The sequence below is a fragment of the Mesorhizobium sp. BE184 genome (genome assembly GCF_031457045.1).
GTDB lineage: Bacteria > Pseudomonadota > Alphaproteobacteria > Rhizobiales > Rhizobiaceae > Mesorhizobium.
The window spans coordinates 1,519,218-1,575,760 of the sequence record NZ_JAVDVU010000001.1 but is presented as its reverse complement, the minus strand read 5'-3'; the positions used below and the strand labels follow the sequence as shown (position 1 = coordinate 1,575,760).

The window sequence follows — 56,543 nt, the reverse complement described above, 5'->3', positions numbered from 1 at the left end:
GTGTTGGACTAAGATTGCTTTCTTTTGCCTGCGGGCAGTGGAACGGCAGGCGACACAATGTCGAATGGCAAACTCGACGAATGGGACATAGCGCACCGAGGGCTGCGCTCCATCTCTTCGCCGGAGATCAAGGCGTTCTGGAACGGCTACATCACTCATCGCCATCCGGTTCCGATCGAGCGCGGCAGCCTTTATTCGCGCTGGCGGCATGTGTCGGACGATCTGGTGATTTCGCTTTACCTGACGAACCGAAGCGTCGGCCTGTTCGTCCGGGGGCAGCGCGGGGAACGCTATCGCACGACCCTCAATCGCCTGGCCGCTCACGAACCTCAACTCGGCCAAGCGCTCGGCGCCAGCCTCGGCGGCTATGAGGGCTGTTGCTATCTCACCAACCATCCGCTGCCGGTGACCGATCCGAAAAGTTGGCCGCGGGCCTATGCCTGGCTGGAGAAGCAGGATGAACGTTACTACCGCGTCCTGAGCAAGCTTGGCTGAACCAGAAAGCCTGACCGCCTTCAGCCCCGCGAGCGTCTCCGCTCGCGGCGGCCGTCGCCGCTTTCCGAAGGGGTGGCGGTCGCCACCTTGTTGCGCAGCGGCCCGATGCGCTCGACGATGGTCTCGACCGTGGGCCGAGACGCCTTGTGATGGGTGTCCAGCGCCTTGCGCATCGCGGCCAGATGCTCGAACGACGTGCCGCAGCAGCCGCCGATGATCGTGGCGCCGGCATCGACGGCAAGCCGCACATAGTCGCCCATCAGTTCGGGCGTGCCTGAATAGTGGATTTCCGAGCCGCGGAATTCAGGAATGCCGCAATTGCCCTTGACGATCACGGTGGCCTCCGGCCTGGCCTCGGTCATGTCGAGCAGCGAGGCCAGGATATCGGACGCGCCCACGCCGCAATTGGCGCCGACGCCAAGCGGCGCTTCGGCCAGGCCATCCGCCACGGCGTGGATGTCCTTGGGCAGCAGGCCCATCATTGTGCGCCCGGCAGTGTCGAACGAGCCGGTGTAGGTGTAGGGCAGGCCGACCTTGATGGCGGCTTCGGCGGCGGCGCGGATTTCATCCGGAGCCGACATCGTTTCGATCCAGGCGACTTCGGCCCCGCCAGCCTTCAGGCCTTCGATCTGTTCGGCAAAGGCTTCGACAGCGCCTTCGTAGGTCAGCGCGCCGAGCGGAACCAGCAGTTCCCCTGTCGGGCCGACGGAGCCGGCGACGATGACCTTGCGGCCGGCCTTGTCGGCCACTGCGCGGGCGATTTCGGCGGCGCGCTTGTTCAGGGCAAAGACGCGGTCCTGCGCGTCGTGAAGCTTCAGCCGGTGGCGGGTGCCGCCGAAGGAATTGGTGAGGATGATGTCGGCGCCGGCATCGACGAAATTCTGGTGCAGCGCGGTTATCGTATCCGGCGCCGTCTCGTTCAGCAGTTCCGGCGCTTCGCCTGCCTGGAGACCCATGGCGAAAAGGTTCGTGCCGGTGGCGCCATCGGCCAGAAGCACGCCTTTTTCGGCGATCAGCGCATCGATCGGATTGGTCATGAGAAGCGGCCCTGTTTGGGTGTCGAGAGTAGGATATAAAGATTCCTTTATATGACGTCAATGTCGTGCGGCGCGTCAGACGTCGAATCCGATGTGCGCGAGCTTGAGCGCGAAGGCAGCCGATTCATGAGCATTTATGTCGGCGGCGCGGATGAGATTGTCGAAATGTCCCGTCAGCGTGCGGATCGGCGCGGTGGCGTTCAACACCAGATACATGTCGCCGACATAGATGGCGGCGCGATAGGGCCCGAAGATCGTGTAGGGGATCGAGTAGCGCAGCCGCCCGTCATAGAGAAACAGGCGGAATGTCGGGTAGAGGTCGTCCAGCAGTTCGGCCATGTGCAGCAGCTGCCTGCGCCGGTCCTCGGCGGGGAAGTTGCTCCAGACGCCGAGCCCGCGGGCGAATATCTCCAGCGTGTGGCGCGGCATACAGACCTCCATGTCGGTCTCCGGCCGCCGGTTGTAGTCGATGCGGTACTGCGTCTCGACCGCCTGCGCCTGGGCGCTTTTGTTGGAGATGCCGGCCTCGTAGTCGACCAGCGCTTCGGTACGCAGAAGATCGGGAATGCCGGCCGGCACGTAGCGTATCTTGGTGCCAAGCGCCTCGGCATGCCACCTGGCCAGCAGGGTTCGGTCGAAACCGCCCGCAGCCTCCTCGATTTCCAGGCTTTCGCGGATTTCGCCGGTGACGCCTTCATCCTGGCTGAGGCCCAGCAGCCAGTCGAGCGACACCTTGAACTGTGCCGCGATGTTGAGCAGCGTTTCGGCGCGAGGCAGGCGGGTCGATGCGCCCGACAGCAGTTGCGACAGGGCGGAACGATCGATGCCGACCGCCGCGGCGAAACTCGACTGATTGAGATCGGATCGTGTCAGGAGCAGCTTGAGCCGATCCCGGAAGACGGCCGACAGGTCTCGTTTGTCCATTTCAGAATCACCTCTTTGAGAGGATAGATTTGCGTGAGGCAGGTCTGGTGGCGACTTTCACCACAAATGAATCTTCCTCTTGTTTACTAAAGATAACATTTGAGGCTTAACATGCGCAATCACAACATTTTGTGCGCATTATCGCGTTGCTGGTGAGGCAACCCTGCTGACACAATGCTGTCAGGAACTCGAATCGGTTCCGCAGGCAGAACAGCAGTCGACAAATGGCACAGCTACAAGACAGGCATGGACGGCAGGGCACGGTCGAATGGCCGACGGTGATGCTCGCCCTTGCTTGTTACGGCATCTGGTTTGCCGCTGGCCTGTATCTGTGGCCGTCCCATCCTCTGATGGCGCTCGTTGTCATGACGCTGACGGTGGCGCTGCAATCCTCGCTGGTTCATGAGGTGCTGCATGGCCATCCGACCCGCAACGCGCTGGTCAACGAGGCGTTCGTCTTCCTGCCGCTCGGTGTCGTGTGGCCGTTCCGCCGCTTCAAGACGCTGCATCTGCGCCATCACGCCGACGAACGGCTGACCGATCCGCTGGACGATCCGGAGAGCTACTACCAGGCGCTGTGGCATCACAACGACATGCCGCGCTGGATGAAGGCACTGCTGCGCGCCAACAATACGATGGTCGGCCGTTTCTTCCTCGGGCCGTGGCTGTCGGCGACCGGCTTCTATATGGACGATGCGAAGCAGATCGCCGCCGGCGACGCTGTGATCCGCCGCGCCTGGCTTCTTCATCTCGTGGGCCTGGCCGTGGCGTTGTTGGTTGTTCGGTTCGGCTTCGGCATTCCGCTCTGGCTTTATCTGCTTGTGCCGGTGTGGTTCGGGCAATCGCTCATCGCCATCCGCACCTTTGCCGAGCATCAGTGGTCGGAGAACCCGGAGGGCCGGACGGTGATCGTCGAGCGCTCGGCGCTGTCGTTGCTGTTCCTCAACAACAATCTGCATTTCGTCCACCACAAGAAACCGGCCGTCGCCTGGTACAGGCTGCCGCGTCTTTTCCACGCCGATCGTGAAGGCTGGCTGCGGGCCAACAACGGCTATGTCTATCCGAATTATCTGGCGCTACTCAAAGCCTACGCCTTCAACGCGAAAGAGCCGGTGGTCCACCCTGTGCTGCGCCGCGTCGCCGAGCGGGGCAGGGCATTCAAGCCGCGCGTGCGCGCCCGCAACGTTCATGGTCTCGGCACGGTGCCGGTTCCGGCCGAGCCGCCGAAAGAATAGGCTCGGCTTTCGCCGAAGCACGGCCTTGCGCGCTCCCTTCCAACATTGTCAGATCGCGGCATGAGTGAATTCATCGCCGCGCTGCCCATGTATGACTGGCCGGAGGTGCGGGCCGAGATCGACGCCGAATGGGCGCGGCTGCGCGACAGTCTGCGCCAGGCCGGCATCGATGCGCCGGAGCAGCTCGTCCGCCGCAATGCCGACATGCCGCCGGTGCCGGGCGGTATCCGCGATGCGTCCGGCGAGGTCATCGCGCCAGACCCGGCGACGCTGCCGCCTGATGAACTCGACTATCCGACGCTCTGGCGCCATCCAGTGCTGCTGTTCGCCCAGACCTGCTGGGGGCCGATGGAGCTTGGCCTCGCCCGGCATGTTCAGCTGTTGGGCCAGCCGGACTATTCGGCCTTTGAAGGCGGGCAGGGGGTGTTTTATTCGAGCGCGATCGTGATGCGGCGCACTTTACTCTCCCCCTTGTGGGGAGGGTCGGACAACGAAGCCGAACGGGGTGCGGGTGCGTCACTGCCGTCACCCCCACCCCGTCTCAAGACCTTTGCTGCGCAAAGCACCCTCGCCGACTTTCCGGGGCGAGCCACGGGTCTCGCCCGTCCTTCGGACCCCCACAAGGGGGAGGGTGTCGGGGCGCCTGCCGACGGTGCCCGATTCATCCCAATTCACCTGCTGCGCAGCCAACGCTTCATCTACAACAGCGTGGACTCCATGTCCGGCATCCTGGCGCTGACGCGCGACCTTGACGCCCTGGGCGAAAGCCTCGACCTGTTCGCCAGCCGATCGGAAAGCGGCGGCCATCGGGCGTCCATCCGCGCGGTGGCGCAGGGCGACGCCGATGTCGCCGCCATCGATTGCCGTAGCTGGGCGATGGCGCAACGTTTCGAGCCGGCGGCAAAGGCGCTTGCGGTTGTGGGCTGGACGGCGCGGCGCAAGGGCCTGCCCTATATCGCGGCGGCAGCGATACCTGCTGAGGTCGTCGCGGTCTCGCGGGAGGTGCTGGCGGCGCTCGAGTGACCCAACGGCTGTTGTGGGGAGATAACTAGGACGCCGGAGCCGCTGTTGGCGAAGCTGCTGGCGCCGATCCGGCCGGCGCCGCAACCGATTTCTTGATGTCGGCAACGAAAACGCGGCGTTCCTTCTTCTCCTGGTCCCAGGTGAACAGCATCGGAACAGTGAGCTCACGCGGCGGGCCAGCCAGTTCGTAGCCAGCCCGGCGGATGCGGTCGACGATGTCGCCGCGCGGCTCCGGCCGGTCGAGCGACAGCAGACGTGCCGGCTCCCGCAGCCGTTCGGCAAAGCCCGGGACCTCGGTCGACATGATGACCAGGTCCGGATCGGCCAGCCGCAGATTGCCGATCCAGTGCCAGTCCGCGATGACCGTGTTGATCGGGCCGCCGGCCGTCAGGTCGCGGTAGAGCGTGGAATAATCCACGCGGGCGATGCTGCTTCGGTCCGAGCCGCCGTGAAGATGGATGTACCAGGTGAAGGGCATGACCAGCAGGGCCGCGCCCGCCGCCAGGCAGATGACCGCGATCTGCGCGGTGCGGCCCTTTTCGCCGAGACGCTCCATGCGCATGGCCATGGCGAGCGGAAGAAACAGCAGGATCGGCAGCATCCAGCGGTCACGGAAAGCGGTTGCGCCGCTGGCCAGCACGAGTATCAGGACGACGCCCACGCCGACTGCCAAGGTTCGCCACAGAAGTTTTTCCATATCCCGCGCCGGACCGGTGACGCGAAAACCGGAAATGCCACAAGCCAGGCTGACCAGTCCGAACACGGCGACCGGCAGCAGCGAGAAGTTGATGATGGCTTCGGCATATTCGCCGATGCCGGCCAGTGCGACGGTCAATGGTCCGCCGCTGGCGCCAATGCCGAACTTGTAGCCGCGCGACAGGAATTCCTCGGGATGGCTGAGATTCCAATAGAGCGTCGGCGCGCAGGCCAGCAGGGCGATCGCGACGCTGAGCAGGATTCGCCGGTCCATGATCGCGGGCCGGATGGACGGCAGCGACAGCGCTGCCGCGAGCAGGGCGCCGATCAGGAAGATATCGTTGTATTTGGCCAGGATTGCCGCCGCCAAGGCCAGCCCGAAGGCCACATAGGCGGGTGTCGTGCGCCGCTGCACCAGTTCGACGAAGGCCAGGAGAAGCAGCGAGCAGAAGCAGAACACCGCCACCGAGTGCGACAGCGTGTGCTGCATTTCCCACAAAATCTGCGGGAACAGCGCGACGCCGAACATGGCCGTCAGGGCGGTGTGCCGCGAATATCCCATGCGCAGGGCAACCAGCACGATCGATGCCAGGCCGGTGAAGACCATCGCATATTTGACGATCTTCAACGTCAGCACGGTCGGGCCGAATATCTGCGCCACCGTCCAGGCAAACCAACTGTATAGAGGCGGCTGCGAACCGCCATAGCCGGCGCGCAGCTCGCCCATATACATGAGCTGTTCGGCATCATCGACGCCGACGCCGGTGCCGACGATGTGCGAGAGCGCCGTCATGACGACGATCTGGATCAGGAAATAGGCCGCGAGCGCGACGAACACCGCACTGATAGATCCGACGCGGCCCTCAGCCAGCCAGTTTGCCCGCGCCACATGTGCGGGAAGATATTTTTGCGCCCAAGCCGCCTGCATGACGGCTCTATAAGCACGACCGGCGAGGCCACACAATCGCCCTTACATCCAGATACTCTGTCAGGCGCGCATCTTGTCCCCGGCAGGATCGAAAAACGGCTCGACGTTGATGCGGGCCGGGCGGCGATGACCGAGGATTTCGATCTCGAACCGGCCGGCGCTTCCGTCGTCCGCCAACGCCGCGGGGATGTAGCCCTGGGCCATGGATTTCTGCACGAAATGCGCATAGCCGCCGGACGTTACCCATCCGACCACGCGCCAGTCCCCATCGACGATGCCGCGCACCGCGGAGGCGCCTTCGGCCGCCTTCGAGGTGCGCACCTCCTTGCCTGCCGCGTCGAAACGCGGGGCGCCATAGCCGTGCGGCTGGTCGATCGTGCCGTAGTCGGTGGAAACCTTGGCCCAGATGGGCTCGTCACCCATGACATCGGCGTCAGCGGCATCGACGACGAAGGAAACCCGGCGCAGCTTCGGGCCGTCCGTCTGTTCCTTTGCCGCCGCCTCGCGGCCGATGAAGTCGTTCTTGTCCAGCTTGATGAAGCGGTCCATGCCACCTTCGAACGGTCCGTAGATCGGCCGAAGCTCGCGGAACCAGGTGGGGAAATTCTTCTCCAGGCGCATGGAAAGCAGGGCGCGCATACCGAAATCGACGATGCCGAACTCTTCGCCGGCCAGCTTGATCGCCTGATAGACCAGCCGCTGATAAGCAGGCTGCATCCATATCTCGTAGCCGAGATCGCCGGTATAGGTGATCCGGTTGACCATGCAGGGCGCGCCGCCGACCGCCATTTCGCGGAAATCCATGAAGCGGAAGGCCTCGGTCGAGACGTCGACATCGGCCAGCTTCCGAAGCAGGTCGCGGGATTTCGGCCCGGCGATGGAAAGGCCGACCAGCGTCTGGTCGAAACGGTGGATGCGAACCGACCCATCCTTCGGCAGGTGCTTTTCGAACCAGCGCATATGATATTTCGCCGCCGCCGACGATCCCCAGATCATGAAGCGATCCTCGCCTGCCTTGGCGATGGTGAAATCGCCGATCAGCCTGCCGAACTCGTTCAGCATCGGCGTCAGCACGATGCGGCCGGCCTTCGGCATCCTGTTGGTCATCAAGCGATTCAGGAAATCCTCCGAACCCGTTCCGCTGACTTCATATTTTGCGAAATTGGCGATCTCGGTAACGCCGACCCGCTCGCGCGTGGCGCGCACCTCGTTGCCGACATGCTCGAAATCGTTGGAGCGGTGGAAGGAGACGATATCCTTCGGCTCAGTGCCTTTCGGCGCGAACCACAATGGCGTTTCGAGGCCCCAGCTGTCGCCCATGACGGCGTTCTGCGCCACCATCGTGTCGTAGAGCGGGGTGGTTTGCGCCGGCCGGGCCGCCGGCAGCTCCTCATTGGGAAAGCGGATCGAGAATCGCCGTGAATAATTTTCGCGCACCTTGGCGTTGGTGTAGCGCAGCGTCGCCCATTCGCCCCAGCGCGCCACATCCATGCCCCAGACATCGAAGCCCGGATCGCCATGGACCATCCAGTTGGACAGCGCCAGCCCGACGCCGCCGCCTTGCGAGAAGCCGGCCATGACGGCGCAGGCGCACCAGAAATTGGTCAGGCCCTGCACCGGGCCGACCAGCGGGTTGCCGTCCGGCGCGAAGGTGAAGGGGCCGTTGATGATCTGCTTGATGCCGGCTTTCTCGATGCCGGGGAAATGCTTGAAGCCGATTTCCAGCGACGGTGCGATGCGGTCGATGTCCGGCTGCAGCAGCTCGTGGCCGAAATCCCATGGCGTGTTGACCGGCGACCACGGTTTGCAGGCCTTCTCATAAGTGCCGAGCAGTACGCCATTGCGTTCCTGACGCGTGTAGATCTCGCCCTTGAAGTCGAGCACGCCGACCATTTCGCGGCCGGTTTCCTTGTTGAAGGCCTCGACTTCCGGCATCCGCTCGGTCAGCAGATACATGTGCTCCATGGCAAGCAGCGGCAGTTCCAGCCCGACCATGCGGCCGACCTCGCGCGCCCACAGGCCACCGCAATTGACGACATGCTCGGCCTTGATCGTTCCCTGTTCGGTGACGACATTCCAGGTGCCGTCCGGCTCCTGGGTCAACTCGATGACGCGGTTGCGCAGCACGATTTCCGCGCCCAGCTTTTTCGCCGCCTTGGCGTAGGCGTGGGTCGTGCCGGACGGATCGAGATGGCCCTCGACCGGGTCCCACATGGCGCCGACGAAGTTGGTCTCGTCCATCAGCGGGAACATCGCCTTGGCTTCCGATGGCGTGATAAGCTCGGTGTCCATGCCGAGATAGCGGCCCTTGGCGTGGGCGAGCCGAAGAAAATCCATGCGCTCCGGCGTATCGGCCATCATCACGCCGCCGGTCAGGTGCAGCGAGCAGGACTGGCCGGAAAGCTCCTCGATCTCCTTGTAGAGCTGGACGGTGTAGGCCTGCAGCTTGGCGACGTTGGGGTCGCCGTTCAGCGTATGGAAACCGCCGGCGGCGTGCCAGGACGAGCCGGAGGTCAGTTCCGAGCGCTCGATGAGCACGACATCGGTCCAGCCGGCCTTGGCGAGATGATAAAGAACCGAGCAGCCGACGATGCCGCCGCCGATGACAACCGCTTTTGCGTGGGATTTCATGGGGATGGGTCCGTATGTGGAGACAATGATTCCGGAATTGCGCTGATTGTGATCCGAGTTTTAGAAATCCGTCGGAGCGCCGCCTTCGGCTTTTCGCTTCTCCACGAAGGCGTCGAGTTCCTCGCGGATCGCCGGGTCGAGATAGGGTTCCTCATACATGGCCAGCCGCTCCTTCCAGATGCGGTTGGCCTTCTCGAAGGCGGTTGGCGCGCCGTGCTCGCTCCAGGTTTCAAAGTTCCGCCAGTCGGACAGGATCGGTGCATAGAAGGCATTCTTGTAGCGCGACTGCGTGTGCGGCGTGCCGAAGAAATGGCCTCCGGGGCCGACGTCGCGGATGGCGTCGATGGCGAGCGCGTCTTCCGACAGGTCCAGCGGCGTCAGGAATTCCGTCACCATCTGCAAAAGATCGATGTCAAGAATGGTCTTTTCGTAGGAGCAGGTCAGCCCGCCCTCAAGCCAGCCGGCGGCGTGCTTGATGAAATTGCCGCCGCCCTGGATGCAGCCCCACAGCGAGAAAACGCTTTCATAGGCAGCCTGCGCATCCACTGCGTTGGCGGCGCAGACATTCGAAGTGCGGTAAGGTAGTCGATAGCGGCGGGCGAGCTGGCCGCCGACGAGCTGCGCCTTCATGTATTCGGGCGTGCCGAAGGCCGGCGCGCCGGATTTCATGTCGACATTGGAGGTGAAGCCGCCATAGCCGACCGGCGCGCCCTTGCGCACCATCTGCGTGAAGGCGATGCCGGCGAGCGCCTCGGCGTTCTGCTGCACCAGCGCGCCGGCGATGGTGACGGGCGCCATGGCGCCCGACAGGGTGAAGGGGGTGACGACCACCACCTGTCCGGCTGACGACATCTGGATGATGCCTTCCATCATCGGGACGTCGAGCTTGAGCGGCGAATTGGTGTTGATGATGGTGATGAGCGACGGCTCTTCCAGCAACTGCTCACGCGAGATGCCGCGGCCGATGCGGGCGATCTCGATGCCGTCGAGATTGCGCTCCAGCCCGAGCGAATAAGCGTGAAAGGCCTTGTCGGTCAGCACCACGAAATCGCGCAGGCATTCGAGATGGCGGATCGACGGGTGGATATCGACAGGCTCGACCGGGTAGCCGCCGGTCACATGCAGGATGTTGTGCATCTGCCCGAGCTTCACCAGGTTGCGGAAGTCCGGCTGGTTGCCGGCACGGCGGCCGCCCTCCTTGTCAGAACAGTTGGGTGCCGAAGCCATCTGCGAGAAGATGACGTTGTCGCCGCCCATGCGGACATTGTGGGCGGGGTTGCGCGCGTGCAGCGTGAATTCCGCCGGGCAATGCGCGATCAGTTCGAGGATCATGCCGCTGTCGAAACGCACGCGGTCGGAGCCGTCGCGCACGTCTGCGCCATGCGCCTTCATGATGCGACGGGCCTCGTCGTGCAGCACGTCGACGCCGATTTCCCGCAGGACGCGCAGGGAGGCGAGGTGGATCGACTCCAGTTCGTCGTCGGAGACGAATTTCGTCGGCGTCAAAGGGTTCCTGAGCTGCCGGAAAGGCGGCTGTTCGAAGGCGCCGGCGCCGCTGGAGCGCTTGCCAGCGCGGCCGCCGCGCCGGTTGCGGTCGGCAGCAAGTGCCGGTTCGACAGAATGCAATTCGGCGCTCATGAACACCTCGGAAACCGGACGCTTCGCGGCTGATAATGGACTGCGCCCGGCGCGCCCAGTGCGGAAGCGGCGACCAGAAGGACGAGCAAAACGACATGATGTTTACTGCTGGATGCCGTCCATTGCTTGTGCGGCCACGCAACGGGCCGTGACAAGTGCGTGCGCTGCAACCCCGGCGGAACGTTCCTCCTTACGACGCGTTTAAAGGCGCGCCCGATAGCGGTCGCCAGGGGAATTTCCATGACAGTACGAAAAATCCGCAAGGCGGACCGCGCAGCCATTGCCGGGAGCTTGATGCTGACGCCCATGGTGATGGCCATGCGCATACCGCTGATGGCGGCGGAGAGCGGGGGTGTTCATGGCATGGGCAAGGAAGCCCGGCGCGCCATCCTGGAGAAGAATGCGGCTTTCGCGCAGGGCGTGGTCGCAGCACAACTGTCGCTGGTCCAATCCGCCGCGGATTTCTGGACGGATGTTTTCGCCGGCAAGACACCGGCGCTGATCAGCGGTGTCGCAGCTGAGCGCTCCATCCTGGCCGCACTTGGCCCTGCCAGCCGGGCCGTCAACGCGAATTATCGTCGCCTGTCACCGAAGTGACGACAACTCAAATGCAAAAGCCGCGCTCCGTTAGGAACGCGGCTTTGCCAAATACGCATGGCACTTTTTACTCAAGTACTAAAACCTGGCTCCGGGACGCGAGACCTGATCCGGAGCGCCGGGCGGAAATCCGCCTCGCGTTCCGTTCTACAGGCACATCGTTACCGTGGGGTTATCGAGAGCTTAAGCAAACCTAAATATAGGCTTTTTGTGGTCGAAGCGGTGGCGAGCGTTTCTGCCTGTCGGCGTCACCTGTCGCCGCGCAGGAAATTGATGATGCCGGAGAAATCTTCGCCGCCCAGTCCTTGCGCTGCGAAGAGCGCATAAAGCTGCGTGGCTTCGGCGCCGAGCGGCGTCACCGCGCCAGCGCCCTGGGCGGCCTCCTGGCTGAGCTTCAAATCCTTGAGCATCAGCGCCGCGGCAAAACCCGGCCTGTAATCCCTGTTGGCGGGCGAAGCCGGCACCGGCCCCGGGACCGGGCAGTTGGTGGTGAGCGCCCAACACTGGCCGGAAGAGGTGGAGGCGACATCGAAAAGCGCCTGATGCGACAGGCCGAGCTTTTCGGCCAGCACAAAGGCCTCGGCGACGCCAATCATCGAAATGCCGAGGATCATGTTGTTGCAAATCTTGGCTGCCTGGCCGGCGCCGTCGTCTCCGCAATGGACGATCCGCCGGGCCATCGGCTTCAGAACCGGCTCCGCAACCGCGAAGGCCTCCGCAGCACCGCCAGCCATGAAGGTGAGGGTGGCGGCGGATGCGCCGACCGTGCCGCCTGAAACCGGCGCGTCGATCGAAAGCAGGCCGTGCCTTTTGGCGATTGCATGAGCCCTGCGGGCGGATTCGACATCGATGGTCGAGGAATCGATGAACAGCGCGCCTTTTTCCGCTTTCGACGCGATGTCTTCGTAGACCGACAGCACATGTTTACCGGCAGGCAACATGGTGATGACGACCTCCGCGCCCTTCACCGCGGCCGTCGCATTGGCCATGACGGTGATGCCGTGCTCGCGCGCCACGGTCAGGTTTTCCGGCATCAGGTCGAAGCCCTGCACCGCGTGTCCGGCCTTGACCAGATTTGCGGCCATGGGATTGCCCATATTGCCGAGGCCGATGAAGGCGATGGTGGTCATTGGTTCCTCCAGTAGGGGCAGTCGGCAGTTGGCAGTCGGAATTTCCCGATTGCTTACTGCCGCCCAATCAATTGCCGCGCGATGATGACGCGCATGATCTCGTTGGTGCCTTCGAGGATCTGATGGACGCGCAGGTCGCGCACCAGTTTCTCGATGCCGTAGTCATGCAGATAGCCGTAGCCGCCAAGAAGCTGCAAAGCCTGGTTGGCGATTTCGAAGCCGGTGTCGGTGACGAAGCGCTTGGCCATGGCCGACCATTTCGAGGCATCGTGGGCCTTGGCGTCGAGCTTCGAGGCCGCCGCGTAGAGGAAGATGCGCGCAGCCTGGAGTTCTGTCTCCATGTCGGCGAGCCTGAACTGCAGCGCCTGGAACTGGTTCAACGCGGAGCCGAATGCCTTGCGCTCGGCCGTATAGGCAAGCGCCTTGTCGAGGGCCGACTGCGCGCCGCCGAGCGAACAGGCGGCAATGTTGAGCCTGCCGCCATCGAGGCCCGCCATGGCAATGCCGAAGCCAGCGCCCTCGGTCGAGAGCAGGTTTTCCGCCGGCACCTTGCAGTCCTCGAAGATGACCTGGCGGGTCGACTGCATGTGCCAGCCCATCTTGTGCTCATTGGCGCCGAAGGAGAGGCCGGGCGCATCCTTCGGGACGACCACGGTGGAGATGCCTTTCGGGCCTTCCGCGCCGGTGCGGACCATGGCGATGTAGACGTCGCTGTCTCCGGCGCCGGAAATGAACTGCTTGGCGCCGTTCAGCACATAGTCCGAACCGTTGCCGCCCGAGCGCACCGCCCTGGTCTTCAGCGCCGCCGCGTCGGAACCGGAGCCGGGCTCGGTCAGGCAGTAGCTGGCCAGCCATTCCATCGAGGTCAGCTTCGGCAGGAAGCGCTGGCGCTGCTCCTCATTGCCGAAGCGGTCGATCATCGATGCCGCCATGTTGTGGATGGAGATGAAGGAGGAGAACGCCGGGCAGGCATGTGCGAGCGCTTCGAAGATCAGCACCGCGTCGAGGCGGCCGAGGCCGGAGCCGCCGACATCGTCGCGCACATAGATGCCGCCCAGCCCGAGCGGGCCTGTTTCGCGGATGACGTCGGTCGGAAAGTGCTTGTCGCGGTCCCATTCGAGCGCATGGGGGGCAACGCGCTCGGCGGCGAAATCCTGCGCCATTGTCTGGATGGCCCGCTGGTCCTCGTTGAGCTCGAACTGGCCGCCGGCCGCTTGAACCGCGCTATCCATGACGTCCTCCCGAAATGTCGTTTTGGGCTATGCGCATTCCGCAATCTAGACCAATGATGCCACCGCGCAATCCGACCATCTGCGAAGCGGCTGTGCAAAAATGAAGACCCGGAGCCTTTCAGTGACGACAATTTTCAACATTGGACCATCGCTTGGGGCCACCGTCAGGGCAGGGATCTAGCGATGGCGCGGGCGGTCATGCTGCAGGGCACGGGATCGGATGTCGGCAAAAGCGTGCTGGTGGCCGGCCTGTGCCGGGCTGCCAGAAAGCGCGGTCTGGCGGTCAGGCCGTTCAAGCCGCAGAACATGTCCAACAATGCCGCCGTGGCTGCCATACCGGGGCAGGCCGGGGCGGGGGAAATCGGTAGGGCGCAATGGCTGCAGGCACTCGCCTGCGGGGTCGAGCCCACCGTCCACATGAACCCGGTGCTGCTGAAGCCGCAGACCGATATCGGCTCGCAGGTCGTCGTGCAGGGAAAAATGGCCGGCGAGGCGCGGGCGCGCGACTATCAGGCGCTGAAGCCGAAGCTGATGGAAGCGGTGCTGGATTCATGGTCGAGGGTTGGCGAAGGGGCCGATCTGGTGATCGTCGAAGGCGCGGGCTCGCCGGCCGAGATCAATTTGCGCAGCCGCGACATCGCCAATATGGGCTTCGCCACGCGGGCCGACGTGCCGGTCGTCCTGGTCGGCGACATCGACCGCGGCGGCGTCATCGCCTCGCTGGCCGGCACCCATCTCATCCTGCCGGACGAGGACCGGCGCATGGTGGCGGGCTACATCATCAACAAGTTTCGCGGCGACGTCTCGCTGTTCGATGAAGGCATCAAAGCCATCGATGGTTTCACCGGCTGGCGGTGTTTCGGCGTGGTGCCGTGGCTGGATGCGGCGGCCCGATTGCCGTCGGAAGATTCCGTCGTGCTGGAGCGCTTGGCCAAGGGCGAGAAGCGCGCGCTCAAGGTGGCTGTGCCGATGCTGTCGCGCATCGCGAATTTCGACGACCTCGATCCGCTGCGCGCCGAACCGCAGGTGGAGGTGGTGTTCGTCCCGCCCGGCGACCCGTTGCCCACGGATGCGGGACTGGTGGTCATTCCTGGCTCCAAGTCGACGATCGGCGATCTGTTGCGGTTTCGCGAGAATGGCTGGGACCGGGACCTTGCCGCCCATGTGAAGCGCGGCGGTCATGTCGTCGGCCTTTGCGGCGGGTTCCAGATGTTGGGCCGCACGGTGCATGATCCGCATGGCATCGAAGGCGGGGCTGCTGAAGCGCCGGGTCTGGGATTGCTCGATGTCGAAACGGCGATGGAGCCGGAAAAGACCGTGCGGCAGGTCACGGCAAGCTCGGTACCGTTCGGCCTGCCATTGGCAGGCTATGAAATTCACCTCGGCCGCACCTTCGGGCCGGATTGCGCCAGACCGGCGACGCTGATCAACGGGGTGGAGGACGGCGCGGTTTCGGCCGACGGCAAGGTGTTCGGCACCTATCTGCACGGATTGTTCGGCGCCGATGCCTTCCGCGCCAAGTTTCTCGAAAGCCTTGGGGTCAAGGGCGGCGGCATCGACTACCGTCAAGGGGTGGAGGATGCGCTGGACCGCATCGCGGCGCAGCTCGAGGAACATCTCGACTGCGAGGCGATTTTTTCGCTGGCCCGCTAAGTTCGGATCGAAGCGCCGGCCACATACAGCCGCGCCGGCGCTTCGGCTCCGAGGTGAAGATTTAGACGCCGCGGATCAGGCAGGCGACCGCCAGCACGACATAGGCGATGGTCATGACCCAGAAGGCGGACAACGCGCCGAGACTGAAAATACCGAACGCCATCAGCAACGCGATGACCGCGATGATGACGGTTATGATGAAAACGATCTGCTTAGGTGCACTGAGATTCATCATTGCCTCCTCCGCATCGTGATTCGATGCGGCACCATGATACCAGCCTACCGGATCACACACCAATGGCGGTGCGCAGCGGGTTTTGCGGATCGGAAAGCAGCTTGATCGCCAGCGCCACGCAGACCAGCACCAGCAGCGGCTTGATCAGCCGGGCGCCGATACGCACGGCCAGCAGGGCCCCGACGCGGGCACCGAGGAACTGGCAGACGCCCATCATCAGGCCGATCTTCCAATGAATGACGCCGACAGCGGCGAACACGGCGAAACCGCCGAGATTGGAAGCGAAATTGAGCAGCTTGGTGTGGGCCGTAGCCTTGAGCACGCCGTAGCCCGCCAGCGCCACGAAGGCGAGCATGTAGAACGAGCCGGCGCCCGGCCCGAACAGCCCGTCATAGAAGCCGATGACGGGCACCACGGTGAGCCCGAACAGGAAGGGCGACAGGCGCTCGGCTCTGTCGACATCGCCCATGTTGGGCTTGACGGCAAAGTAGATCGCAATGGCGATCAGGACTATGGGGAGAGCTGCACCGAGGACTTCGCCGGGAACCACGGTGGCGGCCAGGGCGCCAATGGCGCTGCCGGCAAAGCAGAGAAGGGCGGAGGGAAGCTGGCGGCGCGGATTGACCTGCCCCTTCGAGGCATAAGCGAGCGTCGCTGAGCCTGAGCCGAACAGGCCCTGCAATTTGTTGGTGCCGAGCGCCTCGACCGGCGAAAGACCGGCCAGCAGCAGCGCCGGCACGGTGACCAGTCCGCCACCGCCGGCGATGGAATCGATGAAACCGGCGCAGAAGGCGGCAAACGCCAGCAAGGCCACAGTCTGGAGGGTGAGGTCGAACATGTTCGGGTAAAGGCTGCGCTGCCTGCGGGATAAGGCGTTCGACCACAGCCACCCCTTTTGCGCAAGGCCGATTTGGCGCTAACTATCGGACCAGCTCATGGGGGACACGCATGGCCATCGCATTGCTAGACCAGATACGCGCCGCGCTCGACGGCGATCCCGGCGTCCGCAAGGTGGCCGAGGATCCCGTGCTTTCGGCCGAACTGCTGATGCTGTTCCGGATGATCCTGGCGGACGGCTCTGTCAGCGAGAACGAAATGGAGACGTTGCGGCGCATCTGCGCGGAGTCGTTCGGTATCTCCGCAGAGAGCATGGACGGCGTCGTCGAGTATCTGAACGACTTCGGTTACGAGACGACCGGTTCGCAGGCGATCGCCATGTTCCGTGGGCTGGACATCGAGCGCCGCCGGCTGCTGGCGCGGCACATGGCGGAAATCGCCAAGGCCGATCGTCACCTGGCGGAGAACGAGGTGAGATTGCTGCGCCGGACGCTGGAGCTTCTGGATATCAGCCCGGTCGATGCGGTGAGAGCGCCGACCGAGCCGTAGTTCGCCACTCACCCCTGTTCCCGCATCTTTTTGGCCAGCGCGCGATGGAGATCGGGCGCGGCCGCGACCAGCGCCTGGGCGGCTTCCGAACGCGGACTGTCCAGCACCGAGGGGGTCGGTCCCCGTTCGACGATCCGCCCGTCATGCATGACCATGACCTCGTCTGTTATGGCCCGCGCCACCGTCAGGTCGTGGGTGATGAAGAGATACGCAACCCCCAGCCGGTCGTTGAGATCGGCGAAGAGGTCGAGCACCTGCGCGCGGATCGACACGTCGAGCGCCGAGACCGGCTCGTCGGCGACGATCAGTCTGGGCCGGGTGATCAGGGCGCGGGCGATGGAAAGGCGCTGGCGCTGTCCGCCCGAAAATTCGTGCGGGTATTTGTTGAGATCGGTTTCGGACAAGCCGACTTCGCGCAGCGCGTGGACCACCATGTCGCGCCGCTCGACGGGCGAAGGCTGTGCTTCCAGAAGATGCAGCGGCTCGGCGACAAGCTTCTCCACCTTCTGGCGCGGATCGAAGGAGCCGTAAGGGTCCTGGAACACGACCTGCATGTCGCGCCGGGCCGGTTTGAGATCGGCCTCCGACCTGCCGGTGATCGTCTCGCCGCGAAAGCGGATTTCGCCGGATGACGGTTTGTCCAGGGCGAGGATCATGCGGGCGAGGGTGGACTTGCCGCAGCCTGAGCGGCCGACAAGGGCGACTGACTGGCCAGGGGCAATGGTGAAGGACACATCGTCGACGGCATGAACCGGCGCATCGCGGCGGAAGAGCGAAGTGCGGCGGCCGGGGTAGAGGCGGGAGATGGATTGGACGGAGAGGAGGGGGGCGGCACTTTCACCCTCCTCCTTGTGGGGAGGGTCGGCGAGAGGACTTTGCGAAGCAAAGGGATCGAGACGGGGTGGGGGTGCAACATCCGGCGCGGGCGTTCCCCCACCCCGTTTCGTGATCTCCGCTGCGCTTCGATCACTCACCGACTCACCGGGGCGAGCCACGGGTCTCGCCCGTCCGTCGGACCCCCACAAGGGGGAGGGTGAAGCCCTACGCTTCGGCACATGCATCGAGGCCTGCGCCAGTTGACGTGTGTAGGGATGTTCTTGCTGCGACAGCACGCGGGCCGTCTCGCCGGCTTCCATCACCTCGCCGTGGCGCAGGATGGTGATGCGGTCGGCCATTTCGGTGACGACGGCGAGGTCGTGCGAGATCAGCAGCAGGCCCATGCGGTTCTCGGCGACGAGATCGCGCAAAAGGTCGAGGATCTGCGCCTGCAGCACGACGTCGAGCGCCGTGGTCGGCTCGTCGGCGATCAGCAGCTTCGGCTTCAGCGCGCAGGCGATGGCGATGACGACGCGCTGGCGCTGGCCGCCGGACAGTTCGTGCGGATAGCGCGACAGCGGGAACTTCGCCTCCGGCAGGCCGACCCGGTCGAGAATTTGACGGGCACGATCCTCGGCCTCGGCGCGCGAGACGCGGGTGTGCCAGCGTATGCCCTCCGCCACCTGCTCGCCGATGGTCTTGACCGGATTGAGCGCCGTCATCGGCTCCTGAAAGACCATGCCGATATCGTCGCCGCGCAGGGCGCACATCTGGTCTTCGGTCGCGGCAAGAATGTCGATGCCGTCGAAGATGACGCTGCCGCTGGCGCGGGCGGCGTGGGGCAGCAACTGCATGATCGTCAGCGCCGTCATCGACTTGCCGGAGCCGGATTCGCCGACCAGCCCCATCACCTCGCCGCGCTCGATGGCAAGGTCCACGTTCTTCAGCACCGGTACGCCGCCGATCTCGAGCGACAGGTTCTCGATCTGGAGCAGACCTTTGGGCGGGCTCATGAACGCCGCCGCGATTTGGGGTCGAGGATATCGGCGATGCCGTCGCCGAGCAGATTGAGGCCCAGCACGGTGACGACGATGGCCATGCCGGGGAAGATCGCCATCCACGGCGCGATGGCCATGCGGGTCTGTGCTTCGAACAGCATGCGGCCCCAGCTCGGCATCGGCGGCTGCGAGCCGAGGCCGACATAGGACAGGCTGGCCTCGGCGAGGATGCCGAGCGCGAACTGGATGGTGCCCTGCACCAGAAGCAGCGTGGCGATGTTGGGCAGGACATGCTCGAGCGTGATCAGCGTGCGGTTCTTGCCGGCGGCTCGCGCTGCGAGGATGTATTCGCGCGGCCAGATGGCAAGCGCCCCGGCGCGGGAAACGCGCGCGAAGACGGGAATGTTGAAGATGCCGATGGCGATGATGGCGTTGACTGCGCCGGGTCCGAAGATCGCGGTGATCATGATGGCGGAGAGCAGGGCGGGGAAGGCGAAGACAAGGTCGTTCAGCCGCATGACGATTTCGTCCAGCCAGCCGCCGCGCGCGGCGGCGAGGCAGCCCAGCGGAACGCCGATGCCCATGCCGATGCCGACCGCCACCAGCGCCACGGCGATGGAATTGCGCGCGCCAACCATGACCATGGACAGGATGTCGCGGCCGAAATGATCGGTGCCGAACCAGTGCGTGAGGGACGGCGCCTGCGTCTTGTCGGCGATGACCAGTTTTGTCACATCGAATGGCGTCCAGAAAAACGACAGCAGCGCCATGGCGACGACGGCTACCGCAATCACAAAGCCGATCACGAAAGAGCGGTTGGCGAAGGCCCTGGCGACAAGCCGCTCCGGTTTCTCCCTTGAGACATCGACAGGCAGCGTCATTCGCGGCCTCTGAGGCGCGGATCGACGATTGCGTAGGACAGGTCGACGATGAGGTTGACAGCGATGACGGCGGCGACCAGCAGCATCACGACGCTCTCCACCACGATCAAGTCGCGCTGGGTGATCGCCTGGAAGACGAGGCGACCGAGACCCGGCAGGTAGAAGACGTTTTCGATGATGATGGTGCCGGCCAGCAGGAAGGCGAATTGCAGGCCGAGGATGGTGAGCACCGGGATCATCGCGTTGCGCAGCGCGTGCTGCCATAGAACGGCGCGGTAAGGCAGGCCCTTGGCGCGGGCTGTGCGGATATAGTCCTCGTTCAGCACGTCGATCAGCGCCGAGCGGGTGACGCGGGCGAGGATCGCCGCCTGCGGCAGGGCCAGCGCCACCGCCGGCAGGAGCAGGGATTTGAGCGCCGGCCAGATGCCGTTGCCCCAGCCGGGGAAGCCGCCGGCCGGCACCAGCCGCAGCCACACGGCGAAGAGATAGATCAGCATCAGCGCGAACCAGAAATTCGGGATCGCTACGCCGATCTGCGCCGCCCCCATGGCCAGCGTGTCGCCGGCATGGCCGCGGCGGCTGGCGGAATAGAGCCCGACCGGAATGGCGATGACGGCCGAAAGCGCCAGCGCGATGAGCGCCAGCGGCAGGGAGACGGCAATGCGCTCGCGCACGAGGTCGAGCACCGGGACAGAGTAGGTGAGGGAGCGGCCGAGATCCAAGGTCAGCAGATCGCCCGCCCAATGCAGATAGCGCAGCAGCAGCGGGTCGTTGAGGCCCATCTGCGTGCGCAACTGCTCGACCTGCTCGGCGCTGGCGTTCATCCCGAGCATCAGGCGGGCCGGATCGCCCGGCACGATCTCCAGCACGGCGAAGACGACAAGCGAGGCCAGCACCAGCGTGGCGATGGCTATGGCGATACGCTTGAGGAGATAGGCGGTCATGGCGATTGTAGCGCATTTCCTTCTCCCCGTTTACGGGGAGAAGGTGGCCCGAAGGGCCGGATGAGGGGCAGCATGAATATTTCCAAAGTCAGCATCGCCCCTCATCTGCCTGCCGGCATCTTCTCCCCGTGAACGGGGAGAAGGAAGCTGTCCTTAATCCTTCCACTTCACCTTGGTGATGTCGTTGGCCTGGATCGGCGCGTCCGTCCAGAATCCCTCCAGCTTGGCGTCCCAGACGCCAACCTTGGGGAGCTCGAAAAGGAAGCCGACAACGGCGTCCTCGGCGAGGATTTTCTGCGCCTGGCCGAGCAAATCCTTGCGCTTGGCCTCGTCGGAGGTGACCTTCAGTTCCTCGATCACCTTGTCGAACGCGGGATTGTCGTAGTTGAAATAGTAGTCCTTGCGCGAATAGATATCGATGTCGTTCGGCTCTGTATGGGAGACGATGGTGAGGTCAAAATCCTTGCCCTTGAACACTTGCTCCAGCCACTGCGCCCATTCGATCGGAATGATCTCGAGGTCGATGCCGACTTCGCGCAGTTGCGAGGCGATGATCTCGCCGCCGAGACGGGCATAGGAGGGCGGCGGCAGCTTCAGTGTCGCCTTGAAGCCGTTTTCAAGGCCAGCCTCCTTGAGCAGTTCCTTGGCCTTGGCGACGTCGTGCGGGTACATGCCGGTCAGATCGACGTAGTCCTTGCTGGCCGGTGACTGGTGCGAGCCGATCGGCTTGCCGAAGCCGGCGGAGGCGCCCTCGACAATGGCGGCGCGGTCCAGCGCATAGGAGATCGCCTGCCGCACCTTGAGATTGTCGAAGGGCGGCTTCTTGTTGTTCATGGACAGCAGCGTCTCGCCCTCGGTGGCGCCGACGACGACGCTGAAGCGCGGATCGCCCTCGATCTGTGCGACGCCGTCCGGCTGAAAGAACGGGAACGCCTGCACGTCGCCCGAAAGCAGCGCCGGCACGGCGGCGGCTGCGTCAGGCACGATGCGGAACTCGGCCTTGTCGAGGAAGGCCGGCTCGCCCCAGTAGTCGGCGGATTTCACCAGCGTGATCGAAGAGCCCTTGGCCCAGTTCTCGAACTTGAACGGCCCGGTGCCGATCGGCTTTTCCTTGTTGGTGTCGGCGGTTTCCGGCGCCACGATCACCGCATCGCCCCAGCCGAGATTGTAGAGGAAGGAGCCCTGCGGATTCTTCAGGGTGATCTTGACCGTCGCCGGGTCGATCGCTTCGACCGTGTCGATGGCGGCGAACAGGGCTTTCTGGGCATTGGCCGATTTTTCGCCGCGCGCCCGGTCGAGCGAGAACTTCACGTCGTCGGCATTGAAGTCGCTGCCGTCGTGGAATTTCACGCCGCTGTGCAGCTTGAAGGTGTAGGTCTTGCCGTCGTCGGAGATGGTCCAGCTCTCGGCAAGATCGGGCAGCACCTCGCCGCTCGGTCCGATGCGGGTGAGGCCCTGAAAGACATTGGCGTAAAGCACCTCGTCAATGGCGGCGGCGGCGCTGGCGGTGGGATCGAGGTGAGGCGGCTCGAGCGGGATGCCGATCACGATGTCGGTCCGCGCGGCCATTGCCGATGTTGCCGACGCCAGTGCGAGGGCTGTCGCCGCCAGAACGCTCTTCCACGAATTCATCTGCCTACTCCCATTTTCCCGTTCGCAGGATAGAAGCCTGATTTGGCCGCAGAGTAAATCGGCGGCACCACCTCAGTCCCCGGCCTTGCCAAGCAAAAGCACGTTCAGGCCGATCGCCATCACCTTGGCGGATTGCACCATGTCGTCGATGCCAACCCACTCGTCCGGCCGATGGGCAAGATCGAGAATGCCCGGCCCGTAGGCGATGCAGTCGTAGATGTGGCCGATACGCGCAATGTGCTTCTGGTCATAGGTGCCGGGCGAAATGACGTAGTCCGGCTCGCGGTCGAACACCTCCATGATGCCCTGCGCCATCGCCTTGACCACGGGTGCGTCGCGCTCGGTCATCAGCGGCAACACCTCGAACAGGTCGCGGATATTATAGTTGAATTTCGGCCGGTCGCGCTTCAGCCGGTCGAGGATCGATGTTACCTCTGCCTTCACCTCTTCGATGTTTTCCTCCAGCAGGAAACGGCGGTCGATGGTGAGGCGGCAGGAATCGGGAACGTTGGGCGCGGGTAGGCCGGGCCGGAAATCCTCGGTCTGGCCGCCATGGATGGAATTGATGTTCATGGTCGAACGCCGCGCGCCTTCTGGCACCACCGGCATCGCCGTCATCTTGCGGTCGAGCGCCGGGAAAAGCTCTTCCTCGAAGGCTTGCAGCACGGCGCTCATGTGACGCACGGCGCTGTCACCCAGGAACGGCATCGAGCCATGCGCGATCTGGCCGTGGGTCTCGATTTCGGCCCACCAGACGCCGCGATGGCCGAGGCAGATGCGGTCCTTGTTGAGAGGTTCGGGAATGATGACGTGGTCGACCTTCGGCCTTGAAAAGTAGCCGAGCCTGGCCAGATGCGCGACGCCGCCGAAGCCGCCGGACTCTTCGTCGACCGTGCCGGAAATCTCGATGGCGCCGGGGAAATCCGGATAGGTTTCCATGAACGCCTCGACCGCGATGATGGAGGCAGCCAGTCCGCCCTTCATGTCGCAGGCGCCGCGCCCATAGACGCGCCCGTCCTTCACCTCGCCGGCGAAGGGATCGACCGTCCAGCCTTCACCGGCCTCGACCACGTCGATATGCGAGTTGAAATGCACGGTCGGGCCGGGCACGCGGCCGTCGAAACGGGCGACGACATTGATGCGCGGATAGCGGTCAGTGTCGCCGGGCGCGCCTTCGCCGCGAATGAACTCGACGCCGAACCCGCGTTTGCGCAGGCGCTCGCCGATATATTCAGCGCAGGGGCGATAGGCCTCGCCCGGCGGGTTGATCGTGGGAAATCGGATCAGTTCGGCGGTCAGCGTCACCAGATCGTCCCGGCGGGAATCGACGGCGCGGAAAAGTCGGTCGTTCATGCTTGGAGTTGAGCAGGGAACAGCCCCGTTTTGCAAGGGCTGGAGTCTTGGTGCAGGGACGAGGATTTTGCCGGCACAGCGGCGGGCAGAGCAATTTCACGGGAAATTGTTTAAATTTTCCGGTTCGGATCGGTCATTTTCGAAACAACTCGCGGCTAAAGTGAGCGTGGCATCTTTAAAGGAAGGAAAAACTGCGTGAAATAGCACGCGTCGGGGTAGACAAGGGCAATCTAAGAGGGGGTTGACGCATGAAGAAGATGTTTCTCATGGCAATAGCGCTTGGCGCTATGCTTATAGGGTCTTCCGTGGGCGCAAGTGCAGCGGCGCTGGTGGCTAACATCAATGTCTCCACGCAGACAATGACTGTAAGCCGGAACGGGCTGGTCATCTACCGCTGGAAGGTTTCGACAGCGCGCCAGGGGTATATCACGCCGCGCGGCAGCTATCGGCCGCAGCGCATGCATCGCATGTGGTATTCGCGCAAATACGACATGTCGCCGATGCCGTATTCCGTGTTCTTCCGCGGCGGCTATGCCATCCACGGCACCGGGGCCGTCAGGCAACTCGGACGTCCTGCCTCGCACGGCTGCGTGCGGCTGCATACGGCCAACGCCGCGACCTTCTATTCGATGGTCAAGGAATTCGGCCCGAGCAATACGCGCATCGTGGTGACGAACTAGGCTTTTCCGCCGACCCGCAGCAAGGCGGCGTTCAATCCAGAAGTTTTGAGCGCGGGAGCTTTTTTCCGCGCGCTGCCCGCAGCCGTTTGGCCAGGTTGCGGAGCTTTGCGAATTTTTCGCCGGGTTTGAGAATGCGCTCCTCGCCCCATGGCGTCCAGAGTGCGGTGCTTCCCCTACTGGTACTTGTCTTGATCATACGCTTACCCCCAAGCGTTTTTATTCTCGCTGGAAATTATTAACGATCAAGCAAAAAAGGCTGCCGTCCCAGTTTTGGGATGAGAAAGTGTCAGCCGCCGCCAGACACGCCATTGCCTGCCGGCTTTTTCGACCGCCGGCCGCCGCGCGGGCTGATATGCCACCTCTTGTGGAACCACATCCACTGGCCGGGATCTTCACGCACCCACCGCTCCACGACGTCGCACAGCAACTGTGTCGTCGCCTGCACGTCCACCTCGTTCTTCTCGTCGCGCGGCAGGACGAGCTTGTCCTCAATCTGAAGCCGGAAACGGTTGCCCGGCAGGCGGACGCAGCGGGCAGGGTAGACGTCGCACTCATAGTGACGGGCCAGCATGCCCAGCACGGGATTGCTATGGCAGCGCCGGCCGAAGAATGTCGTCTCGACGCCGCGATGGAATTTCTGGTCGACAAGAACGCCGATATTGCCGCCGCGCGACAGGATGCCGGCCAAGGCAAAGGACGCTCCGTTGGCCGAAGGCAGCAGGTCGCCCATGTTGGAGCGGCGGGTCGAGAGGATGTAGTCGGCCAGATAGGGGTTGTTGGGCGGGCGGAAAAGCGCGGTGATCTTCATGCCGAATGTGGCGGCGGCAACCGGCAGCAGTTCGAAATTGCCGAGATGACCGGTGAAGACGATATGCGCCTTGTTCTCGGCGGCGATACGCTCGAAATTCTCGGCGCCCACGACTTCCACCCGGCCTGGAGTGGCGGCGTCGGGATCATAGTCGAACAACTGGTCTAGAAAGACATATTCGGCCGCCAGGCGGGCCATGTTGCCCCACATGTCGAGCGCGATGGCCTGGATCTCTTCGTCGCTTTTCTCAGGGTAGGCGGCGCGCAGATTGGAAACGGCTACGCGGTGCCTGCCGATCCATGGTCCGATACGGCGGGCGGCGCGATCAGCGAAATTCAGCGCCTTGTCAACCGGCAGCAGCCTCAGGACGGCGATCACAGTCATGGCCAGACGCGCCAGCAGCCAGTAGTTGAGCTTCTGCAGCCGCATGGCGAAGCCGAACTTCAGGTCCCGCCGCAGCTTGCCGCGCGACCCGCTCATGTCTCGATGCGGAGGATGATCTTGCCGAAGACGTCGCGGCCTTCCATGCGCTTCAACGCCTTGTCGATCCCGTCGAAGCCGACTTCGGTGTCGATCACCGGATGAACGAGGCCGGCCGCCATCTTCTGCATGGCATTGGCCATGTTTTCCATGCGGCAGCCGAAGGAGCCGAGCAGTTTCAGCTGCTGCTGGAAGAGCTGCATCAAATTCATCTGCGTGGAAACGCCCGAGGTCGAGCCGCAGGTGACGAGGCGGCCGCCGCGCTTGAGCGACAGCATCGATCCCGCCCAGGTGTCGGCCCCGACATGTTCGAACACGACATCGACGCCCTTCTTTTTCGTCAGCTTGCGGACGACGCCTTCGAAACGGTCCTCGCGGTAGTTGATGACGTGATCGGCACCAAGCGCCTTCGCCTTGTCGATCTTGTCCTTCGAACCGACCGTGGTGATGACGGTGCAGCCCATTTTCCTGGCAAGCTGGATCGCCGCCGAGCCGATGCCCGAGCCGCCGGCGTGGACCAGTATGGTTTCTCCCGGCTCGAGCTTGGCATTGTCGAACAGCATGTGCTCGACGGTGCCGAAGGTGACAGGCGCAACGGCTGCGCCAATGGCATCGACGCCGGGCGGCGCGGGCACCAGCAGTCGCGCCGGCAGGTTGATCTTCTCCTGCGCGAAGCCGTCAAGGTGGAAGCCGTGAACGCCGGAGACGTTCTCGCACAGATTGTCGCGTTTCTCGCGGCAGGCGCGGCAGAGGCCGCAGGTACGCGCGCCGTAAATCGATACGAGCTGCCCGGGCACGAGGCCGGATACGCCGGGGCCGACAGCCTCGACCTCACCGGAGGCTTCCGCGCCGATGGTCAGCGGCAGCTTGCGCTTGGCGAAGGCCATGCCGCGCCAACCCCATACATCGATGTGGTTGAGCGCCACCGCCTTGATGCGCAGCGTGACCTCGCCGAGCGCCGGGGCCGGGGGCAGGGGAACGTCGACCGTTTCCAGCCGGCGGTCCTCGATGAGTTGCAGTGCGCGCATCGTTTTTCCTGAAATCAGATCGGCGCGCTCTGAGTGAGCCTCGAAGGACGCACCGCAATATCTATAGCGGTCAACACCGAAGTGAGGCTACTAAACAGGTTCCCGCGCCATGACAAGGCAGGTGTTCTGGCCGCCAAAGCCGAAGGAATTGGAAAGCACGGTGCCGACCTTGGCGACGCGCTTGGTGTTGGGCACCAGGTCAAGGACGATGGCGGGGTCGGGATTGTCGTAATTTATGGTCGGCGGAATGACGCCTTCGCGCATGGTCATCAGCGAGAAAGCCGCCTCGATCGCACCCGCCGCCGAAAGCGTGTGGCCGATCATCGACTTGTTGGAGGAGATCGGAATGGAGCCGATCCGTTCGCCGAACACGGTGGAAAGCGACATATGTTCCATTTTATCGTTTTCCGGCGTCGAGGTGCCGTGGGCGTTGATGTAGTCGATTTCGTCCTCCTTCAGGCCGGCGTCGGCAAGGGCGGCCTTGACAGCGCCGATTGCCGGCGAACCGTCAGGCTTGGAGCGGGTGCGGTGGAAATCGTCGGCTTTCTCGCCGCAGCCGCGCAGGATGCCGAGCACGGTCGCGCCACGGGCAAGTGCGCTTTCCAGCGATTCCAGGACGAGCGCCGCCGACCCTTCGGCCAGGACGAAGCCGTCGCGGTCCTTGGAAAACGGCTTGGAGGCCTTTTCCGGATTGTCGTTGTTGGTGGAAAGCGCCGAAAGCAGCGAGAAGCGGATCAGCGCCTCGGCGGTCGCCGAACCATCGGCGCCGATGGAGAGCGCACGGTCGCATTCGCCGCGCCGGATCGCCTCGACGCCGAGCTGGATCGCCGTCGCGCCGGAAGCGCAGGCCGTGGAGAGCGTGATGGGCAGGCCGGTGGCGCCGAACTGGTCGGCGAGTTTGTCGGCGATGTAGCCGAACTGCGAGGAGCCGAACATATCGAGTGAATTCAGGCGCTGCGCGGCGGCCAGCAGCCGGGCGCCCTCGTCCTCACCGGCGGCGGCTTCATGCAGGGCAAACCGATCGTGCCAGTCGAGTTCCATCGGCGGCGACGCGAGGAACAGCGGGCCGCCGAAATCCGTCGCATCGATACCGGATTGCGTGACAGCCTCCAGGGCTGCCGTCTGCGCGAGCTCGTAGGTCAGCGCGCTCGCGCCCTTGGAACTGGACGCGAGAAAATCCACCGTTCCGGCGATGCGGGTGTTCAGATGATCGATGGGGAATCGGGTGATCGGGTGGATGCCGGACTTGCCGGCGGTGAGCGCCGCCCAGTTTTCTTCCTTGCCGACGCCAAGCGAGGTGACGACGCCGATGCCGGTGACAGCCACGACGGGCCGGCCCAGATGATCCTTCAGGCTGGTCATTCTTGACCCTCTCAGTCGGCGGCGCTGACCAGCGCCATGCCCTCGAAATGGTGATAGCCGATCGCCGTTGCCAGTACCTGGCGCGGAACCTCGCCGAATGGCCGCTCGCTTTCAATGTCGAACGCCGGGTAGGCCGTCTTGTGGTCGACGGCGAGCGCGGCCAGCGCCACGGCGAAGGGAAACTGCGCTTCCTTCATGTGGCCCGTCAGCGAGGTGAAGCCGCGCACGGCAAGATCGGCGCGCGCTGCAAGGGCTGCTTTTTCGGCGGCGGTGGCTTCATGGCTGCCGGAGGCCGCGGAAATCGCCAGCAGCGGCCCGCTCGGCAGGCCCACCTTGTCCAGCAGCGATTCGATCCCGGCAGCGAGTTCGCCACGCGAACGGCGCGACCGCGCCGACACGACCGGGCCGAGAGTCGCATATATCCTGCGGCCGCGCTTTTCGGCGTGTTCGCGCTGTTCGAGCACCAGGAACGCACCGCCCGAGCCGGTGACGACGCCGCCGCCCTCGGAACCGTTGCGCTTCCATACAGATTTCCAGCCGCCGCGATGCAGGTAGCCGCCCAGCTCGTAGCCGAGCAGCATGTCGGGATGCTCGGTCTGGAAGGCGCCGCCCACCAGAACGTGCGTTGACTGGCCGGAACGGATGCGCGCTGCGGCCGTCTCGACGGCTGATATGCCGGCGCCTTCCTCGCCCATGAAGGTACGGGAGGAACCCGTCACCTTGTGGACGATGGAAATGTTGCCGGCCAGGAGGTTGGAAAGCTGCGCGAGGAACAGGGTCGGACGCAGTTCCGTCGTCAGTTTTTCGTTCAGCAGCACGTCGCGGTCGGCGCGGGTGTCGGATGCTGCGAGGATCGCGGCGTCTACCGTCATGTCGCGTTCGCCGCCGCCGGCCGCCACCACCATGTCCATGGCGGCGCAGAGTTCTTCATCACCCTTTATGCCGGCGTCGTCGAGCGCCAGCCCGGCGGCATAGGTGCCGAGCCGCTGCCAGGTTTCCATCTGGCGCTGGTCGCCGCGCTTGGCGATCTGCAGGTTCCAGTCGATTTCCGGCAGCGGGTGAACGGAATAGGGCGCGAAGCGCTCGGCATTGAGCACCGGCGCAGGAGAGGGCGCGGTCAGCCGTTGCCAATGCGCCTCCGGGCCTTCGCCCAGGGAGGAAACAAGGCCGATGCCTGTGATGACGACGTCGCGGGGATTCATGGGAGGCTGTTATCGGGGCAGGCGGCAGCGCCCGTCAAGAGCACCTTTGCCTGCCTTGACGATCGTCAGGTCGCGTTCTTGGCGGCGACGAGGCCGTCGATCTTGGCGCAGAGGTTCTTCATGACGAAATACTCGTCGGTGGACGCCTTGCCGTCATTGACTTCCTGCGTCCACTTTTCGAGCGGAACCTTGATGCCGAATTCCTTGTCGATGGCGAAGACGATGTCGAGGAAGTCGAGGCTATCGATGCCCAGATCGTCGATCGTGTGGCTTTCCGGGGTGATCGTGTCGATATCGATCTCGCTGGTGTCGGCGATAATCTTGGCGACTTTTTCGAACGTGGTGGCCACGGTTTCTTCCTTCGTTTACGCGCAATGGAGGTTCTGCGTTTGCGCGCTGTTTAATCGGTTTTTATAAACAGGAAAAGGCACAAAGTTTCATTAAGCTGCCGGGTATCGTCTATAAGGGCGGTTTCCTGGCTGCCGCGGGACTGCGAAAAGCGGTGCGGGCGGCGCCCCGGGTTCATCAGAAAACTTCATCAGAAAACAATGCGTCCCAGAACGCGCAGGCCGTCGCCATCCGGCGCGACGATAACCGCTTCGCCCTCGCGGGGCGAGATGCCGGTCATGCCCTGGATGTTCTCGACATGGGTGACCATGACCAGATTGTCCGTTCCCGAATAATCCCGGATTTGCGCCAGGATGTCAGCTTCCTGGGTCTTGCGGGACGCCTCGTCGGCTGCCGGCGGGTCCAGCGCCGCAAAGGGTTCCGGCTCCGCTTCGAAAGCGATGCGGGCGGTGTCGAGGCAGCGGCAATAGCGGCTGGAAAGGACCCGCTCGACAGGTGCCGCGCGGGCGCCGAACAGGGCGCCGATCTTGCTCGCCTGCTGCTTTCCGCGCGCCGACAAATTGCGCTGGGTCGAGCATTTCTCGATGTCGAAATTGGCGGGTTCGGTGGTTCCCGGCGCCATCGCATGGCGCAGGAACACCACATGTCCGCCTTCCCGCAGCAGCGCCCAGCCGGCATCCGTCGCGTGGGCGGCGGGTGAGGCCAGCAGAAAAAGCGCAACCAGAAATCGCAGCATTGAAGGCCTTTCAGGAAGCCGCGCGGCATGGCGGCCTCCCGCATATAGGAATGTCAGCACCGGTGAGGCAACCGTGGGTGGTCTCTTGGTCGGTCGAGCGTCGCCCGCGGAATGCACTCCCGATGCCCCGGACTTGTACGATCGGGCGATTGCGCGGCAGGGGCGGCTCGCCTATCAGGGCGGGAATGGGATCGCTCACAGAAACGATATTGTTCGTCTTCGGCCTGGTGGCGCTCGGCTACATTGCAGGGCTCACCGGCTATCTGAAGGCCGAGACGGGCGAAGCTGTTTCGGAATTCGCAGTCGGCGTGGCGATGCCGCTCCTTTTGTTCCGAACCATGATCGACGCCGATTTCCACGGTTCGGCGCCATGGTCCTTCTGGAGCGTGTATTTCGCCGCCGCAGCCATTACCTGGACCGCCGGCCACCTCATCGCGACACGGGTGTTCGGCCGCGATGCGCGCGGCGGCGTTGTCGGCGGCGTATCCTCCTCCTTTTCCAATCTGGTCCTGCTCGGCGTGCCGTTCATGCTCGGCGTTCTGGGGCAGGAGGGTTTTCAGCAATTGTCGCTGCTGATCTCCATCCACCTGCCGATCATGATCATGGCATCGATCATCCTCTTCGAGATGTTCGGTCCGAAGGGCGACGGCCAACTGCACCCGGCGCGCATCCTGCGCATCTTCTTCCGGCGCATTTTCACCAACCCGCTGATCATCGGCATCCTTCTGGGGTGGTTGTGGCGGCTGACCGGCCTGCCGCTGCCTTCGCTCGCCGGGCGGCTGGTCGACGCGCTGGCAGGGATCGCCGCGCCGGTCGCGCTCTTTGCCATGGGGCTTGGCCTGCGGCGCTACGGCATCTCGGGAACAGTCAAGCCGGCGCTGGTGCTGTCAGGGCTGAAGCTGCTGTTCATGCCGGCGATCGTGTTTGCGCTGGTATGGCTGCTCGGCCTCCCGCCACTGACCGCCAAGGTTGCCGTCATGGCGGCGGCACTGCCGTCGGGCGTCAATTCCTATCTGATCTCGACCCAGTTCGGCACCGGCGAGGCTTTGGCCTCAAGCCAGATGACGATCGCTACGGCGCTGGCCGTCTTCACCACGGGGTTCTGGCTGTTCGTAGTGCAGCATACGTTCACCTAGAACCTGGCCTAAACCTATGGGTGGGCGATGGGCTGTCACATGCCCGTGCGGCCTCTATATTAGCCATATCCACCACGGGATCAGAATAAACGCGCGCCACGGCGCGGAGCGGAGGTCGTTCATGCTTCAGAAAACCAGCCATTTCATGCGCCAGGCCAATCTCATCGATGGCGAATGGGTGCAGGCCGATTCCGGCAAGACGATCGACGTCACCAATCCTGCCACCGGACAGAAGATCGGCACGGTGCCGAAATCGGGCGGGGCCGAGACGCGGCGCGCCATCGAGGCGGCGGACAAAGCCTTCCAGACCTGGCGCAAGACCTCGGCGCTGGAGCGCTCCAGGCTGTTGCGCAAGCTGCATGACGCGCTGATGGACAATCAGGATTCGCTGGCCGAACTGCTGACGATGGAGCAAGGCAAGTCGTTGACCGAATCCAAGGGCGAGATCGGTTCTTCCGCAGCCTACATCCTGTGGTTCGCGGAGGAAGGCCGCCGGACCTATGGCGACGTCGTGCCTTCGCCATGGGCGGACCGCCGCATCCTGGTCACCAAGGAGCCCGTCGGCGTCATCGCCGCCATCACGCCGTGGAATTTTCCCTCGTCCATGCTCGCCCGCAAGCTGGGTCCCGCACTTGCCGCCGGCTGTACCGCGGTCGTCAAACCGGCGACGCAGACGCCCTATTCAGGCCTGGCCTGGGGCGCGCTGGTCGAAGAGGTCGGATTTCCCAAGGGCGTGGTCAACATCGTCACCGGCGCAGCCGGCGAGATCGGCGATGAGATATGCGCCAACCCGCTGGTCAAGAAACTCACCTTCACCGGCTCGACCGAAGTCGGCAAGATCCTGATCGCCAAATCGGCTGCGACGGTGAAGAAGGTGTCGATGGAACTCGGCGGCAACGCCCCCTTCATCGTCTTCGACGACGCCGACATCGACCGCGCGGTGGCTGGCGCGATCATGGCGAAATACCGCAATTCCGGCCAGACCTGCGTGTGCACGAACCGGTTCTTCGTCCAGGCGGGCATTCTCGACCGATTCGTCGAAAAGCTGGTGGAAGCGAGCAACAAGCTCAAGGTTGGCGCCGGCACTGAAGAAGGCGTGCAGCAGGGGCCGCTCATCGATGAAAAGGCAGTGGAAAAGGTCGAGGAGCTGATCGCCGACGCGGCGGCCAAGGGCGGCAAGGTCGAGACCGGCGGCAAGCGGCACAAGCTCGGCGGTTCTTTCTTCCAGCCGACCGTGATCTCCAACGCTTCGCCGAAGATGCGCTTCATGAAGGAAGAGATTTTTGGCCCTGTGGCCCCGGTGTTCAAATTCGAGACGGAGGAAGAGGCCGTTTCGCTGGCCAATGACACGGAGTTCGGCCTCGCCTGCTATTTCTATACCAGCGACCTCGGCCGCGCGTACCGCGTCATGGAAGGGCTGAAATATGGCATGGTCGGCGTCAACGAAGGGCTGATCACCACGCCGGAAGCGCCGTTCGGCGGCGTCAAGGAATCCGGTCTCGGCGCGGAAGGCGGGCATCAGGGCATCGAGGATTATCTGGATACCAAATATGTCTGTATTGGCGGACTGGGCTTATAGCCCTATAGGTCTGCCCAACAGCAGGAAGCGGGCAGAGCGACGCCATGAAGGACGGCGAAGAATTTGGCACGACGCAGGCGGGCGAGGCCGTCCGCCGCTTCACCATTCGCGGCGGCGGCCTCAGCGCCAACATCATCGGCTTTGGTGCGATCATCCAGGATTTGAGGCTCGCTGGACATGACGCGCCGCTCGTCCTGGGTTTCGATACGCTGGAAGCCTATGAGCGCGACACGGCCTATTTCGGCGCCCTCGTGGGGCGCTATGCCAACCGCATCAGGGACGGGCGGTTTTCGCTAGCCGGCGCCCGTCACCAGACCGACCGCAATTTTCTCGGCAAACACATGCTGCATGGCGGCGGCAAAGGTTATTTCGGCAGGCCTTGGATGGTTTCGCTGCACGGGCGGGATTTCGTCACGCTGACGCTGCACGACCCGGCTGGCACGATGGGATTTCCCGGCGCGCTGGACGTGACTTGCACCTACCGGCTGAAGATACCGGGCACCCTGAGCATCGAACTGACGGCGACCTGCGAAGAGCCGACGGTCTGCAACCTGACCCAGCATTCCTATTTCAACCTTGACGATGGCGGCGCCGGCGACATACTCGACCACAGGCTGATGCTGCCGGCCGCCGCCTATCTGCCCGTCGATGCTGAGCTGATCCCGACGGGCGTGGTGCAGCCCGTGGACGGCACGCCGTTCGATTTCCGTCAGGCGCGGCCCATCCGTTCGGACCCGGGTGAGGCACAGGTCGATTACGACGAAAATTTCTGTCTCGCGCCGGAACGCGGTCCGCTGAAGCAGGCGGCCTGGCTTCAAGGTGCGCGCTCGGGTGTCGAGATGGAGTTGTGGACGACCGAACCCGGCGTGCAACTCTATGTCGGCCAGCACGTCGCGCCGGCATCGCCGGGGCTGGGCGGGCTGAAATATGGCAAACATGCCGGCCTGTGTCTTGAGTCGCAAATCTGGCCCGATGCGCCGAACCGGCCATACTTCCCGCACGCAACGCTGATGCCCGGCGAAACCTACCATCACGTTTCGGAATACCGGTTCCGGCTTCCTTAGAGCCTGGCCGAGCTAGGCGGCGAAAGCAGTCCGCAGCACGTCGGCGGACGCAAGCGCGCCACGTACCTGAACGACGGCAGCGGCGACCCGGTGCGCGCGCCTTGCCGCTTCGGCCGGCGCATGGCCGGCAAGGCGGGCGGCGAGATAACCGCCATTGAAGGAATCGCCGGCTCCGGTGGTGTCGACGGGCGAGGCGACCGTGACAGCGGGTACCGCGGCTGTGCCGCCATCGCCCACCACAAGGGCAGCATCCTCGCCGTTCTTCACCACAACTTCGCCGACATGCGCGGCCAAACGCGCGGCGGTTTCCTGCGGCGCGCCGTCGCCGAACAGCATCTGTTCGTCGGGAAAGGTCGGCAGGGCGATGTCCGTGACCGCCAGGGCTTCGGTGATTGCGGCCTGTGCCTCATCGCGGCTTTGCCACAGGCGTGGCCGGTAATTGGGGTCGAAGGCGATGCGGCTCCCCGCCGCTCGCGCGGCGGCGATCGCTGTCATCAGCGTCTTGCGCGCGGGCGCGTCGAGAATTGCCAAAGTGATTCCGGAAAAATAGACAAGCGATTGGTTTTGCAGGCTTTTCGTTAGGGAATCAGGCTGCGATGCAAGCTGTTTGGCCGCTGCGTCGTTGCGCCAATAGGTGAAGGAGCGCTCGGCGCCGGTCAGCGTTATGGCATAGAGACCGGGCCGCGCGCCGGCAATGACCGGGCTGGCCCCGATGCCGATGCCGTGTGCTTTGAAGAATGCGATCTGGTTGCGCGAGAAGGGGTCGTCGCCGAAGGCAGAGACGTAGGTGGCCGGGCCGTCCGTCAATGCGGAAAGCGCCCAGAGCGTGTTGAAGGTATCGCCGGCAAATCCCATGCGCCAGTTGCCGTCGGAGCCGCCCGACAGTTCGATCATGCACTCACCGATTGCCGCTATGCCTTGCGTAGTCATGCTTTTCCCGGAATTTTTGACGTTGCGATGCTTTAGCGCTTAAGCGACCTCTGCGCCATGCCTTGACGGGCGTGGTTTTTTCCGGTCCGTAAGATTTTGCAGGCAGGCTGAATCAAGGCTTCATCGGCTTGCCTCGGGAGTAACGGGCTTGGCATTTCTGGGGCGATACATACTGGCGGCAATCGGTCTCGCGGCGGTGCTGGTAGGCGTGCTGGCGGCCGTCTACCTGACCGCGCCCCGGCAGGCTGGTCCCGACCTTGCGCGGACGAAGAAAACGGTCAACGGCCTGTTCGTCGCCAGCATCGCGCCGGACCGGGACCCGATAACCCAGGGCGAACTGCACAGCTGGGTGCTGACGCTCAAGAGCGCCGCCGGCGACCCGGTGGAGAACGCCGCGATCGACATTTCCGGCGGCATGCCGCAGCACAGTCATGGCCTGCCGACCAGCCCGCAGGCGACCGATTATCTCGGCGGCGGCCAGTACCGCATCGACGGCATCAAGTTCTCGATGAGCGGCTGGTGGACACTGCACTTCAACATCTCCGCCAAGGCCGGTTCGGACTCCGTCACCTTCAACGTGGTGCTGTGAGGCGGCCATGCGCCGGCTCGGTCCGATCCTCGGCATCCTTCTGGCGCTGGCCGGCTGCGGCAAGCCGGATTTCTCCGATGCCGAAAAGAGGACCATCGCCTCGCTCGCCCTCTCGGCGCTGCCCCCGCTGAAGCCCGACACGACCAATCGTTTTGCCGATGTACCGGGCGCGGCGGCGCTCGGCTCGACGCTTTTCTTCGACCCGTCGATGAGCGGCAACGGGACCGTATCCTGTTCTACCTGCCACAAGATTGACCGGCAGTTCCAGGATGACCTGCCGCAGGCGCAAGGCGTGGCGCGGACGAACCGCCGCACCATGCCGCTGGCCGGCGCCGCCTACAGCCCGTTCCTGTTCTGGGACGGGCGGCGCGACAGCCTGTGGGCGCAGGCGCTGACGCCGCTGGAGGACGGCCGCGAGCATGGCGGCAACCGCGCAGCCTATGCCCACTACGTCAAAAACCGTTTCGGCGAACGCTATGAGCGCATCTTCGGCCCGCTGCCGGACCTTTCCACCGTGCCCGCCAATGCCGGGCCGCTGGGAACGGAAGCGGATAAGGCTGCCTGGGACGGCATGTCGGAGGAACAGCGCGACAGCGTGAACCGGGTGTTCGCGAATATCGGCAAGGCGATCGCGGCGTTCGAACGGTCGATCATGCCGACCCAAACGCGCTTCGACCGGTTCGCCGTGGCGCTGGCTTCGGGAGCGCCAATCGACAGCGACGCCGCGCTGTCGCCGGAGGAGGTGCAGGGGCTGAAGCTCTTCATTGGCAAGGCCAATTGTTCTACCTGCCACAACGGTCCGCGCTTCACCGACGACAGTTTCCACAATACGGGCGTGCCGCCGGTGCCGGGATTTCCGATCGACCGTGGCCGCATAGATGCGGTGACGCAGGTGACGGCCGATCCGTTCAATTGCCTCGGCGCGTATCGCGACGGACCGGCCGATGCCTGCGGCGAGCTGAAATTCATGAGCAAGGCCGCGCCGGAACTCATCCGCGCCTACAAGACACCGTCGCTGCGCGGCGCGGCCGGAAGGCCGCCTTACATGCATGCCGGGCAATTCGCGTCGCTGGACGAGGTGGTGGCGCACTATGCCAAGGCGCCGCCAAGCGTGGAGGGCGAAACCGAGCTTCACCCGCTGCGCTTGTCCGAACGGGAACGCGCGGCGCTGGTGGCGTTTTTGAAGACGCTGAACTGACGTCAACGGTCCTTGACCGTCTCCATCGCCACGAAGGTGGAGGTCTGCGCCACATGGGGCAGGGCAGAGATGCGCTCGCCCAGAACGCGGCGGTAGGCGGCGATGTCACGGGTGCGCACCTTGAGCAGATAGTCGAAGCTGGCTGCCATCATGTGGCACTGTTCGATTTCCGGCACGGCGGCGACGGCGCGGTTGAAGGCATCCAGCGCAGCCGAGCGCGTGTCCGAGAGCTTCACCTGGACGAAGGCGACATGGCCTTCGCCCATCTTCTCCCGGTCGACCATGGCGGCGTAGCCGCGAATATAGCCGTCCTTCTCAAGCCGCTTCACCCGCGCCTGCACCGGCGTCTTCGACAGGCCGACCTTTTCCGCCAATTCGGCCATGGAGAGGCGGCCCTGGCTGGAAAGGGCAGACAGGATGGATCTGTCGGTTCGGTCCAATCGGTCTTCAATCATGGTTAGAATGGCTCAATCAGGTTATAAATGAATAGAAAAATAGCATGTTTAGGCTATAAAGTCGATTTCTTTGGACCGGTTGCAAATAGGGGTCCGTGCTAGCCTTTAGAAAGCAGCCAACACCATTTCGTCTTCGAGGAATTCATGTCCGCGCTCGACACGATCCGCCATCAGATCCGCGCCAACACCCTTCCCGACGAAGCCAAAACGATGGCGCTGCTCTCCGGCGCGACCGGGCTTTCAGCCACTGACCGCGAGGCGATTTCGGAGCGGGCCGCCAAACTGGTGCGCAAGGTGCGCGGGTCGTCCGACCCGCGGCTGATGGAGGTCTTCCTGTCATCCTACGGCCTGTCGACCCGCGAGGGCGTCGCGCTGATGTGCCTGGCCGAGGCGCTGTTGCGGGTTCCCGACACCGAGACGATGGACGATTTGATCGCGGACAAGATCGCGCCGCATGACTGGTCGGCGCATTCGGGCTCCTCGTCCTCCATCTTCGTCAACGCCTCGACCTGGGCGCTGATGCTGACCGGGCGTGTGCTGGAGGAAGGCGAGGGCAATATCGAACGCACGCTGCGCTCCATGGTGCGGCGTCTCGGCGAACCGGTCATCCGCACCGCCGTCGCCGCCGCCATGCGCGAGATGGGCGAGCAGTTCGTGCTCGGGCGCACCATCGCCGAGGCGGTCAAGCGAGGACGCTCCATGACGCAGAAAGGCTATGTCTATTCCTTCGACATGCTGGGCGAGGCCGCGCGCACCGAACACGATGCATTGCGCTATCTGAAGGCCTATGCCGATGCGATTGCCGCGCTGGCGCCGAGCGCCAGGAGCGAGGACATCCGGCTCAATCACGGCATTTCAGTGAAACTGTCGGCGCTGCATCCACGCTACGAAGTCTCCCAGAGGGAAACCATGCTGCCGGTGATGACCGAGCGGCTCACCACGCTGGCGCTCGCGGCCCGCGCGGCGCGCATGGGCCTCAACGTCGATGCGGAGGAGGCGGATCGGCTCGACCTGTCGCTGGACGTCATCGAGGCCGTGCTGGCCGATGGGCGGCTTGCTGGCTGGGATGGTTTCGGCGTCGTGGTCCAGGCCTATGGTCCGCGCGCTTTCCACGTCATCGACTGGCTGCACGCGCTGGCCGGGCGTCTCGACCGCAGAATCATGGTGCGTCTCGTTAAAGGCGCTTATTGGGACACGGAGATCAAGCGCGCCCAGGCGATGGGACTAGCCGATTATCCGGTGTTTACCCGCAAGGCCAACACCGATGTTTCCTACATGGCCTGCGCGCGAAAGCTGCTGTCGATGACCGACCGCATCTATCCGCAATTTGCGACGCACAATGCGCACACCGTGGCGACTATCCTGTCGATGACGCCGGACCGGGACCGCTTCGAGTTCCAGCGCCTGCATGGCATGGGCGAAGCCCTGCACGAGGCGGTGCGCAAGGGTGAGGGCACCCGCTGCCGCATTTATGCGCCGGTGGGGGCGCATTCCGATCTTCTGGCCTATCTGGTGCGCCGCCTTTTGGAGAATGGCGCCAACTCCTCCTTCGTGCATCAGTTGACCGACGACGAGGTTGCGCCCGAGGTGATTGCGCGCGATCCGCTGGACGTGCTGGAAAGTCAGGGGCCTGCCGCGAACCCGGCTATACCAAAGCCTTCGGCGATATTCGGCGGGGCCCGTCGCAATTCGAAGGGCTGGGACATCACCGACGCGATGACGCTCGCCGCCATCGACAAGGAACGGGCGAAGTTCGCCAGTCCGTACCAGTGGATAGCCAAGGCGCTAACACGAGCTGAAGGCAAGGCGGCGGCGCGACAGGTGCTGAACCCGGCGAATCCGTCCGAGACCGTCGGCAGCGTGACGGAGGCGACACGAGAACAGGTCGCCACGGCAGTTGGCATTGCGGTCGAGGCGCAGCCGGCATGGGCGGCAACACCGGTGGCCGAACGCGCCGCGATCCTGCAGCGCGCCGCCGATCTCTACGAGGCGAACGCGGTGGAATTCTTCGCGCTGGCGACCCGCGAGGCCGGCAAGACACTGGCGGACGGTGTTGCCGAGGTGCGGGAGGCGGTGGATTTCCTGCGCTACTACGCCTCCGAGGCAGCGCATGCCGAAGCCGGCACGCAGGCGCGGGGCGCGATCGCCTGCATCTCGCCCTGGAACTTTCCGCTCGCCATCTTCACCGGACAGGTCGCGGCGGCGCTGGCGACCGGCAATGCGGTTCTCGCCAAGCCCGCCGAGCAGACGCCGCTGATCGCGTTCCGTGCGGTTGAATTGCTGCATGAGGCCGGCGTGCCGAAAGACGTTCTCCACCTTTTACCAGGCGATGGGCCGTCGGTCGGCGCGCCGCTGACCGCCGATCCCCGTATCGCCGGCGTCTGCTTCACCGGCTCGACAGAGGTCGCGAAGCTGATCGAAAAGCAATTGGCGGAAACGGCTTCGCCGGATGCCATGCTGATCGCCGAGACCGGCGGGCTGAACGCGATGATCGTCGATTCCACCGCGCTACCGGAGCAGACCGTGCGCGACGTGCTGGCGTCTGCCTTCCAGAGCGCCGGCCAGCGCTGCTCGGCGCTACGCATCCTCTACGTTCAAAAGGACGTGGAGAAGAAGATGCTGGACATGCTGCGGGGGGCGCTTGCCGCGCTCAAGGTCGGCGACCCATGGGATATCGCCACCGACGTCGGCCCGGTGATCGACGCTGAGGCGCAGGGCTCTATCAGGGACTATGTCGCCGCCATGACGGCGCAGGGCAGGGCGATTGCGACGCTGGATGCTCCGGAAAGCGGCCGGTTCGTCGCGCCGACCGTGTTGCGGGTCACAGGCATCGGCGAGATGGAGCGCGAAGTGTTCGGCCCGGTGCTGCACGTCGCCAGTTTCGACGCCGACGAGATCGATGCCGTCATCGCCGCCATCAACCGCAAGGGCTACGGCCTGACCTTCGGCTTGCACACGCGCATCGAGGGCCGCGTCCAGCATGTGGTCGACGGCATCCAAGCGGGCAATATCTACGTCAACCGCAACCAGATCGGCGCTGTCGTCGGCTCGCAGCCTTTTGGCGGCGAGGGGTTGTCCGGCACCGGCCCGAAGGCCGGCGGGCCGCATTATCTGCGGCGGTTTCGCAAAGGCGGGCAGGCGGCTGGGTCACCATCGGGTATGCCAACGGTAGCGTTCGATGAACTGGCCAAAGCCATGCCGCCCCAGGCTCCTGACTGGGCGCTGCGATCCGACCGCATCGCCATCCTGCGCAAGCACCTGCGCGGCAAAGGGGCCGCGGCGGTAGCTTCGGCGGCGAGCCTGGATTACGGACAAGTCGATCTGCCTGGCCCGACGGGTGAAGCCAATACGCTGTCGCTGGTGCCGCGCGGCAGAGCGCTGTGCCTGGGGCCGGATGCGGACACGCTTCTGGCGCAGGTGATCCAGGCCTTGGGCGCCGGCAACGCGGTTCTCGCTGTTGCGCCGGGCGCGCCGGCGATCCTCTCGGCGCTGACCGGCAAGGAACTGCCGCTGACCGTCATCGACGGCGCGGTCGATGCCGCCAGCCTTCGGACAGCGCCGTTCGACCTCGTCGCCTTTTCCGGCGATCCCGACGATATGCGGGTGCTGCGCCAAGCGCTAGCGCGACGCGACGGACCGCTGGTGCTACTGTTCAGCGAGGTGCTTTATCCGGCAGCCTATGCGCACGAGCGCGCGGTCTGCGTCGACACCACGGCGGCCGGCGGCAACGCCAGCCTGCTCGCATCGGCCTAAGCTCAAGCGCCTTCGACGACCGAAAAGCCTTCGAACTGCGGATGGCCGATATAGGAAACCTTGCCGGAGCCGGCATTGCGGTGAGCGGCGCGGAAATTCTCGGATTTCGTCCAGGCTATGAAGTCCTCATGGCTTGCCCAAACCGTATGCGAGGCGAAGAGCGTATAGCCTTCTTTCTCGTTCACCGGCCCGCGCAGCAGATGGAATTCCTTGAAACCGGCCATCTCGGAGAGAGAGGAATCGCGGGTCTTCCAGACGGTTTCGAAGGCGTCTTCCCCGCCCTTCCGCACCTTGAAGCGGTTCATGGCAATATACATCGACTATCCTCTCAGAGGTTGCTTGATTCGAATCAGCGGCTTCTTGATGTTTATTCACGTTTCACTTCACCCCCAGAGGCAGGGTAAAGGACCAGCTCGAACGGCCGGCGTCTGGCGGAATGGGCGGGAAGGGCGCGGCGCGGCGCACGATGGCCAGCGCCGCCTGATCGAGGTCCGGTGAGCCGGAACTGCTGGCGATGCCGACCCCGCTCAGTCCGCCGCTGGCGTTGACGGTGAAGGATACCCGCACATCGCGGCGCGCTTTCGAGATCGTCGAGCGCGACAGGCTGCGCATGGCGCGGCGCAGTTTCGCCGCCACCTTGCCCGGATAATTTGATACGGCGGCGTTGCCGGCGGCGGATCTGCCGCTTTTGCCGGCTGCGGTATTTTTGCCGCTGGCCTTGCCATCGGCGACACCGCGCTTGGAGTCGGCTTGATTCTCGCCGTGCGATCCAGATCGCGTCTTTCCGGTCTCCGTCTTCTTCTTTTCGGCCGACTTCGCCTTTTCGGCCTTCTCCCTGTGCGTTCCGGCAGTCTTGGCCGGCTTTGCCTTCACTCCCTTCGTCGGCGGCTCTTTCGGTTCGGCCCTTTTTTCAACTCGCTTCGGCTTTTCGACCGGCTTCGTGGGCGCCTTCTCGACTAGCTTCGGCTCAGGCTCAGGGGCAATCGTCTCGTCCGTTTGCGCCGGCTCTGCGGCTTGGCTGACTTCGGCCTTGACCGGTTGCTCGGCACCAGGCGGCTGGACAACATTGTCTTCGAGCGGGGAGACGGTCTCTGCCGACAGGATTTGCGGCCTTGGATCGGTCGGCATCGGCTCGATCGTTTCAGCAGGCACAGCGGCTGCCGGCGCTTCCTCGACAGCGGCGACAGTCTCGGCCACCGGCACCTCCGCCGCAACGTCCTCGACCGGCTGCACCGTCTCCGCTACCTCGACCGGCAGGGCCTCGATGCTGTCGACAGGCTTCGGCTGAACCATCGGCACCAGCGTGACCTGCAGGGTGTCGGGCTCATTCGCCGGCGCGCTGGTCGAAGCCTGGTCCTGCGGGGCATTGCCGAGAAGAAGGACACCGGCCTGATCGGACCCCTCGATGAGGATATCGTTGTCGAAAAATCCCGACAGGAATGCCCAGGCCACGGCCGCGTGGAGCAGCAGCGAGCAGGCGATCGCAATCTTCCACTTGGCGCTGCTTTCAACGGTGCGGCCTTGCGCGGCGTGCAGGGGTTCTGACGGTTTTGTCGAAAGGTCGGCCTTCGTGTCGGCAATGTAGATGCGCTCGCCGGCATCGCGCATCCCCGGCTGAAGCGCGCCGCGCGGAATTGCGAATACCGGATCGTCCGGTTCGGGGGGCATGGCGCCAACCCCGGCCAGGGGCCAGGCAATGGTCGCTCGCGAAAAGGCTGGCTCCATTCCCATTGTGGCGCTTCCGTCAGACGCCGAAGGCGATGCCGGCCTTGCTCGCCGTCTTGAGGCTGCGCATGCAAGCGGTGGGCTCGACGCCGTTGCCGCCGCATTCGGTGGCGCTGTTGACCAGAACGCGGCCGATCTTGCCGCAATCCGTCCCCGAAAGGTCGAAACGCCTCACGCGGGTCTTGCCTGCCGGCAATTCCCTGAAATCGAGTACGGTCAGCCGGTCGACCACGCCGGCATCGTTGAACAGGGCGATCTCGAACGCCGCCTTGGACAGGTCGGCGCCAAGTCCGTTGTTGACAACGAAGGTGAGGCGGCAGCCCTTGTCCGATGGCTGAGCGGCATTCAGTTCCAGCGAAAGCGCCGGCGCTGGCTGCTGGGCGTGGGCAGGCTGAAAGGCAACCCAGCATGCGGCGGCGGTGAACGCCGCCAATATGTTTAGGATTGCCTTCCGGGTCATGGCCTAGCCTCCAAATCGCATGGTCGCCGCGAGCTTGACGGAGACGCCCGGCTCGTAAAGCTTCGCGGTGGTGGTGGTGTTCAGCGGGTTGGCGTATTTGACGTCGAAGATGTTGTCGACGCGGAAGTCGAGCTTGAAATCGTCGGTCGCCTGATAGCTGGCGAAGGCATTGACCAGCGTGTAGTCGTCCGCCGTTGCGTTGCCCTTCGGCTTGCCATTGTGCTGGACCTCGCCGCCGACAGTCAGCCTGTCCTCGAAGAAGCGGAAGCCGAGCTGCGCGGTGACCTGCGAGGAGGGGGTGGTAACCAGATCGGCGCGCACGCCGTCATCGTCGATCGTGTGACCGTTGATGATGGAAGCCGAAAGCCCGGCAAAGCCCCAGCCGGCATCATAGATGCTTTCAACCTCGAAACCGTCGATCCTGGCCTTGGCGAAATTCTGGTACTGGGTGCAGATCGGAATGGTGCCGCCGAACGGACAGCCGCTGGTCGGATCGAAGGGCGAAAGGGTGACGCCGTCGATATAGTCTTCGACATTGTTGTTGAAGTAGGCGGCCTTGATGCGCAGCGCGTCATCGGGCTGGAACACGCCATCGGTCTTGTAGTTGGCGCCGAACTCCCATGTCTTGCCGGTTTCCGGCCTGAGGTTCGGATTGGGCAGGAACGGGAACGACACGCCTGCCGGATGCAGGCCGCTGATCAGAGTCTCGGTGAGCGAGGGGGAGCGGTAGCCTTCGGCATAAGTACCGTAGAGTTGCAGACCTTCCAGATGCGGGCCATCGAACGGCGAGACGCCGACGGTGATGCGCGGCGACAGCCTGTCGCCGGAATTGTCGATGCCGCCGCCCTTCAGGCTGTAGGTATCGTAGCGAAGTCCGGTGATGACCTGCAGCCAATCCCAGGTCATCTTGTCCTGGATGTAGGCACCCGCGACCTGACGCTTGCCGGAAGGCGTGTAGAAGGAATCTCCGCCCGCAGCGCCTTCTGTATCGACATCGTCGCTGACGAGGTCGCCGCCATAGGTCAGTTCGTGGTCGAGACCGCCGGTCTGGAAGCGGGACGTGTTCCAGACGTCAAAACTGGTCGTGCCGATGTCGAAGGTGTTCAGCGATCCGGCTGGCAGGACGACCGGCAGGCCGGTGACCGGGTCGAAACGGCCGCCGAGCGGGCGCAGGCTGGTATGGTCGATGCCGGTCCGGTTGTAGGCGACGTTGACGTGGAGATCGAGCCAGCTGTTGTCCTCGTCGGTGATGTTGTAGCGGGCCGTCCAGGTGTTCTGCTTCATGTCGAGGTCGTAAGCTGGCGACCCGCCGCTGACTTCCTGCCAGCTGTCGCTGGCGCCGATCCAGCCGAGCTTCAACTCGCTGTTCTCGGAGGGCTTGATGTCGGCCTTGAGCATACCGCTCAGGACGTCGAAGCCGGTGCCGCCGACCCTGTCGCCGCCGCCGTCCTTGTAGTCGTCATAATCGCGGTAGACGATGTTGCCGAGCACGCCGACATTGTCGCTGAACTTGTAGGCGCCGGTGGCGCTTGTGGTCCAGCCACTGCCGTTGCTTTCATAGCGGCCGGTCAGCGAGGTCGCCCAGGTTTCGCCGGGACGCAGGAAATCGTCGGCGTCTTTCGTGGCGAGCATGACGACGCCGCCGATGGCGCCTGAGCCGTAGGTGTTGGCGACCGGCCCGCGGATGACGTCTGCCGAGTTCAGCAATTCCGGATCGACCCAGAAGGTCGATTGCGTGCCGTGATCGGAACGCTGGAAGTTCTGCCTTGCGCCATCGAGGATGACCTGGACGCGCCCGAAATCCTGCAGGCCGCGAATGTTGACGCTGGAGGCGACGCGCCTGGCGTCGGCCTGCATGGTGATGCCCGGAACGCCGAAGAACACGTCGCCCGGCGTCGTCGCCATGCGGCGTTCCAGTTGTTCCTTATCCACATGGCTCGAAGAGGACATGGATTCGATCGAGGTTTCGCCTGTGCGGCTCAGCAGCAGGATCTTGTCGAGAAGGGTCGTGCCTTCCGCTGTCTTGGCCCGCTCATCCTGCTCCGTCCGGCCGGTGTCTGGCTGGCCGGCCTCCTGCGCATGAACGAGAGAAGCCGAAAGCGCGACGATCGCCGCGCCGGCCAGAAGCGTTGCCGCTCCGCGCGGCGCGCGCAAAAGCGTCGGTCGCCCATGTTCAATATCAATTCCGTCGCGCTGCCCCAGCCTCATTTCCAACTCCAAATCCGTTGCCTGCTGGCTGGCCAAAGCGCTTGCTCGCAAATTTCTCTCAAACCGGCGCGTTAAATGTTGACTCATTTTGTCCGGTATTGCACTGACTAGTAAACATGATTATTCAAGTCAACAAATGAATCGGCATTTGTCCGGCCGATAAGCGGGCAACGGCAGAGACAGGAGTCGCACTCGATGAACACGCATAATCCCGACGATTTCCGCTATCGCTTCCGCCGCGCGGAAACGCGCACGCCGGTGCGTGTGGAGCGCGTTCCGCTATCCGTCCGGACGCTTTCCTCGAACTCGCTGTTCCAGGGCGATCACGAGATCGGGATCGAACATCACGGCGCGCTCTACCGGCTCAAGATCACCCGGCAGGGCAAGCTCATCCTCAACAAGTAAGAACCGGCAGAAGGCAATCATGGACCAGCGCATGAAACCCACTTCGCAAGAGATCAGGCGCGCCCGGATCGACAATCCGAAAATGCGCGAGCGCGACCTCGCCGCCGACCTTGGCATTTCCGAAGCCGAATTGGTGGCGGCGCATTGCGGAGACGGCGTCGTGCGGGTGGAGCCGCGCGTCGATGCGCTGCTGACCGGACTCGAAGCGGTCGGCGAAGTGATGGCGTTGACCCGCAACGAAAGCGCCGTGCACGAGAAGATCGGCGTCTATGACAAGATCGTCACCGGCAACCACAATGCCATGGTGCTGGGCGCGGATATCGACCTGCGCATCTTCCCCAAGGTGTGGGCGCATGGGTTCGCCGTCGAAAAGCGTGACGGCGACGCCATCCGCCGCAGCCTGCAATTCTTCGACGAAGCCGGCACCGCCGTGCACAAGGTGCATCTGCGGCCGGATTCCAATCTTCAGGCCTATGAGAAGCTGGTCGCGGAACTGATTTCCGGCAACCAGGAACCTCGCATCGAAGTGGCCGGCGCGGCCGTGGACGGCGATGCGGCAGGCGAGGACGCCTCGGCCAACGTCGATGATTTGCGCAACCGCTGGAGCCAGCTCACCGACGTGCATCATTTCTTCGGCATGCTGCGCACGCTGAAGCTGAGCCGCCGACAGGCCGTGCGGATGGTCGGGCAGGACTACGCCTGGCTGCTCGACAAGGACGCACTGCCGGCGATGATGAACCACGCCGCCGAAGGCGACATGCCGATCATGTGTTTCGTCGGCAACCGCGGCTGCATCCAAATCCATTCCGGGCCGATCAAGTCGATCAAGACCATGGGGCCATGGATCAACGTTCTGGACGAGACATTCCATCTGCATCTCAGGCTCGACCACGTCCAGGAAGTCTGGGCCGTGCGCAAGCCGACCAAGGACGGCCATGTGACGTCGCTGGAGGTCTATGATGGAGATGGCAGGATGATCATCCAGTTCTTCGGAAAGCGGCATGAGGGGCAGGGTGAGCGTGAAGACTGGCGCTTCCTGGCGGAAAACCTGCCGCGTATTCCCAGCCCCTACGCAGCCTGAAAGAGGTTTCGATGACGTATTTCCGAAGCCTGCTGGTGGCGCTGGCCGTCGGCCTGTATTCGCCGGCGATGGCCGCAGATGGCGTCTCGGTATTTCCGGACACCTCAAGGATCGTCAGCATCGGCGGCGCCATCACCGAGATCGTCTTCGCTCTTGGCGAGCAGGATCATCTCGTGGCGCGCGATTCAACCAGCGTCTATCCTGAAGCAGCGTTCAAGCTTCCGGATGTCGGCTACATGCGCCAGCTTTCGCCGGAAGGGGTTCTGTCGGTCAACCCATCGGGCATTCTGGCGCTGCAGGGCAGCGGACCGAAGGAAGCCGTCGACGTGCTCAAGAAGGCGAGCGTGCCTTTCATCGAAGTGCCGGAGGAGTACGACCATCAGGGCATCCTCGACAGGATCCGCATCGTCGGAAAGGCGCTTGGCGTCGATGCCAAGGCTGATGCCCTTGTTGCACAGACCGACGCCAGGCTGAAAGCGGTGGAAAGCCGGGTCGCCTCGGTCAAGCAGCGCAAGCGCATCCTGTTCATCCTGTCGGCGCAGGGCGGCAAGATACTGGCTTCCGGCAGCGACACCGCCGCCAGCGGCATCATCTCCCTCGCCGGAGGGGTCAATGCAGTGGAAGGCTACACCGGCTACAAGCAGCTTTCCGACGAGGCCATCGTCACGGCCGCGCCCGACGTCATCCTGATGATGCGGCGCGGCGGCCCGGAGACGTCCGAAGCGGAAGTCCTCGGCAATCCTGCCATCGCGCAGACGCCCGCCGGCAAGGCAAAAGCCGTCATCCGCATGGATGGCAGCTATCTGCTCGGCTTCGGCCCCCGCACCGCCAGCGCCATTCACGATCTCGCGCTCGCGCTCTATGGCGGGCAGGTCGCCAATTGAGCGGCCGGGAGAATGGTTGACCAGACTTTGACCGGCGTGCCGGGTATGAGCACGGCGGCAGAAGGCGACCGATCCGTCCGCGCCCGTGCGGTCATTTTCGCGTTGGTCGGCGTTCTGATCGTGACTGCCTTGCTCAGCCTGGCGTCGGGGGCTTCCGACGCTTCGCCGGTCGGCGTGGTGAGCGACTGGCTGTTCGGCCCTTCGGCGGGCGGCGATGCTCTCAGCGCGCGCGACCGCATCATCATCAACGACATCCGCCTGCCGCGCGTGCTGATGGGGGCGCTGATCGGCGCGGCCCTGGCTGTATCCGGCGCTGTGATGCAGGGGCTTTTCCGCAACCCGCTTGCCGACCCCGGCCTGATCGGCATTTCCGCCGGGTCGAGCCTCGGCGCCGTCGGCGTCATCGTGCTCGGCGCAACGGTTCTTGCGCCCTTCACCGACCTATTCGGTGCGCTGGCGCTGCCATTCGCGGCCTTTGTCGGCGGGCTGATCACGACGCTGATCCTTTACCGCATCGCCACGCGCCAAGGGCAGACGTCAGTTGCAACCATGCTGCTCGCCGGTATCGCGCTGGCGGCGCTGGCGATGGCGCTGACCGGCGTGCTGATCTACATGGCCGACGACCGGCAGTTGCGCGACCTGACATTCTGGCAACTCGGCTCGCTGGCCGGGGCGACGTGGCAGAAGATCGGCGTGGTCGGTCCGATCATCGCGGTGGCGCTGGCCGCGACGCCTTTCCTGGCGCGCGGGCTCAATGCGCTGGCGCTCGGCGAAGCGACGGCGCATCACCTTGGCATACCTGTCCAGCGGCTGAAATACATTGCCATTGTCGCTGTCGCGGCGGCGGTCGGCGCATCGGTCGCGGTCAGCGGCGGCATCGGCTTCGTTGGCATCGTCGTGCCGCATCTGCTGAGGCTGCTGATCGGCCCCGACAACCGCTACCTGCTGCCCGCCTCGGCCTTGCTGGGCGCGGTGCTGCTTCTGCTTGCGGACGCCGTCGCGCGCACCATCGTCGCTCCCGCCGAGCTTCCCATCGGCATTGTGACCGCCTGCGTCGGCGGCCCCTTCTTCCTGTGGATTCTGCTGCGCAAGCGCGGCGTCCTCGATCTCTAGCGAGAAACACCATGATCGACGCCCATGATGTCTCGGTGGCGATAGGCGGCAAGGCCATCGTTTCCGCTGTCGACTTCACCGCCAGAGCCGGCGAGGTGACGGCGATCGTTGGACCGAACGGATCGGGCAAGACCACCTTGCTTCGGGCGCTGTCGGGCGACCTTCCCTATAGCGGCCGCGTTGCGATCAATGGTCTCGACCTTGCCGGCCTCAAGCCGGTCGAAGCGGCGGCGATGCGCGCCGTGCTGCCGCAGGCGACGACGCTGGCGTTTCCCTTCACGGTGCGTGAAATCGTCCGGCTAGGGCTTGTCGGCGGCCGTTCGGGCGCGTTGGCTGGCGAGGATAAGCAACTGCCGGAGCGGGCCTTGGCGCGCGTCGACCTCGAAGGATTCGCCGGACGCTTCTATCAGGAACTGTCCGGCGGCGAGCAGCAGCGCGTGCAACTGGCGCGCGTGCTCTGCCAGGTGTGGACGCCGGTTCTGGACGGCAAGCCGCGCTATCTGCTCCTCGACGAGCCGGTTTCCAGCCTGGATATCAAGCACCAGCTCATCATCATGGATGTGGCGCGCGATTTTGCCCGGCGCGGCGGCGGGGTCGTCGCCATCCTGCATGACCTCAACCTGACGGCGATGTATGCGGACCGCATCTGCGTCATGCATCGCGGCCGGCTGGCGGCGGACGGCGCGCCGGTCGATGTCCTCACTGACGATCTGATGGATACGGTTTTCGGCTGCCGGCTGAAGATCGGGGCGCTGCCGGCAGGCAACATGCCCTTCGTGCTGCCGCAGTCGGCCGCACGTTAAAACCGGTCCAAGCGAGATTGCAGGCAGTCAGGCGGCGGGCGCGCGGCGCTCGATCATGTCGATGCCGAGCAGGTTGCGCACATTCGGGCGCGCGGCGATCAGGTCGGCGATCGAATAGCGTGCCAGCACGTCGAAGAAGGCGTTGAGCGCTTCGCGCAGAGCCGAATTCAGCGAGCAGCTATCGACCAGCGGGCACTCCGTCGCATCGCTTTCGAAGCATTCGGCCATGGCGAAATTTTCTTCGGTGACGCGTACAACGTCGAAAAGGCTGATCTGGCTGGCCTGCCGACCGAGCCGGACGCCGCCATTGCGGCCCCGCACGGTTTCAACCAGACGGTGCTCCACCAAAGGCTGCAGGATCTTGAACAGGAAGAGTTCGGAGACCGTATAGGCGGCGGCGATTTCGGGAATGCGGCTCAGCCGGCCGTCATTGGCCGCGCAATACATCAGGATACGCATGGCATAGTTGGTTTGGCGCGTGAGACGCATGATCGTTCCTCACATGGCAGTCATTTTGTCGAATATGGCCTATACCTTGGAACAATTCCAGACAAGGCGGATCATATACATGAATTAGCTCATCAACTTTAATGTCACGAAAAAGGCCGCGGCATTGACGCCGCGGCCTTTCGTTTGATGCGGAATGGCCGTTCAGTCTTCGTTGGCGGTCACGGTGACGCCGAGGGTCTTGGGCAGGCTTTTCGGGTCAGACGTCGCGCCGGCAGCGATCAGCGCGAATGGCACCGGCGCGGGCGGATTGGCCTTGATCTCGAGGCTCTTCGGATCATCCAGGAACTTGCCGACAGCGGCGGTGACCTGCGCGGTCAGTTCCGCATTATTGAGCTGCGCCATGCCGAACGGCACGATGGCCTTGGCCTGATTGGCGATGTCCTTGGCCGACATGCCCTGCTGCTTGCCGACATATTCCAGCACCTTGCCGGTGAAGGAATCGTCGTCGAACCGGATCGACGCAGCGTTGAAGCTGAGCTGCTGCATCAGGCCGAGCATGGCCATGCCCTGGGCCGACTTGTCGGCGTCATCGGGCTGCGCGGCCATCTTCTTCTGCAAATCCTGCAGCGACTTGATGAAATCCATCGTGTAGCCGCCGAAATCGAAGGTCATGCCGAAGGTGCCGGCATCATCGACGGTAACGTCGTACTGGGACAGAACCATCTTGCCGTCCGAGGGCTTCCATGTGCCTTCCACCTCGATATTGCCGGAGATGTTCTGGTAGCCGAGCCCGTCGATGAGCTGTTTCGACTTCGGATCCTGCACCAGCGAGAGATCGCCGGTGAACTTCTCGACCGTGCCGGTGAACTCCATGGCGTTGCCGTTTTCCGGCGGCGTGATCTCGGCCGAGAAATTCTCCATGGTGAAGGCCGTCTTGTCGGCCATCTTCACCGTCAGGTTTTCCAATTCGGCCGATTTGTACATCATCAGCCCGGCGATCGGGTCGGTGCCATTCTCGGGCGGTAATGTCAGGTCGCTCATGATGAAGGGGCTCATCTCGACCGCCATGCCCTCGACGGTGCGCGAGATCGCCTCGGTCGAAACCGTATCGACCGTATAGACGCCATTGTCCTCGGAGATACCTTCAAGGGTCACTTTGCCGATCGGCAAGCTTTCCTTTTCGACAGCGGGTTTGATGGAAACGCCATCGAGCACCATGCTGGATGCATCGCCGGAGACCCCGGTCCAGGCGATATCGACGCCCTGCTTGGCCATCAGCGCCTTGATGCGGTTGGCGACGGCTGTCGTGTCCTGGGCGAAGGCCGCATTCAGCGGCAGGGTGAGAAGGAAGGTGGAAATAGCAAGCTTCTGAAAAGTCGGGCGGAGGAGCGTCATCGCGTTTTCCCTGAATGGTCCTTGGCGTTTGCCGAAATTCTTTACGCCATCCCCTGTCCGTGAAGAACTGGACTGGAAAAAGGCATCGCCGCCACAATGGTCGAAAATCGCGAGAAAAGGCAATTGCTCGCATTCCGGTCTGTTTCGGACATATGGCGATCTGATCAACTAGGCCGATCGTCGATTCCGGCAAGGCCGTTTGGGCGGCAGGATGCGCGATGCTTCGGCCCTTGCCGCGAATCAGCCGCTCGGATAGTTCGAAACCATGGGAAAAAGCCTTCTACCGCCCGGGAATGGCGGTGACGATCACATAGAGCCAGTCGACCTGAAGAAGGCGCTGGAGGAACGTTATCTCGCCTACGCATTGTCGACGATCATGCACCGGGCGCTGCCGGACGTTCGCGACGGCCTGAAGCCTGTGCATCGGCGCATCATGCATGCCATGCGGCTGCTGCGGCTGAACCCGGACCAGGGCTTCGCCAAGTGCGCCCGCATCGTCGGCGAGGTGATGGGTAAATTCCACCCGCATGGCGACCAGTCGATCTACGACGCGCTGGTGCGCCTGGCGCAGGATTTCTCCATGCGCTACCCGCTGGTCGATGGGCAGGGCAATTTCGGCAATATCGACGGCGATAACGCCGCCGCCATGCGCTATACCGAAGCGCGGATGACCGATGTCGCGACGGAGCTTTTGTTCGGCATCACCGAGGACGCGGTCGATTTCCGCCCGACCTACAATGAGGAGGACGAGGAGCCGTCCGTCCTGCCGGGCGCCTTCCCGAACCTGCTCGCCAATGGCTCGTCGGGCATCGCGGTCGGCATGGCGACCTCGATTCCGCCGCACAACGCCGCCGAGCTTCTGACGGCTGCACTTCACCTGATCGACAATCCGGCCGCTTCCGTGGCCGAGCTGATGACGCCGCCGGACGAATGGGCGGCGATCGAGGCGGAGGCGCGGGACAATCCCGAGGCGTTGCTGAAATGCAAGGTGCGCGGACCGGATTTTCCGACTGGCGGGACGGTGGTGGACGAGTGGCCGCTGATCGTCTCGGCTTACGAGAGCGGACGAGGCGGGTTTCGAGTCCGCGCCAAGTGGCTGCAGGAAGACCAGGGCAGGGGCACCTGGAACATCGTCGTCACCGAAATTCCCTACGGCGTGCAGAAGGCGCGGCTGATCGAGAAGATCGCCGAGCTTCTGATCGCCCGCAAGCTGCCGCTGCTGGAAGACATCCGCGACGAGAGCGCCGAGGACATCCGCGTCGTGCTGGTGCCGAAGAGCCGCACCGTCGACCCAGGCATACTGATGGAATCGCTGTTCAAGCTGACCGAGCTGGAAAGCCGCTTCCCGCTCAACATGAACGTGCTGTCTCGCGGCAAGGTGCCGAACGTGCTGTCGCTGAAGGGCGTGCTGCGCGAATGGCTCGACCATCGCCGTGACGTGCTCCTGCGCCGTTCCAACCACAGGCTCGCCGAGATCGAGCGGCGGCTGGAAATCCTCGCCGGCTACCTCGTCGCCTATCTCAACATCGACGAGGTGATCCGCATCATCCGCGAGGAGGACGAGCCCAAGGCCGTCATGATGGCGCGCTGGGATCTCACCGACGTTCAGGCGGAAGCGATCCTCAATCTCAGGCTGCGCCAGTTGCGCAAGCTGGAGGAGTTCGAAATCCGCAAGGAATTCGACGCGCTTTCGCAGGAAAAGAAGCAGATTGAGGAGCTTCTGGCCTCACAGGCGCGGCAGTGGAAGACGATCCGCTGGGAAATCGTCACCCTGCGCAAGAAGTTCGGACCGGACAGCGAGAACGGCGCGCGGCGCACGCAGTTCGCCGATGCGCCGGAGCACGATCTGACCGATATCGCCCATGCGATGATCGAGCGCGAGCCAGTCACCGTCGTCGTCTCGGAAAAGGGCTGGCTACGGGCGATGAAGGGCCACCTGACCGATCATTCGCTCCTGACCTTCAAGGAGGGCGATTCGCTAAAACTCGCCTTCCATGCGCAGACCACCGACAAGATCCTCGTCTTCACCACCGGCGGCAAGTTCTACACGATCGGCGCCGACCGGCTGCCGGGCGGTCGCGGCCATGGCGAGCCGATCCGCATCATTGTCGACATGGAAAACGACCAGGACATCGTCACCGCCTTCATTCATGACGCCAAGCGGCGGTTGCTGCTGGTTTCGCATGAGGGCAACGGTTTTGTGGTGCCGGAGGCGGAGGTCGTCGCCAATACCCGCAAGGGTAAGCAGGTGATGAACGTCAAGGCGCCGGACGAGGCCAAGCGCTGCCTGCCGCTCAGCGGCGATCACCTCGCCATCGTCGGCGAGAATCGCAAGATGCTGGTGTTCCCGTTGACCGAGATTCCCGAGATGACGCGCGGCAAGGGCGTACGGCTGCAAAAGTACAAGGATGGCGGGGTGCTGGACCTGAAAACCTTCGTCATGGAAAGCGGCCTTTCCTGGCAGGATTCGGCCGACCGCACATTCACCAAGACACGGGAAGAATTGCTGGAGTGGACCGGCGCGCGCGCAGCCGCCGGGCGCATGGTGCCGAAGGGTTTTCCGCGGACGGGAAAGTTCGGTTAGCGATCCCCGTTCGTTGCCAAGGATGCCGAAATGGCTGTAGCCTGGACGGCGAGCGTGTTCGAATCGGATGCCGCGTCCTCACCAACTGACTCGCGCATGCGGCGGGCGATCGGCCCGTAGCGTTCCGACCAGCCGATAACGGCCTCGAACACCGGTTTCAGGCCATGCACGGCTTCGCTGATTTCATATTCCACGCGCATGACGTTTTCGGCGTAGACCGTGCGCTTGACCAGCCCCTCAGTCTCGAGTTCGCGCAGGCGCAGCGACAGCATGTGCTGGGTGATGCCGGGGAGGGCGCGCTTCAACTCGCCGAACCGGCGGGTTTTCTGCGCCAGCACCCAGAGGATCTCGATCTTCCATTTTCCGGTCAGCGGCCGCATGGCCTCCAGAAATGTCACATAGGGCGCATCTGTCTTTTCGGCGCAGACGAATTCGGAGGGTCTTGCCGTCTGTCCCATGCGCGCTCCTCAAAAGCGTCGGCGCTGCAGCGCCGAGATCGATCGAACCCCTATGTATGAACTGAATCGCCATGCGCCATACCCGCGCCGGCATTTCATAGCAGGCTGCTGACAGAAAGAGACAGGTCGTTTGGCTTCTGGTCATGAATGCTGCACTATGATGCGAAATAATGCCGGGACGGGAAACAACGCCCACCGCTTCGCCTGAAGCGGCGCCGGCAAATCGGGGAACGCCTTTGAAGAAACCGGAAATCCGCAAGCTGGAACGCGAGCCGCGACTGTTCGGCGTGGCCGCGCCCTTGCGCTCGGCCGTCATCCCGCCGCTTTCGGCGGCGCGCTGGCTTCTGGTGCTCATCGTTGCAGCCGGCGTCTATTTCTTCCACGGCTTCCTGTTCCCGGTGCTTGCGGCGCTTGTCATCGCCTTCGCCAGCTGGCCGCTCTACCGGCGGCTGCTGAACGCTATCGGCGGCAACAGAACGCTCGGCGCCACGCTCGCCATCCTGCTTATCCTGGCTTTCCTGGTGATTCCGATTTCGCTGGCCAGCACCTATGCCATCAACGAAATCCACGACTGGGTTGTCTGGGCCGTGGAGGCCAATAGAAACGGCGCGCCAACGCCGCACTGGATCACCACATTGCCGGTCATCGGCGCATGGCTGGGTGAACAGTGGCAGATCAACCTGGGGCATCGCGGCGGCGTCGGCGAGGTGATCCAACTGGTCAGCGGCGCCAACATCCGCTCGATTTACCAGACCGTGCTGGCGGCCGGCGGCAGCGCCTTCTCCATGCTTCTGACGATCCTGTTCATGCTGATCGCGCTGTTCTTCGCCTACCGCGACGGCGAGGGCTTCGCAGCGCAGGTCGACCGGCTGGGCGAGCGCATCCTGCCGGCGCGGTGGGAACGCATTTCACGCGTGGTGCCGGCGACGATTTCCTCGACCGTCATGGGCATGACCGTCATCGCCATCGGCGAAGGGCTTGTGCTCGGCGTCGCCTACTGGCTGGCCGGCGTACCGTCGCCGGTGACGCTCGGCGCGCTGACCGGCGTGATGGCGCTGATACCGGGCGGGGCGCCGCTGTCGTTCACGCTTGTCTCGATCTACCTTGCCGCCAGCGGATCGGTTTTTGCCGGTGGCGCCCTGTTCGTGTGGGGCGCGGTCGAACTCTTCATCGTCGATAAGACGCTGCGGCCGAAGCTTGTCGGCGGGCCGATCAAGCTGCCGTTCCTGCCGACATTCTTCGGCCTGATCGGCGGCGTGAAGACGATGGGCTTCCTCGGCCTGTTCATCGGCCCGGTGCTGATGGCGCTTCTGGTGGCTATCTGGCGCGAATGGCTGCATGAGGCCGACGTGGTCGATGCCAACGAGGCCGCGGGAAGGCCGCTGGATGCACCGGCGCAGGTCGAAATCCTGCCGCCACGGGTGGAGAAGCGATCTCAGGCCGGGTGACGCACGGCCAGAGCAGCACGCCGCCGTCGGCCTTGATGAAGCTGCCATAGCGAGTGCGCGACCAGCGCAACGATGAGGATCGCGCCGCCGATCAGGCTGTTGCGGGTTGGAACCTCGGAAAAGATCGTCCACACCCAGACCGGCGCGAGCACGGTTTCCAGCAGGTAGAACATCGCCACTTCGGGTCCGGAAAGGTGTCTGGGGGCCGCCGCCAGGCAGAAGAATGAAATCGGCATGATGACGGCGCCGTTGAAGACGATCCACCAAGGCGCCGAGACGTTGAAGCCAGTTTGCGCGACCATAAAGGCGGCGACCAGAAAGGGTGGCACCACGCCGATCAGGCTGGTGAAACCCATATCCTCGCCGCTGGCGCGTGAGATGGTGATGGCGGAGGCGATGAGGAAGGCCGACGACAGCGCCATGAGGTCGCCGAGCAGATGTCCAGATCCGATCGAATCGCCGACGATGATGCCGACGCCGACGATCATCGCGGCCATGGCTGCAAAGGTTGCCGGGCGCGGCTGCTCGCGCAGGAAGAGCCATGACAGCAATGCCGCGAACATGGTGTTGAAAGCGAGAATGAAGACCAGATTGGCCGTGGTGGTGTTGTAGACGCCGGTGATGAAGGTAATGGAGCCGAGCCCGTAGAGCAGCGCGACGAGCAAGCCCCGCTTGCCGGGGATCAGGCGGGGCACCGTCGGCGTCATTGCACGCCAT

50 protein-coding genes (1 of these 50 only partly in view) are annotated in these 56,543 nt (G+C 63.9%); 20 read left to right on the top strand and 30 right to left on the bottom strand.

Going from position 1 to position 56,543, the window contains the following annotated elements; translation table 11 throughout:
- Positions 1-57 precede the first annotated feature (57 nt).
- Complete coding sequence (locus J2X35_RS07685) at positions 58-495, top strand: hypothetical protein (RefSeq protein WP_310183478.1); 438 nt, start codon at positions 58-60, stop codon at positions 493-495.
- Between the two features lie 20 nt (positions 496-515).
- Here J2X35_RS07685 and bmt read toward each other — a convergent pair whose 3' ends face one another.
- A complete protein-coding gene (gene bmt, locus J2X35_RS07680; RefSeq protein ID WP_056110152.1) occupies positions 516-1,532 on the bottom strand; it encodes a betaine--homocysteine S-methyltransferase in 1,017 nt (338 codons plus the stop codon).
- Between the two features lie 75 nt (positions 1,533-1,607).
- Positions 1,608-2,456 (bottom strand): helix-turn-helix transcriptional regulator, encoded by an 849-nt coding sequence (locus tag J2X35_RS07675; RefSeq protein ID WP_310183475.1) that lies wholly within the window; start codon positions 2,454-2,456, stop codon positions 1,608-1,610.
- Between the two features lie 224 nt (positions 2,457-2,680).
- On the opposite strand from J2X35_RS07675, the gene J2X35_RS07670 reads away from it, so the two are divergent.
- Entirely contained in the window at positions 2,681-3,691 is a 1,011-nt protein-coding gene (locus J2X35_RS07670) for a fatty acid desaturase (RefSeq protein WP_310183474.1), read from the top strand.
- A 60-nt stretch (positions 3,692-3,751) separates the two neighbouring features.
- Positions 3,752-4,714 (top strand): PhnD/SsuA/transferrin family substrate-binding protein, encoded by a 963-nt coding sequence (locus J2X35_RS07665; protein ID WP_310183471.1) that lies wholly within the window; start codon positions 3,752-3,754, stop codon positions 4,712-4,714.
- Between the two features lie 25 nt (positions 4,715-4,739).
- Here J2X35_RS07665 and J2X35_RS07660 read toward each other — a convergent pair whose 3' ends face one another.
- The 3 genes from J2X35_RS07660 to J2X35_RS07650 are packed head-to-tail and all read right to left on the bottom strand — an operon-like array spanning position 4,740 to position 10,607.
- Positions 4,740-6,338 carry a glycosyltransferase family 39 protein gene (locus tag J2X35_RS07660; RefSeq protein WP_310183469.1) on the bottom strand — a complete coding sequence of 533 codons (1,599 nt, stop codon included), beginning with the start codon at positions 6,336-6,338 and terminating at the stop codon, positions 4,740-4,742.
- A 60-nt stretch (positions 6,339-6,398) separates the two neighbouring features.
- Positions 6,399-8,969, bottom strand: a complete 2,571-nt coding sequence (locus tag J2X35_RS07655) for an FAD-dependent oxidoreductase (RefSeq protein ID WP_310183466.1) — start codon at positions 8,967-8,969, stop codon at positions 6,399-6,401.
- 60 nt (positions 8,970-9,029) lie between these two features.
- Positions 9,030-10,607, bottom strand: coding sequence for a trimethylamine methyltransferase family protein (locus tag J2X35_RS07650; protein WP_310183465.1), 1,578 nt, complete (start codon positions 10,605-10,607; stop codon positions 9,030-9,032).
- 240 nt (positions 10,608-10,847) lie between these two features.
- Between J2X35_RS07650 and J2X35_RS07645 the strand changes: the two genes are divergently transcribed.
- The gene (locus J2X35_RS07645; protein WP_310183464.1) at positions 10,848-11,204 is read left to right on the top strand and encodes a hypothetical protein; all 357 of its coding nucleotides are present in this window, start codon (positions 10,848-10,850) and stop codon (positions 11,202-11,204) included.
- A gap of 248 nt (positions 11,205-11,452) precedes the next feature.
- On the opposite strand, the gene mmsB is transcribed toward J2X35_RS07645, so the two are convergent.
- Positions 11,453-12,334, bottom strand: coding sequence for a 3-hydroxyisobutyrate dehydrogenase (gene mmsB, locus J2X35_RS07640; RefSeq protein ID WP_310183461.1), 882 nt, complete (start codon positions 12,332-12,334; stop codon positions 11,453-11,455).
- A 53-nt stretch (positions 12,335-12,387) separates the two neighbouring features.
- The gene (locus tag J2X35_RS07635) at positions 12,388-13,566 is read right to left on the bottom strand and encodes an isobutyryl-CoA dehydrogenase (RefSeq protein WP_056110134.1); all 1,179 of its coding nucleotides are present in this window, start codon (positions 13,564-13,566) and stop codon (positions 12,388-12,390) included.
- 183 nt (positions 13,567-13,749) lie between these two features.
- Between J2X35_RS07635 and J2X35_RS07630 the strand changes: the two genes are divergently transcribed.
- On the top strand, positions 13,750-15,219 hold the full coding sequence (locus J2X35_RS07630; protein WP_310183459.1) for a cobyric acid synthase: 1,470 nt from the start codon (positions 13,750-13,752) through the stop codon (positions 15,217-15,219).
- Between the two features lie 61 nt (positions 15,220-15,280).
- On the opposite strand, the gene J2X35_RS07625 is transcribed toward J2X35_RS07630, so the two are convergent.
- Positions 15,281-15,451 carry a hypothetical protein gene (locus J2X35_RS07625; RefSeq protein ID WP_310183457.1) on the bottom strand — a complete coding sequence of 57 codons (171 nt, stop codon included), beginning with the start codon at positions 15,449-15,451 and terminating at the stop codon, positions 15,281-15,283.
- Between the two features lie 55 nt (positions 15,452-15,506).
- Complete coding sequence (locus J2X35_RS07620; protein ID WP_310183456.1) at positions 15,507-16,292, bottom strand: TSUP family transporter; 786 nt, start codon at positions 16,290-16,292, stop codon at positions 15,507-15,509.
- Positions 16,293-16,402: 110 nt separating this feature from the next.
- Between J2X35_RS07620 and J2X35_RS07615 the strand changes: the two genes are divergently transcribed.
- The gene (locus J2X35_RS07615) at positions 16,403-16,840 is read left to right on the top strand and encodes a TerB family tellurite resistance protein (protein WP_056110128.1); all 438 of its coding nucleotides are present in this window, start codon (positions 16,403-16,405) and stop codon (positions 16,838-16,840) included.
- An 8-nt stretch (positions 16,841-16,848) separates the two neighbouring features.
- Here J2X35_RS07615 and J2X35_RS07610 read toward each other — a convergent pair whose 3' ends face one another.
- The 5 genes from J2X35_RS07610 to J2X35_RS07590 all read right to left on the bottom strand — a co-directional run bounded on the left by J2X35_RS07610 (position 16,849) and on the right by J2X35_RS07590 (position 23,464).
- Positions 16,849-18,669, bottom strand: a complete 1,821-nt coding sequence (locus tag J2X35_RS07610; protein WP_310183453.1) for a dipeptide ABC transporter ATP-binding protein — start codon at positions 18,667-18,669, stop codon at positions 16,849-16,851.
- Positions 18,666-19,535, bottom strand: coding sequence for an ABC transporter permease (locus J2X35_RS07605; RefSeq protein ID WP_310183451.1), 870 nt, complete (start codon positions 19,533-19,535; stop codon positions 18,666-18,668). Before J2X35_RS07605 ends, J2X35_RS07610 begins: the two co-directional genes overlap by 4 nt.
- Positions 19,532-20,479, bottom strand: coding sequence for an ABC transporter permease (locus tag J2X35_RS07600; RefSeq protein WP_310183449.1), 948 nt, complete (start codon positions 20,477-20,479; stop codon positions 19,532-19,534). Before J2X35_RS07600 ends, J2X35_RS07605 begins: the two co-directional genes overlap by 4 nt.
- A gap of 153 nt (positions 20,480-20,632) precedes the next feature.
- Positions 20,633-22,111, bottom strand: coding sequence for an ABC transporter substrate-binding protein (locus J2X35_RS07595; protein WP_310183447.1), 1,479 nt, complete (start codon positions 22,109-22,111; stop codon positions 20,633-20,635).
- A gap of 72 nt (positions 22,112-22,183) precedes the next feature.
- Complete coding sequence (locus J2X35_RS07590; protein ID WP_310183444.1) at positions 22,184-23,464, bottom strand: acetylornithine deacetylase/succinyl-diaminopimelate desuccinylase family protein; 1,281 nt, start codon at positions 23,462-23,464, stop codon at positions 22,184-22,186.
- Positions 23,465-23,712: 248 nt separating this feature from the next.
- Here J2X35_RS07590 and J2X35_RS07585 point away from each other — a divergent pair, with 248 nt between their 5' ends.
- Positions 23,713-24,144, top strand: coding sequence for a L,D-transpeptidase (locus J2X35_RS07585; RefSeq protein WP_310183441.1), 432 nt, complete (start codon positions 23,713-23,715; stop codon positions 24,142-24,144).
- A 286-nt stretch (positions 24,145-24,430) separates the two neighbouring features.
- Here J2X35_RS07585 and J2X35_RS07580 read toward each other — a convergent pair whose 3' ends face one another.
- The 6 genes from J2X35_RS07580 to J2X35_RS07555 form a co-directional block, all read right to left on the bottom strand.
- The gene (locus J2X35_RS07580; protein WP_310183439.1) at positions 24,431-25,432 is read right to left on the bottom strand and encodes a lipid A biosynthesis lauroyl acyltransferase; all 1,002 of its coding nucleotides are present in this window, start codon (positions 25,430-25,432) and stop codon (positions 24,431-24,433) included.
- On the bottom strand, positions 25,429-26,460 hold the full coding sequence (locus J2X35_RS07575; protein ID WP_310183437.1) for a zinc-binding dehydrogenase: 1,032 nt from the start codon (positions 26,458-26,460) through the stop codon (positions 25,429-25,431). Before J2X35_RS07575 ends, J2X35_RS07580 begins: the two co-directional genes overlap by 4 nt.
- A gap of 90 nt (positions 26,461-26,550) precedes the next feature.
- Positions 26,551-27,822 (bottom strand): beta-ketoacyl-ACP synthase, encoded by a 1,272-nt coding sequence (locus J2X35_RS07570; RefSeq protein WP_056110109.1) that lies wholly within the window; start codon positions 27,820-27,822, stop codon positions 26,551-26,553.
- Positions 27,823-27,833: 11 nt separating this feature from the next.
- On the bottom strand, positions 27,834-29,024 hold the full coding sequence (locus J2X35_RS07565; RefSeq protein ID WP_056110107.1) for a beta-ketoacyl-ACP synthase: 1,191 nt from the start codon (positions 29,022-29,024) through the stop codon (positions 27,834-27,836).
- A gap of 65 nt (positions 29,025-29,089) precedes the next feature.
- Positions 29,090-29,374, bottom strand: coding sequence for an acyl carrier protein (locus tag J2X35_RS07560; protein WP_056110104.1), 285 nt, complete (start codon positions 29,372-29,374; stop codon positions 29,090-29,092).
- A 188-nt stretch (positions 29,375-29,562) separates the two neighbouring features.
- Positions 29,563-30,108 (bottom strand): histidine phosphatase family protein, encoded by a 546-nt coding sequence (locus J2X35_RS07555; protein WP_056110103.1) that lies wholly within the window; start codon positions 30,106-30,108, stop codon positions 29,563-29,565.
- Between the two features lie 185 nt (positions 30,109-30,293).
- On the opposite strand from J2X35_RS07555, the gene J2X35_RS07550 reads away from it, so the two are divergent.
- The 3 genes from J2X35_RS07550 (at position 30,294) to J2X35_RS07540 (ending at position 33,887) form a co-directional block, all read left to right on the top strand.
- On the top strand, positions 30,294-31,244 hold the full coding sequence (locus tag J2X35_RS07550) for an AEC family transporter (RefSeq protein WP_056110101.1): 951 nt from the start codon (positions 30,294-30,296) through the stop codon (positions 31,242-31,244).
- Between the two features lie 121 nt (positions 31,245-31,365).
- The gene (locus J2X35_RS07545) at positions 31,366-32,823 is read left to right on the top strand and encodes an NAD-dependent succinate-semialdehyde dehydrogenase (protein WP_310183429.1); all 1,458 of its coding nucleotides are present in this window, start codon (positions 31,366-31,368) and stop codon (positions 32,821-32,823) included.
- A gap of 44 nt (positions 32,824-32,867) precedes the next feature.
- On the top strand, positions 32,868-33,887 hold the full coding sequence (locus tag J2X35_RS07540) for an aldose epimerase family protein (protein ID WP_310183427.1): 1,020 nt from the start codon (positions 32,868-32,870) through the stop codon (positions 33,885-33,887).
- Positions 33,888-33,899: 12 nt separating this feature from the next.
- On the opposite strand, the gene J2X35_RS07535 is transcribed toward J2X35_RS07540, so the two are convergent.
- Positions 33,900-34,817, bottom strand: coding sequence for a sugar kinase (locus J2X35_RS07535; RefSeq protein ID WP_310183425.1), 918 nt, complete (start codon positions 34,815-34,817; stop codon positions 33,900-33,902).
- Between the two features lie 148 nt (positions 34,818-34,965).
- Between J2X35_RS07535 and J2X35_RS07530 the strand changes: the two genes are divergently transcribed.
- On the top strand, positions 34,966-35,406 hold the full coding sequence (locus J2X35_RS07530; RefSeq protein ID WP_056110093.1) for a FixH family protein: 441 nt from the start codon (positions 34,966-34,968) through the stop codon (positions 35,404-35,406).
- A 7-nt stretch (positions 35,407-35,413) separates the two neighbouring features.
- Positions 35,414-36,604 (top strand): cytochrome c peroxidase, encoded by a 1,191-nt coding sequence (locus tag J2X35_RS07525; RefSeq protein ID WP_310183423.1) that lies wholly within the window; start codon positions 35,414-35,416, stop codon positions 36,602-36,604.
- 2 nt (positions 36,605-36,606) lie between these two features.
- On the opposite strand, the gene J2X35_RS07520 is transcribed toward J2X35_RS07525, so the two are convergent.
- Entirely contained in the window at positions 36,607-37,059 is a 453-nt protein-coding gene (locus J2X35_RS07520) for an Lrp/AsnC ligand binding domain-containing protein (RefSeq protein WP_310183421.1), read from the bottom strand.
- A gap of 144 nt (positions 37,060-37,203) precedes the next feature.
- Here J2X35_RS07520 and putA point away from each other — a divergent pair, with 144 nt between their 5' ends.
- Positions 37,204-40,812 carry a bifunctional proline dehydrogenase/L-glutamate gamma-semialdehyde dehydrogenase PutA gene (gene putA / locus J2X35_RS07515; RefSeq protein WP_310183418.1) on the top strand — a complete coding sequence of 1,203 codons (3,609 nt, stop codon included), beginning with the start codon at positions 37,204-37,206 and terminating at the stop codon, positions 40,810-40,812.
- A gap of 2 nt (positions 40,813-40,814) precedes the next feature.
- On the opposite strand, the gene J2X35_RS07510 is transcribed toward putA, so the two are convergent.
- The 4 genes from J2X35_RS07510 to J2X35_RS07495 all read right to left on the bottom strand — a co-directional run bounded on the left by J2X35_RS07510 (position 40,815) and on the right by J2X35_RS07495 (position 45,205).
- Entirely contained in the window at positions 40,815-41,129 is a 315-nt protein-coding gene (locus J2X35_RS07510) for an antibiotic biosynthesis monooxygenase (protein WP_310183416.1), read from the bottom strand.
- Positions 41,130-41,190: 61 nt separating this feature from the next.
- Positions 41,191-42,480, bottom strand: coding sequence for a TonB family protein (locus J2X35_RS07505; RefSeq protein WP_310183414.1), 1,290 nt, complete (start codon positions 42,478-42,480; stop codon positions 41,191-41,193).
- Between the two features lie 76 nt (positions 42,481-42,556).
- On the bottom strand, positions 42,557-42,997 hold the full coding sequence (locus tag J2X35_RS07500) for a hypothetical protein (protein ID WP_310183411.1): 441 nt from the start codon (positions 42,995-42,997) through the stop codon (positions 42,557-42,559).
- 3 nt (positions 42,998-43,000) lie between these two features.
- Positions 43,001-45,205, bottom strand: a complete 2,205-nt coding sequence (locus J2X35_RS07495; protein WP_310183408.1) for a TonB-dependent hemoglobin/transferrin/lactoferrin family receptor — start codon at positions 45,203-45,205, stop codon at positions 43,001-43,003.
- Positions 45,206-45,400: 195 nt separating this feature from the next.
- Here J2X35_RS07495 and hemP point away from each other — a divergent pair, with 195 nt between their 5' ends.
- Genes hemP through J2X35_RS07470 form a run of 5 tightly spaced genes read left to right on the top strand, consistent with a single transcriptional unit; the run spans position 45,401 to position 49,491 of the window.
- Complete coding sequence (gene hemP, locus J2X35_RS07490; RefSeq protein ID WP_310183404.1) at positions 45,401-45,610, top strand: hemin uptake protein HemP; 210 nt, start codon at positions 45,401-45,403, stop codon at positions 45,608-45,610.
- 19 nt (positions 45,611-45,629) lie between these two features.
- Positions 45,630-46,691, top strand: coding sequence for a ChuX/HutX family heme-like substrate-binding protein (locus J2X35_RS07485; RefSeq protein WP_310183401.1), 1,062 nt, complete (start codon positions 45,630-45,632; stop codon positions 46,689-46,691).
- Between the two features lie 11 nt (positions 46,692-46,702).
- The gene (locus J2X35_RS07480) at positions 46,703-47,575 is read left to right on the top strand and encodes a hemin ABC transporter substrate-binding protein (RefSeq protein WP_310183400.1); all 873 of its coding nucleotides are present in this window, start codon (positions 46,703-46,705) and stop codon (positions 47,573-47,575) included.
- A 12-nt stretch (positions 47,576-47,587) separates the two neighbouring features.
- Positions 47,588-48,688: an iron ABC transporter permease gene (locus tag J2X35_RS07475; protein WP_310183397.1), complete on the top strand. Its 1,101-nt coding sequence runs from the start codon at positions 47,588-47,590 to the stop codon at positions 48,686-48,688.
- Between the two features lie 11 nt (positions 48,689-48,699).
- The gene (locus J2X35_RS07470; protein WP_310183395.1) at positions 48,700-49,491 is read left to right on the top strand and encodes a heme ABC transporter ATP-binding protein; all 792 of its coding nucleotides are present in this window, start codon (positions 48,700-48,702) and stop codon (positions 49,489-49,491) included.
- A gap of 27 nt (positions 49,492-49,518) precedes the next feature.
- On the opposite strand, the gene rirA is transcribed toward J2X35_RS07470, so the two are convergent.
- Both rirA and J2X35_RS07460 read right to left on the bottom strand, forming a co-directional pair.
- On the bottom strand, positions 49,519-49,980 hold the full coding sequence (gene rirA / locus J2X35_RS07465; RefSeq protein WP_056110068.1) for an iron-responsive transcriptional regulator RirA: 462 nt from the start codon (positions 49,978-49,980) through the stop codon (positions 49,519-49,521).
- 162 nt (positions 49,981-50,142) lie between these two features.
- Positions 50,143-51,336 (bottom strand): hypothetical protein, encoded by a 1,194-nt coding sequence (locus J2X35_RS07460; RefSeq protein ID WP_310183393.1) that lies wholly within the window; start codon positions 51,334-51,336, stop codon positions 50,143-50,145.
- Between the two features lie 265 nt (positions 51,337-51,601).
- Between J2X35_RS07460 and parC the strand changes: the two genes are divergently transcribed.
- Positions 51,602-53,920, top strand: coding sequence for a DNA topoisomerase IV subunit A (parC, locus tag J2X35_RS07455; protein WP_310183391.1), 2,319 nt, complete (start codon positions 51,602-51,604; stop codon positions 53,918-53,920).
- Here parC and J2X35_RS07450 read toward each other — a convergent pair.
- The gene (locus J2X35_RS07450; protein ID WP_082542400.1) at positions 53,917-54,378 is read right to left on the bottom strand and encodes a helix-turn-helix domain-containing protein; all 462 of its coding nucleotides are present in this window, start codon (positions 54,376-54,378) and stop codon (positions 53,917-53,919) included. The two genes, parC and J2X35_RS07450, sit on opposite strands and share 4 nt — an antisense overlap.
- A 236-nt stretch (positions 54,379-54,614) precedes the next feature.
- Here J2X35_RS07450 and J2X35_RS07445 point away from each other — a divergent pair, with 236 nt between their 5' ends.
- Positions 54,615-55,826, top strand: a complete 1,212-nt coding sequence (locus J2X35_RS07445) for an AI-2E family transporter (RefSeq protein ID WP_056110063.1) — start codon at positions 54,615-54,617, stop codon at positions 55,824-55,826.
- Here J2X35_RS07445 and J2X35_RS07440 read toward each other — a convergent pair.
- Positions 55,814-56,543: the 3' portion of a DMT family transporter gene (locus J2X35_RS07440; protein WP_310183389.1), read on the bottom strand. Its footprint extends 167 nt past the window's final position; the window shows 730 of its 897 coding nt (coding positions 168-897); its start codon lies beyond the right edge, outside the window — the gene reads right to left on this strand; its stop codon occupies positions 55,814-55,816. The genes J2X35_RS07445 and J2X35_RS07440 overlap by 13 nt on opposite strands.

Excerpts from the sequence above, each read along its gene's own strand:
- J2X35_RS07685 (WP_310183478.1), top strand. The coding sequence starts at position 58 with ATGTCGAATGGCAAACTCGACGAATGGGACATAGCGCACCGAGGGCTG.
- bmt (WP_056110152.1), bottom strand. The coding sequence starts at position 1,532 with ATGACCAATCCGATCGATGCGCTGATCGCCGAAAAAGGCGTGCTTCTG.
- J2X35_RS07675 (WP_310183475.1), bottom strand. The coding sequence starts at position 2,456 with ATGGACAAACGAGACCTGTCGGCCGTCTTCCGGGATCGGCTCAAGCTG.
- J2X35_RS07670 (WP_310183474.1), top strand. The coding sequence starts at position 2,681 with ATGGCACAGCTACAAGACAGGCATGGACGGCAGGGCACGGTCGAATGG.
- J2X35_RS07665 (WP_310183471.1), top strand. The coding sequence starts at position 3,752 with ATGAGTGAATTCATCGCCGCGCTGCCCATGTATGACTGGCCGGAGGTG.
- J2X35_RS07660 (WP_310183469.1), bottom strand. The coding sequence starts at position 6,338 with ATGCAGGCGGCTTGGGCGCAAAAATATCTTCCCGCACATGTGGCGCGG.
- J2X35_RS07655 (WP_310183466.1), bottom strand. The coding sequence starts at position 8,969 with ATGAAATCCCACGCAAAAGCGGTTGTCATCGGCGGCGGCATCGTCGGC.
- J2X35_RS07650 (WP_310183465.1), bottom strand. The coding sequence starts at position 10,607 with ATGAGCGCCGAATTGCATTCTGTCGAACCGGCACTTGCTGCCGACCGC.
- J2X35_RS07645 (WP_310183464.1), top strand. The coding sequence starts at position 10,848 with ATGACAGTACGAAAAATCCGCAAGGCGGACCGCGCAGCCATTGCCGGG.
- mmsB (WP_310183461.1), bottom strand. The coding sequence starts at position 12,334 with ATGACCACCATCGCCTTCATCGGCCTCGGCAATATGGGCAATCCCATG.
- J2X35_RS07635 (WP_056110134.1), bottom strand. The coding sequence starts at position 13,566 with ATGGATAGCGCGGTTCAAGCGGCCGGCGGCCAGTTCGAGCTCAACGAG.
- J2X35_RS07630 (WP_310183459.1), top strand. The coding sequence starts at position 13,750 with ATGGCGCGGGCGGTCATGCTGCAGGGCACGGGATCGGATGTCGGCAAA.
- J2X35_RS07625 (WP_310183457.1), bottom strand. The coding sequence starts at position 15,451 with ATGAATCTCAGTGCACCTAAGCAGATCGTTTTCATCATAACCGTCATC.
- J2X35_RS07620 (WP_310183456.1), bottom strand. The coding sequence starts at position 16,292 with ATGTTCGACCTCACCCTCCAGACTGTGGCCTTGCTGGCGTTTGCCGCC.
- J2X35_RS07615 (WP_056110128.1), top strand. The coding sequence starts at position 16,403 with ATGGCCATCGCATTGCTAGACCAGATACGCGCCGCGCTCGACGGCGAT.
- J2X35_RS07610 (WP_310183453.1), bottom strand. The coding sequence starts at position 18,669 with ATGAGCCCGCCCAAAGGTCTGCTCCAGATCGAGAACCTGTCGCTCGAG.
- J2X35_RS07605 (WP_310183451.1), bottom strand. The coding sequence starts at position 19,535 with ATGACGCTGCCTGTCGATGTCTCAAGGGAGAAACCGGAGCGGCTTGTC.
- J2X35_RS07600 (WP_310183449.1), bottom strand. The coding sequence starts at position 20,479 with ATGACCGCCTATCTCCTCAAGCGTATCGCCATAGCCATCGCCACGCTG.
- J2X35_RS07595 (WP_310183447.1), bottom strand. The coding sequence starts at position 22,111 with ATGAATTCGTGGAAGAGCGTTCTGGCGGCGACAGCCCTCGCACTGGCG.
- J2X35_RS07590 (WP_310183444.1), bottom strand. The coding sequence starts at position 23,464 with ATGAACGACCGACTTTTCCGCGCCGTCGATTCCCGCCGGGACGATCTG.
- J2X35_RS07585 (WP_310183441.1), top strand. The coding sequence starts at position 23,713 with ATGAAGAAGATGTTTCTCATGGCAATAGCGCTTGGCGCTATGCTTATA.
- J2X35_RS07580 (WP_310183439.1), bottom strand. The coding sequence starts at position 25,432 with ATGAGCGGGTCGCGCGGCAAGCTGCGGCGGGACCTGAAGTTCGGCTTC.
- J2X35_RS07575 (WP_310183437.1), bottom strand. The coding sequence starts at position 26,460 with ATGCGCGCACTGCAACTCATCGAGGACCGCCGGCTGGAAACGGTCGAC.
- J2X35_RS07570 (WP_056110109.1), bottom strand. The coding sequence starts at position 27,822 with ATGACCAGCCTGAAGGATCATCTGGGCCGGCCCGTCGTGGCTGTCACC.
- J2X35_RS07565 (WP_056110107.1), bottom strand. The coding sequence starts at position 29,024 with ATGAATCCCCGCGACGTCGTCATCACAGGCATCGGCCTTGTTTCCTCC.
- J2X35_RS07555 (WP_056110103.1), bottom strand. The coding sequence starts at position 30,108 with ATGCTGCGATTTCTGGTTGCGCTTTTTCTGCTGGCCTCACCCGCCGCC.
- J2X35_RS07550 (WP_056110101.1), top strand. The coding sequence starts at position 30,294 with ATGGGATCGCTCACAGAAACGATATTGTTCGTCTTCGGCCTGGTGGCG.
- J2X35_RS07545 (WP_310183429.1), top strand. The coding sequence starts at position 31,366 with ATGCTTCAGAAAACCAGCCATTTCATGCGCCAGGCCAATCTCATCGAT.
- J2X35_RS07540 (WP_310183427.1), top strand. The coding sequence starts at position 32,868 with ATGAAGGACGGCGAAGAATTTGGCACGACGCAGGCGGGCGAGGCCGTC.
- J2X35_RS07535 (WP_310183425.1), bottom strand. The coding sequence starts at position 34,817 with ATGACTACGCAAGGCATAGCGGCAATCGGTGAGTGCATGATCGAACTG.
- J2X35_RS07525 (WP_310183423.1), top strand. The coding sequence starts at position 35,414 with ATGCGCCGGCTCGGTCCGATCCTCGGCATCCTTCTGGCGCTGGCCGGC.
- J2X35_RS07520 (WP_310183421.1), bottom strand. The coding sequence starts at position 37,059 with ATGATTGAAGACCGATTGGACCGAACCGACAGATCCATCCTGTCTGCC.
- putA (WP_310183418.1), top strand. The coding sequence starts at position 37,204 with ATGTCCGCGCTCGACACGATCCGCCATCAGATCCGCGCCAACACCCTT.
- J2X35_RS07510 (WP_310183416.1), bottom strand. The coding sequence starts at position 41,129 with ATGTATATTGCCATGAACCGCTTCAAGGTGCGGAAGGGCGGGGAAGAC.
- J2X35_RS07505 (WP_310183414.1), bottom strand. The coding sequence starts at position 42,480 with ATGCCCCCCGAACCGGACGATCCGGTATTCGCAATTCCGCGCGGCGCG.
- J2X35_RS07500 (WP_310183411.1), bottom strand. The coding sequence starts at position 42,997 with ATGACCCGGAAGGCAATCCTAAACATATTGGCGGCGTTCACCGCCGCC.
- J2X35_RS07495 (WP_310183408.1), bottom strand. The coding sequence starts at position 45,205 with ATGAGGCTGGGGCAGCGCGACGGAATTGATATTGAACATGGGCGACCG.
- hemP (WP_310183404.1), top strand. The coding sequence starts at position 45,401 with ATGAACACGCATAATCCCGACGATTTCCGCTATCGCTTCCGCCGCGCG.
- J2X35_RS07485 (WP_310183401.1), top strand. The coding sequence starts at position 45,630 with ATGGACCAGCGCATGAAACCCACTTCGCAAGAGATCAGGCGCGCCCGG.
- J2X35_RS07480 (WP_310183400.1), top strand. The coding sequence starts at position 46,703 with ATGACGTATTTCCGAAGCCTGCTGGTGGCGCTGGCCGTCGGCCTGTAT.
- J2X35_RS07475 (WP_310183397.1), top strand. The coding sequence starts at position 47,588 with ATGGTTGACCAGACTTTGACCGGCGTGCCGGGTATGAGCACGGCGGCA.
- J2X35_RS07470 (WP_310183395.1), top strand. The coding sequence starts at position 48,700 with ATGATCGACGCCCATGATGTCTCGGTGGCGATAGGCGGCAAGGCCATC.
- rirA (WP_056110068.1), bottom strand. The coding sequence starts at position 49,980 with ATGCGTCTCACGCGCCAAACCAACTATGCCATGCGTATCCTGATGTAT.
- J2X35_RS07460 (WP_310183393.1), bottom strand. The coding sequence starts at position 51,336 with ATGACGCTCCTCCGCCCGACTTTTCAGAAGCTTGCTATTTCCACCTTC.
- parC (WP_310183391.1), top strand. The coding sequence starts at position 51,602 with ATGGGAAAAAGCCTTCTACCGCCCGGGAATGGCGGTGACGATCACATA.
- J2X35_RS07450 (WP_082542400.1), bottom strand. The coding sequence starts at position 54,378 with ATGGGACAGACGGCAAGACCCTCCGAATTCGTCTGCGCCGAAAAGACA.